Origin of the sequence: Bradyrhizobium sp. R2.2-H (genome assembly GCF_004346455.1) — a bacterium.
Taxonomy (GTDB): Bacteria; Pseudomonadota; Alphaproteobacteria; order Rhizobiales; family Xanthobacteraceae; genus Bradyrhizobium; species Bradyrhizobium diversitatis.
Genome location: NZ_SMBR01000005.1, coordinates 507,245 through 553,744, shown reverse-complemented (window position 1 = coordinate 553,744; position 46,500 = coordinate 507,245). Strand labels below are relative to the sequence as shown.

Here is a 46,500-nt window from a genome sequence, read left to right as displayed (position 1 = left end):
AGCCGGGAAAGCCATCTGGCGCGACCGATTAATCGACATCGGATCGTCATCGGCAATGGCGCCATCAGGGTAACATTCGCAGATGCGGCAATACGAGGGGTCAAATTTGGACGCCGGTTGACAGTTTCGCAAGACAACGCAGAAGGAGGAGCGCTGTGGCGTCGTTGCCCGAGCTTGCAATGAAGCAGTCGCTGGTCGCAGCCCCAAAGAGCCGCGACCTCGGCATCATGTCATAGACTGCCGAAACGACTCTCAATCCACTCGAGTCCGGCTATTCCGTCCGGCGGGTTTACGGCATTCGGCGGAAAGCGCATTATGTCGATCAGTTCTATTTCCCCACTCCCCGCCCGCCGCCGTACCGTCCCGTAGACAGCTTCCGCAACGGCCTGACGGCCGTTCGCCCGAGTCATAGAAATCCTCGATCCGACACCTTCAAATGTCGAGCCGGCTAGGACTGATGCGACATCAATGGTTGCTGATGCTGCTCCCGCCTGATCCCACGCCGTCTTCAGGCCGAGAAGCGCGTTGGCGATTCCATACGATGGATAAATCGGCGCTATTTCGTACCGGTCGCGGTAGCTGGCATTGAACCAGCGATTCAACTCCGTGTCATGTGCCAGCAGCCCGTGCGAACCGCGGCCTCCGACGATAGTCCCGTCAGGAATTGTCCCGGCCAAACGGTGAAGTCCGCTTTCTCCGGAAACCAATAGGAGGCGTGCGTCCGGTATTTCTTTTCGTGTGACCTCTACCAAACGGAACAGGTCGTAGCCCCAATTCCCCGAATGGACGAGTTGGACCCCGTTCTCTTTCAAGACTTTTGCCGGAGTCTCGACGGCACCAGAATATAGCGGAGCGAAATGCCCTCCGACCTCTTGTGCATCGGGCTGAAGCACCTGCAACGCAGCGCGAAATTCTCTCCAGCTATCCGTGCCCCAAAGATATTGTTGGTTGATGCCGCCGAAACTCAACCCGCAGATTCCGAGTTGGGCGGCTACATAGCGAGCGGCGCCGACAGCGTCGGTTGTCGTGGTCGTCTGGGTTCGAAACACCCAATCCCATCGCCGAGCGAATAATTGGCTGGCACCGCCACCGGAGATGACCGTCAGTAAGCGTAGTTCTTCGGCGATAGGAGCAATAGCCATCGCGATTGCGCTGCCCGCGTACCCGACCACGATATCGGCACCGTCGGCGTGTATGCGCCGCAACTGTTCGACTTGGTCGTTTTCGGAGCCACTTTCGTCGTAAACCCTCAGTGACAACTTGCGGCCAGCGAACCCGCGAGAAGCGTATGGCTCGGGTAGCTCGTCTCCGGTATTGATGGCTTCGACCATGAGCTCTGCGGCATTTCGAGCGGGAAGGCCGAAAGGCGCAGCGGCGCGCCCCGAGAGGTAGGTCACCACGGCCACATTTACCGGCTTGTTCGTAACCGTCTGCATCTGGATGCTCCGAAAATGGACTGCCAGACAATTGTGGACTAATTAGTCTTGAATTACAACATCTCTCCGTGAGGCGTCGGGAAGTCGTTCAACGGCCCTTACCGCTCAGTGCGCGAGCGGCCGGCCGTCCCTTGCCGTACGCGTGTAGAGAGTAGCCTCACGCCAGCGTCAGAATGGAGAGAACGAGCTTGCTATTCGCGACCGGTTAGTCTAGATATGCCGCATGATACGACAGACTTCGCAACGAATGCGTGGCCGCCCGAGAGAATTCGACCCGGATGAAGCCATAGAATGCGCTATGGGCGTTTTCTGGTCGACCGGTTATCACGCGACATCTCTTCCCGATTTACTTGAGGCTACAAATCTATCGCGCGGAAGCCTCTATGCCGCCTTTGGCGATAAGCACGGGCTTTTCTTGCGTGCGCTCGACCGATATATCGCCGATTCCCTGACGCGCCTCGATGCCGAGCTTGACCCGCGCAAAGATGCTCTGGAGGGCGTCCGAGCGTGCCTTGCGAGATATGTTGAGCGGACCAGCGGCGCTGGCGCCAAGCGCGGATGCCTCGTCGTGGCGACCGCGATGGAATTGGGAAGCCACGACGCCGAGGTGGAGCAGCGTATTCGCCGGTTTTTTAAGACAATGGAGACGCGGCTGACGGCGGCATTGGGACGTGCAAAGTCCGAGGGACGACTGGCGGATGGGATTGAGCCCGCGACCGCCGCTCGTTTGCTCATGTGTGTGCTCGAAGGCATGCGTGTCGTGAGCAAGACGAACTCGGACCGCAGTGCATCGGAAGCTGCAGTCCGGATTCTCCTCGACCGCTTTGGGAAGTAGATCGTTCCATGACGACCGCGTCGTTACGCAGGCCAATTTATGGACCATATGGTCGTAAAATAACTTCCCCCACTTTCGCACGTCGCTCGCTGTCGCACTTCCGGGAGGGATTTCCGTGGACGCCGAGGTGAGATCTTATGAATCGCTGCGGGCCGGTGACATTCGATTTGCCTATCAGCGGACGGGCATGGGTGGACTTCCGATCATCTTGCTCCACGGTTGGCCTCAGACATCGCATGCTTGGCGGCGAGTAGCGCCATTCCTGAGTTCCGAATGCGACGTTGTGATTCCCGACCTGCCGGGCTTTGGCTTCACGTCGAAGCCCGATAGCGGGTTCGACAAGACGATCGCTCGACGCCTGAGGGATTTTGTACGGGCGCTCGGCTTGTCGCGCATAGCTTTGGCGGGTCACGATCTGGGCGGGCACGTCGCCTATGCCTACGCGGCACAATGGCCGGAAGAGGTCAGCCACCTTGTCTTCATCGAGAGCAGCCTTCCGAGTTTTGGCCAGGAAGAGGCGATGGACGTCTCGGAAGGCGGAAGCTGGCACTTCGGCTTCAATATGGCCGGCGACATATCGGAGGAATTGGTTCGCGGACGGGAGAAGCTGTTCGTCGAACATTTCATGCGACGCGAGAAAGTCGGGCTCTTCGATTCGAATTCAGTGAGCGACGCGGACATTGAACACTACGCTCGCGCGCTTCAGCGGCCCGGGGCGCTGAGGTCCTCCTTCAGCTATTACCGCACGCTGCCAATCGATCGAGGCGATAATTCGGTCTGGGGACGGACTCCGCTACCGATGCCGGTTCTGGCGATCGGGACCGAGTGGGGATACGGACCGGCTTCCGAACATACGATGCGGCGGGTCGCGAAAGAAGTTCGAGGAACGATCATCGGACGCTGCGGACATTATCCCGCGGAGGAGCGTCCGAGTGAGTTGGCTCGCGTCATCATCGACTTTTTGGCGAAGACGACATCGATCTCACGTTAAGCGCCCCGACGTTAAATTCAACGAAAGGATCCACGATGAGTTATGAGCTGAACGACTTCCGCCATCAGGTCCTGCGCGCAGGAAATGTAAATATCCATGCTGTCGTAGGTGGCCATGGATCGCCACTCGTTCTCCTCCATGGCTGGCCACAGACCTGGTGGGAATGGCGCAAGATCATGCCGGTGCTTGCCGAACGGCATACCGTGGTTGCCCTCGATCTGCGCGGAGCTGGGCATTCCGATTGTCCTCAGGGCGGCTATGACAAGGCAAGCCTGGCCGAAGACGTGCACGGCGCAATGGGAGCACTCGGTTTCGAGCGCTACGCCGTCTGCGGGCATGACATCGGAGCGATGGTAGCCCTGGCCCTAGCCTTCAAGCACCGCCAAGCCGTGACGCGCGTTGCGATCCTCGATGCGCCGATGCCGGGGTGGAGCCAATGGGAGGCGAATTTCGCCGATCCGATGGTCTGGCATTTCGCGTTCCATATGAAGCGTGATCTGCCGGAGCGCCTCATCTACGGTCGCGAGTTCGACTACGTCTCGGTATTCTTCGCCGATCGCACGTTCAACCATGGTGCGCTACCGATCGAGGAAGTGGAAGTTTATGCGCGCGCCATGGCTAAGCCCGGGAACACCCGCGGCGGCCTCGAGTGGTATCGCGCTTTTCCGGAGGACCACGCAAACGCTCTCGGCTGGAAGCGAGATCCCTTGACGATGCCGGTCCTCGGATTGGGAGGAGATCGCCGGTGGGGACCGAAGATCGTCGCCATGCTGGAGGAATTCGCCACCAATGTCTCAGGCGGAAGCATCCGGGACTGCGGCCATTGGTTGGCGGAGGAGCGGCCGGCCGAGACGGCCAAAGCACTCCTCGAGTTCTTCGCGAAATGAAGCCGTAGGGATCGGCACTCCCGCATCGCGGCCGTCGCGATCGGCGAGAGTGCGAAGCGTCTTTCCTGGCAATGCCGGTTCGCTGGTTCCGAGTTGCTTGTTGGAGCGCGAGGCCACAGAAAGCCGAATCACCTGCCCGCATCGGCGAGCACGAAATTGTAGCGCAGTGCCGCCATATCCTTGGAGACCCAGTTGCCGCGCGCGGTGGGCCCTGCTGCCTGCGTCTCGAGTTCGCAAATCAGGACATCCTTGACACCGAACACAACATCCGAATCGAGGTATTCGCTGTCAGCCAGAAACAAATGGGTTACGAGGGTTTCGCAGTTCGGCGCCGACATCATGAAATGGACGTGCGCCGGGCGATATCGCACGAACGCCGCATTCCGCCGCAACGCGCAGCGCCAACTCCTTTTGATCCGGGGTGCAGACTACGAAAGCCCTGCGGCAGCCCAGCCGCTCCAACTCCGCTGCTAGTTCTCGCGTTCCACCAGAGCCGAACAGCACGCGGCCAGGACTTGAGACGTAAGTGAAGGGAAGCATGCGCGGCAAGGTTAGAGTTTCGCCCCGCTCAGCCATGCGGCGCCGCGACTATAGAGCTGGTCTACCGCCGGTCCCTTGAGACCAGGCATATCGGGTTTGACGGTGTAACCGATCCGCGTCTGCATATAGGCTAGGTGGCGGTAGCCTTCGGGGAAGCGAGCCAACAAGGCAGCGTCGAGTTCCAACTTCGCTGCCGGAGAGACCGGGTCCATTCTATCCTTCTCATAGATCGGCTGCCGCAGCACTATTCCCCAACGACCATTCCGCTTTTCCAAAAAATCATAGAAGCGGCCGGTGCAAACGACATCGCAAGCTACACCTTCGACATCGCCGCGCTGGGAGATCGTCATTTTGGTTTGCGAAATTGCGCGGTCTCCGGCGACCTCGATCGAGATTCCGCCGAGAAAATGAAGGATGCTCACGCCCCGCGCCCAGCCATCCTGACTGACTCGAATGAACTCCTCGGCGCTTCCCTGAAACCAGGTCGCCATCATACGCCCGTCAGGATGCCACACCTGACGAAATTGCTCCCAATGACCGGCGTCGCGCCAGACGACCCAGTTTTCGAGCAGATCCCGAATCCGTCGGCGATCCGCCTCGTGTCCGTCCGTTGTCGCCGCTACATCCATACCAATTTTATCCATGTTCTTGTACCAGAACAAGTTTTTATATATGTACATACGCGGCCTGTGTCAACTCAGCAGGTGGCTTTTCCTCCCGCCGGGGCGACCTAACAGTAGTTGCCGTAACAAATCATCGCGGGTTTGAATCAACGCATGCTCCGCTTTGCGTTGCACTTCGGAGTCAAAGCGCGATGCCGGAATTGCGACGTTGATGGCCCCCAACGGTTCTCCGGCCGGGTCGAGCACCGGAACTCCTATGCCGACAATGCCCGGGGTCCACTCCTCAAGGGAATAGGCGAAGCCTTTGGCACGGATTTTTTCGATCTCCTGACGCAGGACCTTGACCGAATGGATGGTCTTCGGCGTCGCCCGCTCGAACTGAACACGAGCGAAATATTCCTTCTGAAAATCGCTTGGCAAATGCGCCAGGATAGCTTTGCCGCCAGAGGTCGCGTAAAGCGGAGCCAGATCACCTAACCGCATATGAGTGACCAATCGATGCGGTCCGAGAACGGTCGCCACGACCTCCGCTTCGTCGCCTCTAAGAAGATTGAGCGCGCTACTTTCGCCGGTCTTACTTGTCAGTTCCGCCAGGAATGCTTCGGACAGAGTTGCTAGGTCCCGCATTCGCCCGACGCCCTGCGCCAAGCGGAGCAATGCTTCACCGAGACGGTATCCGCGACCGCCAACCGTGACCTCAACATAGCCGCGGGCAATCAGATTTTTCAGCAGCTGAGAAAGGCTACTCTTGGGAATCTGCAACGTGTCCGCGATTTCGCTATGCGACATCTCGCGCCCCGCATGCGCCAACAACTCGAAAAGGTCGAGCACGCGATCGGCAGATTTTACCGCCGCCAAGCTTGTGTCACTCATAAATGACATCTCCGTTCATGTATATGAACTAATCTGCCATTCTGGGGAACATGTCAACGCGACGCCGCCGCGCCGCGGGGCACCGTTGTCACGAATGCATCATTCAGAACGTGCGCCGGCAATACTGGGTGCGCTTGCGAACCAAAAGCGCGGGGATTTGCGCTCAGTCCCGCAATTATCAATGATGTTGCGCCACAGTCATGAGCTTATAACGCAAGGCGATCTCGTGCCAGCTCAATGAGCCGCGGATGCTTTCCTGAGCAAGCCTTCCCGAAAGAACGCAACTTGAGCGTCGAGCTGATAAAGCATGACTGCCTCACCAAGTTGGATCCGGCAGCCGCGCGCCTTGGCCTGTTGCAGAAATGGAGTGACCGGCGGCTTCATGACCACTTCGGCCACCATCATCTCCGGCGACAATAGCGTTGGGTCCAGTGGAAGAGGATCATCCTGACGCATCCCGAGGGGAGTCGCGTTCACGACCAGGGCTGCTCCGCTGGGGTCGGCCGTTTCAGCCGACTCGATCGCATAGTTGGCCTGCTGCAAGCGCTGCGCGAGTGCGTGGGCGCGAGTGGCAGAGACATCGAAGACGCGCACCGAAGCGCCGGCCAAAACCAGTTCCACGGCGACAGCAGAACCAGCGCCACCCGCACCAACAACGAAAGCGCTCTGCCCCTTCGGATCGAACCCGCGATCCATCAAGCCACGCACAAAGCCGACACCGTCGAGAATATCACCGCTCCAGGATCCATCCGCTTCGCGACGAGCCACGTTAATCGCACCGACCAGACGCGCGCGCTCGGAGGAGCGATCAACCAGTTCGGCCATCGGAATCTTGTGCGGCACGGTGATGACCAAACCATCGAGATTTCTGATCAGCTTCAGGCCGCCAAATGCTACCGGCAAGACGACGGCCGGCACATGCAGCGGCACGAGGGCCGCGTTGAGGCCGGCCTGACGCAGGCGCTGAGTCATTGGAGACGGTGCGCGCACCTGCGACACCGGGTCACCAATGAGTCCGTAGATGCGCAACTGTCCGTTGGGAAAGCCGTCATCCAGGCCAATCGCTCCCGATGCCGCGGCATCGACCAAAGGCTCAGCGCCAGCCATGGCGGTGTAACTCTTGCCGAGCGTCGGCCATATCGGCGTCCGGTGTTTCGGAGATTAGTTCTACGATGCTTGTCCCTGAAAAGCCGATCTCCCGCAGTGCCTGCGCGACCGCGGCGAAATCGACGGCCGACCGTCCAATTGGAGCATGGTCCCATTTGTTGCGGCTTGCATCGGAAAGATGCACTTGGCGTAGCCAGCGGCCGGCTGTGCGGATGGCTCGAGTCTGGTCTTCGCCAACGAATTCTCCGTTCGCTACGTCGTACGCAATCCCGAGCTGATCGCTGCCGAATTCATCGAGAAAGGTCACCATTTGCTGCACGGTTGGCATCGGACTCATATGGTGATTTTCCAAAATCAAACGCACACCCGCCCGCTCCGCGTGGGGAACAAGAGTTTCGAGGCCGGCCTTCAACCAACCATGCGCCGCTTCCAGCGGCGGCGGGACAAAGTTGGCTCGTCTTCCGGGAACAACGACGATCATCGGAACGCAGACCTCTTCGCAGAGGTCAATTATGTCAAGAAATTGCTGCACCGAGTATTCGCGCATCTGCAGCGTAACGCTGCATAGATTTTGATCGGTACTCGGCAAATTCAGCGAATCGAAGCTCAAGCCTTCGCCGGCGAGCAGGTTACGAAGCGCGCGACGTTGAGTTTTGTCGATGTCATAAGGCCACAAATGCGGTGGAATCGTCAGCACGTCGAAGCGACTGTAGCCCGCGCTTTTCAGACGCTGAAGAGCCGTTTCCAAGCCGCATGTCTGGAGATAGGTCCATGTGCTTGCGCCAAGGGAGAGAGTTTCCACAAGATGATCCTTGAATTTGACGAGAAGCAAGATTACCGCGGAGCAACGACTTTAGGCTCTCGGGTCCCTGCTCAGCTCAATCCTTTGTTTAGCTTAGCAACGAGGCATCAAGGAACGGGACGACCTTCTCGATTACCGCTTCGGCAGCCTGTTCCGGCAAAAGATGACCGCAAGCTATGTCGAACCCTCGGACGTCGTCCGCCCAACGGCGCCAGACATCGGATGCCGTCAACGCGCCAGTTTCCATCCCGCTGGCAACAAGCCGTTCATCGGCCCAGAGCACCATTACGGGGCAAGTAATCCTATGTCCCGATGCCCGGTCAGCCGCATCATGATCGGCATCGACCTCATAAGCGGCCCGATAATCTTCGATCATAGCTTTGCGCACCGAGGTCTCACGAAACGCTTCGCGATAAGCGGCCACGGCGGCGGGGTGTAGCTTCTCGATCCCACCAGCCATCTGGTTCAGCGTGGCATCAAGAAAGGCATCGGGATCCGCCGCCAGCATGCGCTCCGGCAAATCGCCTGGCTGGACGAAAAGAAACCAGTGAAATGCTCCCTTGGCAAATTGCCGGTCGACGGCGGGCCAAACATCAAGTGTCGGCACCACGGCGAGCGAACAATAAGCGCTCACACTGTCCGGATGGTCGAGCGCGAGCCTATAACCGACGCGCGCTCCCCGATCATGTCCTACGACGGCAAAGCGATCGTGCCCGAGCGCGCGCATCATTGCGACGAGTTCCGTGCCGACTGCTCGCTTATGCCAAGGCCCGGCGTCTAGAACGCGGCTCTTCCCGTAGCCCGGCAGATCGGGTGCAATAACGGTGTAGCGCTCCGCTAACGCTGGCGCGACGTCGTGCCACGTGGCGTGACATTGCGGATAGCCATGCAACAAGAGAACCGGCGGCCCCTCTCCGCCTATTACGCCTGCGAAGCGCACGCGAGAGGTCGGATGTTCCAGCGCTGAAAATCCTTCGAACAGGTGCAAGGCTTGGCTCATGTAGATATCTTTCGCAAATCTCGGAATGCCGTGTCGATTCAGCTTCTTCCGCGCGAGAAGTCATCGGAGGGCGCGGATGAAGGTCAGCAAATCCTCCGCTAGCAATTCGGGCTCCTCGGTAGCCATGAAGTGTCCCCCGCGCGGTAAGACGCTCCAGCGCGCGATCTCGAACTGCCGGCGGGCAAAGGATTCAGGCGGTATGCCGCCGATCTCCGCGGCCGACAGGTAGAACCCGACCGGCACCTTGACTTGTGTGCCATCCACTCGTGCGCCGGGCGGCCAATCGTAGACAAAATATGGTAGGAACGATGTAGCGATCGTATTTGAGATCCAATATAGCGTGGCATGGCTGAGGATGATGTCCATGACCTCGGTGCTCGCGCAATTTAGCCCATCACTCCAGGAAGACCATTTCTCCGCCAGCCAAGCGGCTAGTCCTGCGGGAGAATCGCTCAGGCCATAAGCGAGACTGAGCGGTTTGGTCTGTTGAACGTGCATATAGCCGCCCTCCGCGGCAGCCCATTGATTGCGCTGGGCAAGATAGGCCTGCTCATCCTCTGTCGGTATCGCCTCGCCCGGCAACACCAACCGCAGCGCATTCGAACTGACATGAATGCCCCTCACTCGCTGCGGATGTCGCACACCCAGCCACGACGTCACCCGCGCGCCGATATCACCGCCGCTGGCAAAAAATCGCTCGTATCCAAGCGACGTCATCGCGCGCGCCCACAGGTCGGCGATAGCAGCGCCAGTATAGGCTTCAAGCGTTCGTGCTGGAGAGGAAAACCCGAATCCTGGCAGCGACGGGATAACCAGATGGCAGGCATCTTCGGCACGCCCGCCGAACCGTTCCGGCTGGGTCATCCGCTCGATCAGCGGAACGATCTCCAGGAAGCTGCTGGGCCAGCCGTGCGTTATGATCACGGGCACCGCGTGTGCATGCGGACTTCGGACATGGAGAAGATGAAGCGTCACATCATCAATAGTGACATACTCATGTGGCAGCGCAGAAACGCGTTGCCGCAGAGATTCGAAGTCAAACTGAGTGGCCCAATAGTCCACCAGGCGCTTGGCATCATCACTGCTGGTGCCCAATGATCGATCATCACGCGAATCGTAAGAGGGCCAGCGCGTTGCCAAGAGTCGAGCCCGCAGAACGGCGATTTGCTCGCTGATATCTGAAAGGGTGAAGATAGCGGTCATTTCGCGCTCAACTTGTTCAGCAACCGCTTTGTCCTTTCCGCGGCCAAGGTTGCACGTGCCGCTGGTGGCAATCCACCCCGGTGTTCGCTTGGGGCTTCGATAGCGATCGGTGTGTCACGGGGAAATGCTCTAATGAAATCAGCGAGCCAAAGCCCACCTTCGCCCGGATAAAGCCGTCCTCCTCGTGATTCCGACCGCACACCTTCGGGCGCCGGTGGGATAGCCGGCGCATCACACAAATGCATATAGGAGAACAGCGCCGGATCATATTGCGCTAGGTCCGCCGGGCTCCCGTCCGAACGGCTCAGATGCAGGGCATCGACCAGCACACCGGCATTCGCGGGACCGACGTCGCCCAGCATTGCCACAGCTTCTGCCAGAGAGCGAATCTGGGAATACGGAAGGAATTCCAACATCACCCGTACTCCTCTGAGATTGGCCGCGGCACAGAGACGGGAAAGGTTTTCTGCGAGGCGACCGCGATCGGGATCGTTGCCGGCGACGATCACGTGTCTGGCCCCTAGCTCGACGGCGACGTCGAGAGCGGGCTCAAGCGCCGCGACATCGCTTTCGGCCGAAAGCCAGATCGCCTCGACATCGAAAACTTCGAGACCCGTGTCGGCGAGCCGGCTCTTGATGTTGCGTATCATACTCCGATCGCCGATGACTGGAACGACGTGATCCGTTGGAAACGGCGCTACGATACGCAACCCGATTGCATCATATCCTCCGGCCTCCGCGGCTTCGATCAGCGTAATCGGATCTGCGTCGATGACGGTGAAGTGGGCTAAAGAAAGCAACGGCAAGAGCTTGTCCTCATCGATCGCGGCCTGGGCGGCCCAGTTGGTTATTCGTTCAGTGTGATCGTCTGACCGGTGGCTGCCGCTTCCTTGACAGCAAGAGTTGCTTGGAGCGTACGTATTCCGTCCAGGCCTGACACGAGTGGCGCCTCTTCGCGGCGAATGACGCGAGCGAAATGCTCGATCTGGCGCAAGTAAGTGTCCGCGCTCTCGACCGTTAAGACTTCCGCGTTGAGATCGCTGCGCCAACCTGGCTCGGCAACATCGCGATAATTGTAGTAACCCAACGTCGGTAGCGTCACAGCGCCCTCCGTTCCTGCGAAGACATGTGTGCTGACCTTCTGTCGCTTCATCCGATCCGAGGTTCCTAGCATCAGATCGAATTCGCCCGAGGCAAGATCCCATGAGAAGGGCGAGACAGCGGTGTCCGAAACGCTGATCGTCCCGATAGCGCCGCTTTGGAAACGCAACAGCACCGCGGCAGTATCCTCGACTGCGAATCCTCGCACTGCGTTGGAGCTGAGGGCCTGGAGCGAGTGGATCTCACCGAACATGAAGCGGATCAGATCGATCTCGTGAATAAGATTGATCAGGACGGGCCCGCCGCCGACCTGCCGCCGCCAATCGAGATCAAAATAGCTAGCCGGCTTCAGTTGGTTGTACATAACCGTGGCTGTTACCGGCCGGCCGATGAGCCCGTCACGTATGGCTTTATGCAGCCGCTGAACCGCCGTGTTGTGGCGACGATGATGGCCGACCAACACCGGCACATCCCGCGCTTCGGCTTCCTTGCACATGACGCGCGCGGTCTCGACCCGATCGGCCACAGGTTTTTCGACCAATACTGCGATGCCTCGCTCGATGCAGGCGAGCGCGACCGGTACGTGCTCCGCATTCGGCACCGCGACGACTACTCCGTCGAGTGTCTCGTTTTCCAACATTTCGTGGTAGTCGGCGTAGGCCGGGATGCTCTCGGCGCGAGCGAAATCCAAGGCCGAAGGCGTCGGATCGGCGACCGCGACCAGCGTTGTCTGAGCCGACGCCCGGATGACCTTCCAGTGAGCTTTGCCAATCGTGCCGAGGCCGATGATGCCGATACGTACTTGAGCCACTCTAGCTTTTCCTTCTTGCTTACGCCATTGCTTCTTGCACGAACGAAACTGGCTCTTCGTCTTGAACCACGCCAAGGAGCTTGGCCTGAAGTGCATGGTTCTTCGCCAACTCGGCGGCCTTACCCTCGAACGCGACTGCGCCGTTGACGAGCACACAGGCCTTGTCCACGATGGTCAGTACAGTCTCGGCGTGGTGTTCCACCACGATCATCGCGACCTTTCCGCGCAACTTGACGAGCGCCTCCATCACCTCGTTGACGACCGCCGGGGCAAGGCCTTCGAACGGTTCGTCGAGCAGGATCAGCTTGCTGGGCACGACAAGGGCGCGAGCGATAGCAACCATCTGGCGTTCGCCGCCGGATAGGTTTTCCGCCCTCGCCCTTTTACGGGTTTGAAGACGAGGAAAAAGTTCGAACACTTCCGCAATGCTGATGCCGCCCGGCCGCGCTGCGAGTTGAAGGTTTTCCATAACCGTGAGATTCGAGAACAGGCGGCGGCCTTCTGGAACCAATGAAATACCGAGTCTGTTGATTTGATACGACTTGAGTCCGTTAAGTGTGGCACCATTGAATGTGATTGCACCTGCGCTCAGCGGTAAGCTTCCAGTAAGCGCTCTGAGCAACGTCGTCTTGCCGACGCCGTTGCGGCCGAGAAGCGCGACCGCCTCACCTTCATGAACCGTAAGGTTCACTCCAGAGAGCACCGTACTGCCGGAATAGCCCGCCGCTATGGCCCGCGCGTCGAGCAGCAGCCGGCTCGAGGCATGGGCAAGCCGCTCGACCGCTGGAGTTATCTGCTGCTCGCTTCCCTTGCTGGCGCCCAGATAGGCCGCGATTACCTCAGGATTTGCAGCCACCTGCGCGGGCTTGCCATCGGCGATAATCCGCCCCTGATGCAGAACTGAGATACGATCGGAGATGGCCAGAACCCGGTCGATGTCGTGTTCGATCAGCAGCACGGCATGCTTTTCGGCTAGCCGTTTGATCAAATCCGCGACCACGACACGATCTGCCTCTGCTAGACCAGCAAGTGGCTCGTCAAGCAGTAGCAGTTTGGAGTCGATCGCGAGGGTGACAGCGATTTCCAGCAGGCGCTTGGCTCCATGGGGGAGATTGACGCAAGGGTCCGCCGCCCGGTCGGCCAGACCGACCGCATCGAGAATCGACCAAGCTCTATCGTTTATGCTCGTCAGGTCATGGGCGTCGAAGAAGAGTCCGCCCGGGCCGTGGCGCTGAGCCTGCACTGCAACTCGCACGTTTTCGAATACGGTCAGGTTGGGAAAGACTGACAGGATCTGAAACGAACGGCTGATGCCAAGACGCGCACGTGCATGGATCGGCAAGTGCGTGATGTCCGCGTCTTCGAACAATATCTGCCCCCCACTCACCGGCAAGACGCCGGTGAGCATGTTGTACAGCGTTGTCTTGCCGGCCCCATTCGGGCCGATGATGCTGTGGAGCACAAAGGGGCGGATCTCGAGATCAATCTCCTTCGCGGTGACGAGGCTACCGAAATTTTTGGAAAGCTTTCGCGTTTCGAGGATCGGCCTGGTCGGATCGACTGCCAAGGCCGCGCTTTCATAGGGTTTGATTGCGTGAGGCCGGGGCGGAATCGTGTTGTTGGTCAACGTCCAGCGCTGGCGACGCATCGCTCGCTGTGCCAACCCCTGCATTCCTTCGGGCGACATCAATGCGAAGAGAATCAGTACGGGCGCGAAGATCAGCCACCAGCTTTCCGTGAGCGCCGACAGGCGGTTCTCCAGAACAATGAAGGCGATGGCTCCCCAAAGCGGACCGAGGAAATGGTGGACGCCGCCGAGGACCGTCATCAACAGGCTGTCACCGGCATGCTGCCAGCTCAGATTGTCGGCATAGACGCCCTGGAGCATCAGGGTCAGTAGAGCGCCGGAATAGCCTACGACTGCCGCCATGAGCGTGAAACCACCGAGACGGATGAGGTAGACATTGTAGCCGAGACTGCTTGCACGCTGTTCGTTGTCGCGCACGGCCTGAAGCGTGCGTCCGAAGGGCGAGTGCGCCAGGCGCCACATGAGCCACATGGCAATAATCACCGTGACGACCACGAAGATGTGGAACGACGTGTCCCTGGTAAAGCTGGGGCGCGCCAGTCCCTGAATGCCGTTCTCGCCGCCCGTGACCGAAGTCCATTTGAACGCGACCTCAAAGGCGATCTGCGAGACGGCGAGCGTCAACAGCGAGAAATACAAGCCCTTGCGGCGCAGAATGACCGCACCGATGGCTAGTCCGAGCAGGATCGAGAACAGAATCGATAGAGCCAGCGCGGCAAACTCGTTGCCAACCCCACCAAGCAGGAAGAATGCCGCCGCGTAGCTCGCGCAGCCGAAAAAGACGGATGCACCGAACGGAACCAGGCCCGTGTAGCCGACAAGCAGATTCACCCCGGCACCATAAAGCGTATAGATCGCAATCTGCGTGACAAGTGAAACCGGTGCGCCGAGCGCGAGCCAGAGAGCGGTCAATGCGGAGAGGACGGCGGCGACCCAAAGAACGGGATGTCGCAGGATCGATCGGACTTTCATTCGAACCTCTCCCACTTCTCGCCGAAGAGGCCGCGCGGACGCACCAGGAGAATGATTGCCATGAGGATGTACATTGCGGCACTGGACCAATCGGGATGAAACTGAATGGTCATCGACGTCACGACGCCGACAAGGACGCCGGCAATGATCGCACCGGCATAGGAACCAAGACCGCCGATGGTGACGATCACGAAAGCGGGCATGATCGCGCCCGCAGCCATCGAAGGATTGACCGTCCAGAGCGGACCCGCGAGCATGCCGGCGAGACCGGCGAGCAGGCAGCCAATACCGAAAACACTGCTCAGGGCGATCGGAAGGTTGATGCCGAGAAGGCCCACCATCTCTGCGTCGCGCGATCCGGCGCGAATGATCCGCCCGAACGGCGTGTACCTGAGAAAACTCCAGAAGGCGATGAGCGCGAAGACCGTAACGACCAGCACGGCGATGCGGTACTTCGTGATCAGGATCGGGCCATATTCCACGAACCCTGACAGGACTCTCGGCGGGCTGAAGGGAAGCGGTGCGGCGCCGAACACGAGACGGAGGATTGCCTCGGCGAACAGGGCCAGCGCAAACGTGAGAATCAGGCCGAGTAGCGGTTCCTGTCCGTAAAGCCGTCGTATCAGTGCCACCTCTACAAATACACCGATGAGGCCGGTGATAATTGGCGCACCCAGCGCTGCCGCCCAGCCGAACTCTCGACTCAACGTCAATGCGAGATATGCACCGATGGCGAAGAACGCACCATGCGCAAAATTGACGATGCCGAGCATTCCGAAAATGACCGACAAGCCTACGGCAATCAGAACGTAGAGAAACCCCAGAACCAGACCGTTCACGGCCTGGGATACGATCATGTCGAACATGAAGCACTCCCATCGGGCGGGCCGCGTCTTCCCTCGGGAACTGCGGCACCGCTTATCCGTGACCGGCTCTCAGAGCTTGTCCATCTTGCAGGCGCTTTGGGCTTGGCTACCGAAGACCGTTTCGATCTCGCGGTCAGTCGAAGGCGTTTCAGCTAGGATGTCGAAATAATCCCATTTGTCGGTGATTTTGGGCTTGATACCAACTACGAGCAGACGGTTGACCATCTGGTGATCGAACGCGCGATAACCTGCCTTGACGCCACCGCGCTGAACGCTCCAATTTTCGAGCGCGTTGACGATCGCTCCGGGCTCCGTCGTTTTCGCCGCTTCGATCGAATCGAGCATTGCGTTCATCGCCATCCACCCCATCCAGGCTTTGTCGGCTGCCGGGCGCTTGTATTTCTGCTCATAGCTCGCCGCCATTGCTTGTTCTTCCGGCGGGTTGTTAGGATTCTTGTGGTACCAGTTGAGCGTGAACAGACCGTCGGCGGCTTCCGGGCCTACGCCCCAGAGATCAGTGGCGCCGACGGCGATTTCTGCGAACGGAATCTTGCCCTTCATGCCCAATTCGTTCCACTGTTTCAAAAACGTGGAAATATCGCTGCCCGGTACCCCGCCCACAACTACGTCCGGCTTGGCGGCGCGGATCTTGAGAATGAAGGAACTGTAGTCAGCGGTGTTGACCGGCACTTCATCGGCACCGACGATTGTGATTCCGTTGGCCGCAGCGAATTCGGTGAATGAGCGTTTGATATCCTGCCCGAAGGCAAAAGCCGCAGTGATGAGATACCATTTCTTGCCGAGACCTGCGCAATACGGCGCAAGAACACGAGTGTGAACATCCGCGGGCGGCTGAAGACGGAAGGTATACTTGTTGCAAAGCCGACCAGTGAGATCGATCGCTCCAGCATTGGGAGCGACGAATGGGAGCTTGGCCTTCTTCACCACCGCGGAGATTGCCAGCGCGCTTGGGCTCAGCGAGCCACCAACAATGCCGACGACTTTGTGTTCGCCGATCAAGCGCTCCGCATTTTGCTGTGCGGCCTGTGAAGTCGGCTCATCGAGCCAAATGACTTCCGCTTGGCGACCCAGAAGAGAATTTTTGCGGGCTTCGAGCGCCAGTAAACTGCCTTGCGCCATATACTCCGCTTGATCCGCCACGGCTCCTGTCTTGGCGTAGATCATTCCAATCTTGATCGGATCAGAGGCGGCAGCACTCCGGATATACGGCATGCCGAACTCTGAAGCAGTTGCGCTCGCCAAAACGACGCCGCCCGCACCACCGATCAATGCACGGCGAGTAATCTTGATCGCATGGCGCGATGAATTGGATGACATACCTTCCTCCCTCAATGTTTCGGCTTCCGGCTCTCAGGAGCTCTTCAGATAATTGCCGCCCACGGGCTGCCCGGCGGCAGTTCCTGTTTATGAACTAGTTCGTCTATATGTTCTATCAGATTGGATGTCAACTCAATCGAAGCGGCTTGCGAGAAGGACGCTGCTTCGGATTGCATTTAACGACCTATTGGTCTATATTTCAATTGGAAACTTTATTTTCTTCGCTTGCGGACCGATTGATCTGCAGGAAGCTCTCCGTTTGCGACTTTCAAAGCTGGAATGTTGCTGTTAGCACGGCGCGAGATCGGACTTCCCTACCTCGTGTGGCGGAGACTGGAGCGTGCAATGGGCAAGGTTCGCTCCGTGAGCAGGCATCTGTCGCCACAGATCTGCTTTCTCAAAACTCGGAAGGGATACCAAACCAAGCCTGCTTGACAAGCGTACATATGTGCGAAGATGTTTCCATTTGTGAAGCAACGCGTTTAATGCGGAGAATGAAGTTCATGCATCGCAGACAGTTTATCGGAAACGCCGTGACAGGAATCGCCGCTGCGGGTTCTGTGCTCGTGAGTTCGGAGGGTGCTACAAGTGCCGAAGCCAGGCTGCCATTGACTTTCGTGCTCGTGCACGGGGCCTGGCATGGAGGTTGGTGCTATCGGGACGTCGCCGCCGAACTCCGCGCCAAGGGACACACGGTATTTACTCCGACACTTACGGGTTTGGGGGAGCGCTCTCATCTAAACGGTCAAAACATCACGCTTGAGACCCACATCAGGGATGTCTGCGGGGTCATCGAGGCGGAAGAACTCTCCAATGTTGTCCTTTGCGGCCACTCTTATGGCGGCATGGTGATAACGGGCGTGGCCGACCGGATGAGCTCGCGCATTCGAACGATGGTATATTTGGACGCTTTTGTTCCCGAGCATGAGCAATCGCTAAACAAATGCCTCGAACTCGCCTTATCACCCGGGAACTCCAAGGCCTTTATCGAGGGATTTCGCGGAAGCGCCATCAAGAGCAATAGTGGTCTAATGGCTCCTCAGCCGGCCGAAGGTTTCAAAGTCGTCGCAGATAAGCGTGCGTGGGTTGATCGGCGCTGCGTTTCTCAGGCGCTGGCGACTTTCGAGACACCGGTCCTGCTCACCGGAGCCGCTTCATCAATCAAGGAGCGCGTGTTCATCTTGGCCGAAGGCTGGGACCCAAGCCCATTCCGCTACTATGCCGCGAAGGTAGCCGGGCTGCCAGATTGGCGCGTTACCAAAATGCCGTGCGGTCATGACCTCATGGTGGACATGCCACTCGAGCTTGCCCGCGAACTTGTGAATCTTTCGTAGGGTGTGTCTAGGTCTGCGATCCCTCCCAAACTTGACCGGGATATCCAACGATCCCGGTCCCTTTGGTAGAGTGACAATACTTGGGATGTGGCCACCCAGATGCACCGCGTCTTTCAGAGATTTGTTGATCTTCTGTCGAGTGCCAAGGACACGGCGGATTTTTCAGAAGTACTCGCAGTCACGGCGACAGCTTTGGATCTGTCTTGCTTTGCGTATCTCGCGCTACCGCATAGACACAGGGAGAACCTCGCCTTATCTCCACATATCCCTCCAGTTGGACATCCCACTATCTACGCAGCAACTATCAGTCCATCGATCCTGTCATCATCGCGGCGCTTCAGACTGTCGAGCCTTTCCGCTGGGGAGTTGATTTGCGATCGAGATCCTCCTCAATCGCAGAGCAGCGGCTGTTTGATGAGGCTGCGCAATTCGGGATAAAATTCGGATTCACTATTCCTATTCACGACGGTCGCGGCCCTGTGGCTGCCCTCACTTTTGCCTCCGATCATCGCAGCTCTCCTTTCGAGAACAGCGTCACGGCACAAGCACGTGTGCTCCAACTCATGGCGCTGTACTTTCATGCTCATGTCCGACGACAACTGAATAGCGCAACGAATGTTGCAGCGACGCCTCTGTCGCCACGCGAACTTGAGTGTCTCGAATGGGCGTCACAGGGAAAGAGTGCTTGGGAGACCGGACGAATTCTCGGCATCTCGCGGCACACAGTGGCATCTTACCTCGAGAGCGCGAAGGAAAAGCTTGGGGTTAGAACCGTAATTCAGGCAGCGATCCGACTGGCCCCTCCGACGTATTGGCAATCCTTCAACAATTGGCAACACCTTAGCCGTGGCGGGTTACCTTGCAATCTCGAATGAGATTCTCACCCACCTTCGTAAGGCTGGCGGTCTTTCGACACCGGTTCTTTGGACGCCGGTAGTCTTCGCGGCCGCCTAGAACGCCCATGCAATCAAATGCTCGTCCCCGCTCGGAGCGGGGACGCCATGTGCGGTTTACCGGGCTACGAACATGACCGAAATTAACAACAGGAACGATCAGCGAAACGCAGCGAGAGCTGTTGACCTGCAACAGCTTCGACTTGCGGTTGCCGCTTGTGACCACGGAAGCTTTCGACGAGCCGCGGAAGCGCCTTCGATCAAGCACACCGCCTTCAGCCGTGCTATTGGCCAGCTCGAGTACCTAGACGAGCGATTCCGTGAACTTGGCAGTGATGGAACGGGACGTTTGTTTGTGGATTCCTCGTTTGCGATTGACTGAACGAGGAGTTTCATCCTGGCAGGATGGCGGCAAGCGGTCGAACCGAATGTCCGGCCTCGATTCTAGATTGCAACCGCAGCGATCAACCTATGATGAATGGAAGGCCTCGCAAAATGCGGGTGCGGCTCAAAGGCATCAACAGCCTCACAAAGAAACTCGCTGATGGGACAGTGAAGACGTACTGGTACGCCTGGAAGGGCGGGCCACATAGATGCTGAACCGGGCACACCGGATTTCATAAGGCTCTGTGGAAAAGCTATCGCGACCAAGAAGCACAAGAATGCTGAAACATTCAGTACGTTGATTGACTACTTCAGGGACCAGAGTGAGTACACCAGCCTCGGTGATAAGAGCAAGCGTGCCTACGAACAGTACCTCGCACTGATCGAAGCCGAATTCGGTGAGATGCCGATTGGTGCCCTCGAGGATCGGCGGGCTCGCGGAGATTTTAAGGCCTTCCGCAATACCTTCGCAGCTACCCCGCGCAAAGCCGATTACGTTTGGACGACGATCGCGCGTGTGCTCTCGGTGGCGAAAGACCATGGCAAGCTGTCGGTGAACGTCTGCGAGCGCGGCGGCCGGCTCTATGAATCCGACCGATCGGAGATCGTATGGACCGCCGAAGACATTGGCTCTTTTTGCAGTGTAGCGTCCATCGAACTGCAGGCGGCTCTACTGCTCGCTCTGTGGACCGGCCAGCGCCAGGGAGATCTTTTGCGGCTGACCTGGAGCAACTACGATGGCACATACATTCGACTGCGTCAGTCGAAGGGCCGTGGCAACGACGGCCGGCGGCGCGTAACGATCCCGGTGGGTCCGCCGCTAAAAGCCGCTCTCGATGCTGCGCTCAACCAGAAGCGCTCGGCGGTCACGATTTTGGTCAACCCGTTTGGCCGACCTTGGACAGAAGATGGTTTCCGGACAAGCTGGGACAAGGCGTTCAAAAAGACTCCGCTGAAGGACTTGCACTTCCATGATTTGCGCGGAACTGCCGTCACTCGCCTCGCGCCGTCGAATTGCTCCGTACCCGAGATTGCCGCGATAACAGGGCACTCAATGGCCACGGTGCAGCAGATACTCGATGCACACTATCTTGGCGGTCGCGTAGAGCTTGCGGAGTCGGCGATCAAGAAGCTCAGCGCAGTTTATGGGCAGGGTCAGCAATGAACGTTTGGGATATGGAAGCAATTCCAGATGAAAGCGTTCCTCGGCCGCCAAGGCTTCTTCGTGATAGAGCGCTCCACGCCGCCGTGAACGAGATAACCGCTGCGATAGCGCGTAATCGTCCCGCCAATCGTCATGAGAGGCGTCGGATGGCACGAGAACCGAACAAAAACTCCCAACTGACCTCCCAACTGAAAGGTCGGTTCTGGTGCACAGCGTCGGTAAGTCTTTGATTTATATGGTGGGCGCACCAGGGCTCGAACCTGGGACCCGCTGATTAAGAGTCAGCTGCTCTACCAACTGAGCTATGCGCCCGAAAGGCGGCTAAAGCCTTGCGAGGCCGGTCGTTTAGCAAAGCGATCCGGGTCTGGCAAGCGATCCGATGAAGGTTTTCCAAGGGTTTGCCGAGGCCTCTTCCGCGGGACGCAAAAAGCGAAAAGCCGCTGGATTCCAGCGGCTTCACCAGGGTTAACTGCCGGAAACCCGAGCCGCTCAGAGCCGGCCCTCGCGGTCCCGGTCCGGACCGCCATCACGGTCGAAACGGTCATGGTGGAAGTGGTCCATGCCCCGATCCATCATGCGGTCCATGCGCTCCATGAAATGGCGGTGCCGCGGGCCGTCCTCGCCGCCGCCGAACGGGCCGCGGTGGCGGGTCAGCACCGCGAGGCGCCGCTTCTGGCCCTCGTCCAGGGTCTTGTAGAGCGGATCGGCGGCATCGGCGATCTTCTTCAGGGCGGCGGAACTGGCGCCCATATCCTCGGCGCGCTGGCGCAGGCGGGCGATCGGATCCTCGGGCCTGTCGGCATCGCCCGGCCCGGCATTCATCCGCGCGTTGGCCCGATCGATGCGCAGCTTGGCGAACTCCCGCACGGCAGCCTCGACCGGCGGCCACAGCTTCTCCTGATCGGCGTTGAGCTTCAGCCCGGCATGGACGGCAGCGATCCGCGCGTCGACGAGGGCGGCGCGGTCCTCGGGGTTCATGCGCATGTGGCGGACGTGCTCCATCCACGGGCGATGATATTGGGCATAGACCGCGCCCGAGCCGGCGATGCTGAGCACGGCGATGGCTGCGATGGTGAATTTCCTCATACGAACCTCCTCTGGAAGGATGCCCGAGGATGAGCGCGGCGCGGCTGACACGCAACTTACAACTTGGACAGGGAGCGCGTTGTTACGAAGATGTAACGGCCGATTTTACCTCCAGCCGCGATCGGAAATCATTCGCAACAAAAAGGCTTCCGTGCGGACCGCACGGAAGCCTTTTCATCATTCATCGTCCGTCAGGATCAGTTCGTCGTGCTCTTCGCTTCCTTCTGGAACTCGTCGATCAGCGACTGGCCGACGCGGCTCGCGGCGTCCTTGTAGACCGGCTCCATCGCCTTGCGCATCGCCTCGTCCTGCTCCGGCGTGAGCTTGATGATCTCGCTCTTGCCGCTCTTCTTGATCTCGGCGAGCGCGTCGTCGTTCTCCTTCTGCGACTGCGTGTTGCTGAAGGCGGTCGCCTCCTTCATCGCCTTGGAAAGCTGGTCGCGGATGTCGGCCGGCAGATCGTCCCAGAACTTCTTGTTCACGATCACGACGTAGCCGATGTAGCCGTGGTTGGTCTCGGTGATGTACTTCTGCACCTCGTGCATCTTCTGGGTATAGATGTTCGACCAGGTGTTCTCCTGGCCGTCGACGACGCCGGTCTGGAGCGCCTGGTAGACTTCCGAGAACGCCATCACCTGCGGCAGCGAGCCGAGCGCCTTGAACTGGGCCTGGATCACGCGCGAGGACTGGATGCGGAATTTGACGCCCTGATAGTCGGCGGGCGTGATCAGCTTCTTGTTGGCGCTCATCTGCTTGAAGCCGTTGTCCCAATAGGCAAGGCCGGTGATGCCCTTGGCATCCAGCAGCTTGAGCAGCTTCGTACCGAGCGGGCCTTCCGTCACCTTCCGCAGCGTCTTCAGGTCGGGCAGGATATAGGGCAGATCGAACACCTCGAACTCGCGAATGCCGAGCGGCCCGAACTTGGAGTTGGACGGAGCCAGCATCTGCACGCTGCCGAGCTGGAGCGCCTCGAGCTCCTCCTTGTCCTTGTACAGCGTCGAGTTCGGGTAGACCTCGACCTTGACCTTGCCGCCGGTGTATTTCTCGGCGAGCTCCTTGAACTTCTCCGCCCCCTTGCCCTTCGGCGTGTCGGTGGCGACGACGTGACTGAATTTGATGATGATCGGCGACTGGGCCAGTGCCGGCCCGGTGATGGCCAGAGCTGAAACCAATGCCGCAGCCCAAACGAATGTTCTCATGCTTCCTCCCGCACGTTTCGCCGGGCGCCGATGAACCGGCCCCAGCCCGATTGCTTGGAGTGAGCATTATAGGGAAGTCGGCCAGGGCGCTACTGCCCCTTCGCAGGGGGGGCCTTGCATATTGTGCCCTGCAGCGAGAAAGGCTTGTGCCCTGCAGCGAGAAAAGCGCTTTCCGGAGTTCCGGGCGATGGCGGAACGACCGCCACCACCGGGATCGTCAGCCGTGCAGCGCCGCTGCGAACTGGGCTTGCTGAACCACGCCGGGGTCGCTGATCAGCGTGCCTCCATGGCCGTCCGACGACAGTGCAAAATCGGCCGCGCTGTACTGGCCGAGCAGGCTCAGCGTCGCGGTCTGCGTGCCATCCGATACCGTCAGTGTGCCGCCGCTGTTGTCGCCGTTCGCCGCATAGCTGAGCGAGGTCACGCCGTCGCTGAACAGGATGTCACCAAGAGCGATGCTGTCATAGTCCTGCCAGCCCGAGAGGGTGCCGGTGAAGCTGGAGGCCTGGTCGAGCACCAGAGTCGCGGCGGGACCGGCGAAGACGACGTCGTCGATCGTGCCGCCCGCATGCACATAGGCGAGTGCGCCGGCGCCGATCGTGGTGTCGTCCGCACTGCCGCCGGACTGCACGTGCTGCGCGCCGGCCAGAACGGTCGTGCCGATGGCGTTTCCGAACACATCTTGCACACCGCCGTTGACGACGGTGCCGCTGGCGGCGCCCCAATCGAGTTGGTAGCCGCCGGCATTGATTGTAGTCCCGGTCGCAAAGCCATCGGCATAGACGTTCTGCTGGCTGCCCGCGTTAACCGTGGTGAACGAAGCGGTGCCGTGGAGATACTGGATGGCGCCGTTGTCGATAATGGTTTGGATTGCACTGCCGTAGACCGCTTGGCTGCCGCCGTCCATCGTGGTGTTGATCGCGTTCCCGCCGGAATAGACGTTCTGTTCGCCGCCATGGATCGTCGTGTCGCTCGCCGTTCCGCCGCTCTGAATGGTCTGCACGCCCGAATTGATCGTCGTCAGGGTCGCCGATCCGAACACGAACTGATGGCCGCCGCTGATCGTCGTGGTGATGGTAAAACCCCAGTCGATCTGGAGACCGCCGGCGTTGATGGTGGTCCCGGTGGCGCTGCCGTCGATGTAGACATTCTGCTCGCCGCCGTCATTCACGAAGGTCGAGAAGACGTTGTTGTGGACGTGCTGGATGCCACCGCTCGCGATCGTGGTATCGGTCGCGACGCCGAACACGGTCTGCGTGCCGCCGTCGATCGTCGTGTCGGTGGCAAGACCGCCGCCGTAGACGTCCTGTTCGCCACCGGCCGCCACCGTCGTGCCGTGGGCCGATCCGCCGATCTGGACGTACTGGTTGCCGGAAACCACCGAATTCACGGCCGAACCATACACCGACTGTGCCCCGCCGTCCGCAATCACCATTCCGCTGGCCGTTCCTTCCAGGACGACGCCCGCGCCGCTCTCGACCGTGATCTCGGTATAGCCGGCGGCGTCCTCGATGCGCCAGACGCCGCTCTGGATCTCGAGTTTCTCGACATCGACCACCGTGCCGAGCAACGAGCCGAAGCCGCTGCCGGACAATTCCAGCGTGTCGATGCCGTCGCCGCCGTCGATGGTGCCGGTGACCACCGAACCCGTGAGGATGTCGATGCTATCGTCCCCCTCCCCCATCATGGCATCGCCGGTGATGATTCCACCGGTGACGAGGGTGTCGTCGCCACCGTCCAGCGCGATGTTGCCGAAGATGCTGCCCGTGTTGGTGATGCTGTCGTCCCCCTCCCCCGTCATGGCGTCGCCGATGATGGTTCCACCGTTGACGAGCGTGTCGTCGCCACCGTCCAGCGCGATGTTGCCGAAGATGCTGCCCGTGTTGGTGATGCTGTCGTCCCCCTCCCCCATCATGGCGTCGCCGATGATGGTTCCACCGTTGACGAGCGTGTCGTCGCCGCCGGCCAGCGCGATGCTGCCGAAGATGCTGCCCGTGTTGGTGATGCTGTCGTCGAACGCTCCGACGATCGAGATCGCCTCGCCGTTGTTACCGCGGATCGTGCCGTCGTTGATGATCGTCATGGCGCCGAAGGCGCTGCCGTCATCGCTGTCGTTCACCGTGATCGCGCGCTGGTCGCCGGCGATCAGGCCGCCGACCTGGTTGTGGACGAAGCCGCCGCCGATCGCGAGTGCCTCGTTGAGACCGTTGGCGAAGTTGGCCAGGCCGACCGCCTTGATCGTGCCGAAATTGTCGATCGAGACGAGTCCGTCGACGTCGATGCCGTCGGCATCCGCGCCGCCAACCGAGGTGCCGGTAATGGTGCCGTGGTTCGCGACAATGGTGGTCGTATCCGGCGCGCTGTCCAGGTTGATGCCGGACCCGGCCGCGCCCGTGATCGTCCCGTCATTGTTGACGGTGATCGGCTGGTCGCCGGTGATGCCGTGGCGCGCACCGTCGATGATTCCGCCGGCGAAATTGTTGACCACGCCGCCGCTATTGACAGACTGAAAGTCGATCGCGTCGTTGCCCGAGGAGGAGGCCGAGGCGTTGTGGCTGACGATCTGCCCGTAATTATTGATGGTCGCATGGGCGCCGGCGCGGATCGCGTCGGCATCGGCGGCGGTGATCACCCCGGTCGCCGCATTGTTGATGACGGTGTTGACGCCGCTCGAATTCACGTCGTCGAGATCGAGTGCCTGGCCCGCATTGCCGTCGGTTCCGGTGGAGGAGATCGTGCCTTCGTTGTTGACCGTGAACGTGCCGGAGGTGCCGGACACCAGGTTGGAGATTTTCACCGCGTCCTTGGTCGCGGTGATGGTCGCACCCGTATCGTTGTTGATCGTGAAACTGCCGCTCGCCGAGCCGCTGGTGTAGACGGCGCGGTTGGTGCCGCTGATGGTGCCGGAATTATCGAGCAGCGCGCCGGGCGCGGTCGAGCCGCCAACCCAGGTGACCGGGGTCGAGCCGGACAGCGTCACGCCGCTCAGGACCGTGAGTTGGTCGTTGTTAGCCAGCGTCACCGGGGTCGACGAGTTGCTCGACAACACGGTGCCGTCGTCGTTGGTGATGGTGCCGGTCGCAGTTGCGGCGCCGATGGTCACCGTCGTGCTTGGATTGCTGGCGCTTGTCAGCGTAAGGGTAAAACTCTCGTCGGGCTCTGCGGTGGTATCGCCGGAGAATATGATGGTAACTGTCGCGGAGGTCGCGCCGTCGGCAATGGTACCGCTGAAGGTCGAGCCCGGCAGCGTGCCGCCGTAGTCAGCCGCGTCTGTGGTGCCGGCAGAGAAGGTGCCGGAGAAGTTCACCGCGCCGGTGGTGTCGCCGCTGCGCACGACGTTGAACAAATAGAAATGGGGCCCACTATTGCCTTCAGCAGCCGACTCGCTCGACGGCAAGAACGAGATCTGCTGCGCCGCAGGCGCGTTCACCGTGAATGCGGTGGTCGGGAACGGCGCGTTAGGCGCGCTGCCGTCCGTGCTCTGGTCGCCGCTGCCGTTCTGGGTCTGCCAGTTGGCGGTGTTGCCGATCGCGGCAAGATAGTCGGCGAAGCTGGCAAGGCCCGAGCGCGGTCCGTTGTAGCCGACGATATCGAGGCCGCCTGTGAAGCTGACGGCGGTCTGGCCGGCGACGAGGCCGGTGCCGGTCAGGGTGCCGTCGCCGGTGGCGTAGCCGACATTCGAAATCGCGGCGAGGAAGGTCGGCGCGCTCGCGGAGCCGACATAAGCGTAGACCACCTCGCTGTCGTTGGACAGACCCGTATTGTTGGCGTTTGTAAAGGTGACCGTGCCGGCGCTGGCGCCGAACGTACCCTTGCCGATGTTGTTGATGTCGATGACCGTGCCGGAGGCGACCGCACTGGTCGCCGTCCAGGCGATTGTGCTTTCCGAGCTGCTGCCGGAGGCAAAGCTGGTTCCGTTCCAGTTGCTGTCGGTGAAGTTGATCACCGTGCCCTGGGGAATATCGGTGAGCGCAACGAAAGATAGATTGTCGTTGCCGTCGCCGTTAAATCCCGTGAAGGCGATGGAACCAGCAGTCAAAGCCATTTCAAATTCTCCAGCAGCGGGCGAGGTGCGCTACGCTGCCGGTTAATGGAACGTTAACATGACATGTTAACAACACAATTGTTACGGTATGCATTAACATAACACGCTCATGGCCAACGAAAAACGCGGCGCCAAGAGCGCCGCGTTTTTGCAGATCGGATGTCAAGGCGCTTATCAGCTCGCCGCCGCCGTCGTCACCGTGTCGCGCTGGCGCTTCATGACGATCTTGTTGAGCGCGCCGAGATAGGCCTTGGCCGAGGCCACCAGCGTATCCGGATCGGCCGCGCGCGCCGTCATCGAACGTCCCTCTTGGGACAGCCGTACCGAGACTTCCGCCTGCGCGTCGGTACCTTCTGTCACGGCGTGGACTTGGTACAGCTCGAGCTTGGCCTCGTGCGGCACTAGGCGCTTGATGCAGTTGAACACCGCGTCGACCGGACCATTGCCCTCGGCTTCCTCGATCCTGATCTGGCCGTCGACGTCGAGCTTCATGGTGGCGCGCTGCGGGCCATGCGTGCCCGCGATCACCGTCAGCGAAGTCAGCTTGATGCGATCGTGGGACGCCGCCATCTCCTCGTCGACCAGCGCCTCGATGTCCTCGTCGTAGATGTCCTTCTTGCGGTCGGCCAGCGCCTTCATCCGCGTGAACGCATCTTCCAGCTGGTTCGGACCGAGCTTGTAGCCCATCTCCTCCAGCTTGTGCACGAAGGCATGGCGACCGGAATGCTTGCCGAGCACCAGCGAGGACTGCTTCAGGCCGACCATCTCGGGTCGCATGATCTCGTAGGTCGAGGCGTCCTTCAGCACGCCGTCCTGGTGGATGCCGCTCTCATGCGCGAAGGCGTTCCGGCCGACGATGGCCTTGTTGTACTGCACGGGAAACGAGGTCGCCGCCGACACTACTTTCGAGGCGCGGGTGAGTTGCGTGGTGTCGATCTTGTTCCAGTACGGGAATTTGTCGTTGCGCACGTTGATCGCCATCACGATCTCTTCGAGCGCCGCGTTGCCGGCGCGCTCACCAATGCCGTTGATGGTGCACTCGACCTGGCGCGCGCCGCCGACGATGCCGGCCAGCGAGTTCGCGACCGCCATGCCGAGATCGTTGTGGCAGTGCACCGAGAACACGGCCTTGTCAGAGTTCGGCACGCGCTCGATCAGCGTCCTCATGAAGTGGGTGTATTCCTCCGGCACCGTGTAGCCGACGGTGTCGGGGATGTTCACCGTGGTGGCGCCGGCCTTGATGACGGCCTCGACGATGCGGCACAAAAAGTCCATCTCGCTGCGGGTGCCGTCTTCCGCCGACCATTCGACGTCGTCGATCTGGTTGCGGGCGCGCGCGACCATGGCGACCGAGGTCTCGATCACCTGCTCCGGGGTCTTGTTCAGCTTCACCCGCATATGCAGCGGCGAGGTCGCGATCACGGTGTGGACCCGGCCGCGCTTGGCGAATTTCACCGCCTCGGCGCAGCGGTCGATATCGGCCGGATGCGCGCGGGACAGGCCGGCGATGACCGCGTTCTTGGAGCGGCGGGCGATCTCGCTGACGGCCTGGAAGTCGCCTTCGGAGGTGATCGGGAAGCCGGCTTCGATGACGTCGACGCCCATGTCGTCCAGCAGCTCGGCGACCTCGAGCTTCTCCTCGAAGGTCATCGTGGCGCCGGGGCACTGCTCGCCGTCGCGCAGCGTGGTGTCGAAAATGATGACGCGGTCCTTGTCGGACTTGTTCTGGGTGGCCATTACGAAATTTCCTTTTGAGCGTTTGCGCCGTTCAGACCGATTTGTCCCTTGGCGCTTGAGGTGTCCGGTGATCTCGACCAACCCCTGAGCGCCCAGGCGCGTGGCGCCCAGCCGGCCCTCAGGGGCAAGTAAGAAGAAGGCCGCCAATAAGGAGGGTGGGCAGCAACGCGGCCGAGGTCGTGGCGGCGGCCAGAGCCACCTCCCCCGAAATCCCCTCGATTTGGCCGCGAATCAACATTGCCAGACCCTTTGAGCCCCGAAATCCTCGGCGAAAACCGTTGACGGTTAGTTGCCAGGAGGACCGATGCGGCCGTTTCTAGACGACAAACGGGCGCAACTGCAACGCCAAAAGATGGTCAGGAAGACTGACCTGGTTGGAAGCATGGCCCGTCGGCCGCTGGCCTGTCCCGGCGCGCTTAAAACGCCAGCCGCGAGCGTACGGGCACGCGTCACGCCACATCGGTGGAAAGTGAAACGCCTTTCCATGCATCGAGCTCGGCCTGCAACGATTTCATCTTTTCGTCGACCAGCCGCACTGCGTCACTGCCGAGAAGCAGGTGCGCCGGCGGATCTGCCGACAGCGCGACTTTCAGCATCGCCAGCGCGGCCTTCCTGGGATCGCCGACCTGTTTGCCACTCAGCTCCATGCGCCGTTTGCGGATCGGCTCGATGATCGCGTCGTAGTCTCCGATCGATCGTGCCGCCCTCACCATCGATCGACCGGCCCAGTCGGTGCGGAAGCTGCCGGGCTCGACCGCGGTGACCTTGATCCCGAGCCCCTTGACCTCCTTGCCAAGGGATTCGGAGATCCCTTCCAGAGCAAACTTGCTGCCGTGGTAATAGCTCAAGCCCGGCAGCGTCATGATCCCGCCCATCGACGTAATGTTCAGAATATGTCCGGCACGGCGCTTTCGCATGGAAGGCAGCACGGCCTGGATCATCGCCACAGCGCCGAACACATTGACCTCGAACTGGCGTCGCAGATCGTCCATGGACGATTCTTCCAGGATGCCCTCATGGCCATAGCCCGCATTGTTCACGAGCACGTCGATCGTACCGAGCCTGCTTTCGATGTCAGCAACCGCAGGCGCGATCGCCCCGGTATCGGTGACGTCCAGGAGCACCGCATGCGCGCCGCGACCGAGCGCCTGGAAGCCCTGTTTGTCGGCGTCGTTGCGCACGGTGCCGGCAACGGTATGGCCGTCGCTCAACGCAGCCTCCGCCAATGCCCTGCCGAAGCCCGACGAAACGCCGGTGATGAGGAAGGTCTTTGCCATGTGAGATGTCCTTCGGGTCGTGAATGCGGGCTCAATATAGTCGGGTTGATTAATGCGATAATCGGCATAAAATGGCATGACATGATGCAAGATATGGTACAATGCTTCACACCGGTCTTTTCGAACTGCACGCCGTTGCCGCGATTTCGGCGCACCGCAGTTTCCGCGCGGCCGCGACTGAGCTCGGCATTTCGCCCTCGGCCCTGAGCCATGCGGTCGCCGCGCTCGAAAAACGGCTCGGCGTCCGCCTCATCCATCGCACGACGCGGAGCGTGTCGTTGTCGGAAGCAGGTGAGCGTTTCCTTGCACGGGTTGGGCCCGCGTTGCGCGAGATTGCCGGCGCGATTGAAGATGTGAACGAGTTTCGCGACACTCCGACGGGAACGCTTCGCATCAATCTGAAGGAGCGCGCTGCGCACCAGATCCTCCGCCCCGTCGTCGGGAAATTCCTGCGGCGCTTTCCCGACATGAACGTCGAACTTGTCCTGGAGGGGCGTCACATCGATATTGTCGCGGAAGGTTTCGACGCCGGAATTCGACTGGCCGAAGCCGTGCCGCAGGACATGGTCTCCATTCCCTGCGGTCCGGCCTCCCGCTTCATCGTCGTTGGCGCGCCGGATTATTTCGCACGCAATCCATTGCTGAGGTCGCCTTCGGATCTCCTCAGTCACGCCTGCATCCGCAGGCGGATGCCGGGCGGCAAGCTCTATCGCTGGGAGTTCGAGAAGCGCGGGGAGGAGATCACCGTGGACGTGCCGGGTAGGCTCACGCTCGACCATGACGCCCTGATGGTTGAAGCCGCGCTTGAAGGACTAGGCCTCGCGTTTGTCAGCGATTTCTGGGTGGCTAAATATCTCGCCACCGGAGCCTTGCAAGCCGCGCTGGACGATTGGACACCGCCATTCCCTGGCCTGCGCCTGTATTATCCCCGTCACCGCCATATGACGGCCGGGCTTCGCGCCTTCATCGATCTGCTGCAGGAGGAAAGCAAGGCGGAACGCAAGGACGCATTGATATCGACGGCGGGCAAAAAGCGGAAGCAGCTCGCGGCCGGGACATAGACATCGGCCTGGAGGTATCCGCTGCAAGCCGGCTCGTCGCCCGCAGCGTCATCGCGGTAAGCACGATGGACCAAGCCGCACCGTCACGATCGATCCAACTCGCATGCCGTTTGCCAGACAAGCACCGCGCGCCCTTGGTGCCCGGATGGCGCGAAGCAATTCGGCCAGCTATCCCGCGCGGCGGGCGCGGGCCCTCGTCTCCCAGCGATTCAGCATCTGACCGAGCTCGCCGGTGACCACGGCAGCCGTGGTGGCGCTTGCGATCTCGTTGGTGTTGGCCGGCGCGTTGGCGGGGAGCCAATCCGGCTCACTATGCGCGCGCCAGCGACGTGCCTCCGCACGTCGTTTCCTGGAAATGAATTCACGCGTGAAATAGCCGGCCGCGAACGCGGCTCCCAGCAACAAGAACAGTACGATGACGCCAGCCACGATCAACTCCGTCCGTCGCCCCGGGGCAGGTTGTGCGCGGCAATAGGCGCGAAATCAAGGCTTGAAATGCGTCGAACGCGTTGCGTGCCGCGCATTGCCGCAGAAAATTTCTGCTCGGTCTCGCGGAACGTTTCCGAGCCATGCTGATGTCGCAATGCGAGCACGAAGCGCCGCCATTCCAAGCGCAAACGAATATGACCGGATTGCGACCCGACTCTGCGGAGAGCCCTATTCCGCGCTCGCAACCGGCTGCGGACCGCATTAACCTCCGCCCAGCTCGGCCGGATCAACCGGCCAGCGAACATGATCGGGAGGACGCGATGACACGCCAGGAGGCTCGTGACCACGAGCAGCGTGACCAGGACGCTGCGCTTTCACGACGAACACTTGTCCGGGGACTTACGTTCGGCGCCGCTGCGACCGTGATCGGAGCCGGCCCCGCGCTGGCCCAGACCGGGCCCGCCGCACCGCCGACCACCATCACGCCCCCGCCGCGTGATTTCAGCCCCCGCGGCGCACCCACCACCTATTTCTGGGACCCCGACATCATCGCGGTCGATCCGTCCTTCAACGATCTCGCGCAGCCCAACACCGCGATCAAGCGTCTGTACACCGGACTGCTCTGGGCCGAAGGCCCGGCGTGGAGCGCGCAGGGCCGCTATCTCCTGTGGAGCGACATTCCCAACAACCGGCAGATGCGCTGGAGCGAGGACGACGGCCGCGTCAGCGTGTTCCGCTCGCCGTCCAACAATTCCAACGGCAACTCCTTCGACTTCCAGGGCCGCCCAGCTCTCCTGCGAGCACCTGACGCGCCGGGTGACGCGCTACGAGCATGACGGCACCGCCACGGTGCTCGCCGACTCCTATCAGGGCAAGAAGCTGAACTCGCCGAACGACGTCGCCGCGCATCCCGATGGCAGCTACTGGTTCACCGATCCGCCCTATGGCGGCCAGCTCTATGAGGGCGAGCCCGACGTCGCGGGCGGCCCGAGCAATGCGGGCGGCAAGCTCAATCCGCGGATCGGGCAGCCGGCCGGCTTCGTGCCGGGCAAGCGCGAGCTGCCGACCAACTGCTATCGCATCGACCCTTCCGGCCGCATCGATCTCGTCGTCACCGAGGACCAGGTGCCCGACCCGAACGGGCTCTGCTTCTCGCCCGACTACAAGAAGCTCTACATCGCCTCGACCGGCAAGGGGCCGGGCGACACCGGCCCCGGCGGCAAGGGCGAAATCTTCGTGTTCGACGTCGGCAGCGACAACAAGCTCTCCAACCTCAAGAAGTTCAGCGATTGCGTGATCGACGGTGTGAAGTGCGGACCGGATGGCCTGCGCTGCGACGTCAACGGCAACCTCTGGGCCTCCAGCAATGCCGGCCGCTCCGTCGGCTACAGCGGCGTGACCGTGTGGTCGCCGGAGGGCAAGCTGCTCGGCCGCATCCGCCTGCCGGAAGTGTGCGGCAACGTCTGCTTCGGCGGTCCGAAACGCAATCGCCTGTTCATGGCGGCGAGCCAGTCGCTCTACGCCGTGTACACGGCGACGCAAGGCGCGGGCTCGGGTTGAGCGAGGCGACCAATGTCGACCACACGGCGCCGGCGTGCCACGCCGGCGCCGAATTCTTCGACAGTTCTTTCGATGCAAGAAGGATCGTCAGGGCAGAGACCATGCGCGTTGTGATCTGCGCCGGCGTGATCGGGGCCTGTATCGCGTGGTTCCTTCTCCGCCGCGGCATCGACGTCATCGTGGTGTAACGGACCGAGGTGGCGGCCGCCGCCTCGGGCAAGGCCGGCGGCTTCGCGGCGCATGGATAAGCCTGCCCGCTGTCTATGGCCAACGCCCAAGCATCGTGTACGACACGACCTCTCACCATTCGATCCCGCTCGATCCGTCTCTGCTGCGCGCGCTGACGTACATGCATGGGTGCCGCCGAAATCTGCATGACTGCACTGCTCTCTCTATTTGCGCCGCGCCAGACTCAAACCGCCTCTCGCAATCCTGAACGCAGTTTCACTTGCCGAGACTGCGCTCGCCGGTATAGTCGCGCTCCAATAGCTCACGAGAAGCTTGTTCAAGGAGAGAAACAACATGAAGAAAAGACTCTCTGTTGCGTTGCGAATTCGCTCGACGCCGCCCTGATCGGCGCGAAGGACGTCGTCAGAACTGACGTCGGTCTCCCGAACATCATCCAACTTACCCGCGAACTGATCGGACGGCATCCGGGCCTTGCCCGGACGGCTTTCTGCATGCGGTTCACGCAGCACCTTTCCTTCAAGCGGCAGCCACACTGCCCGGCAAATCAGCAATGCGAGCATTCCAGATTCTGATCGATGGCTTTGCCATCAGCGCTCTCTACGCTCTCGGCGCCACCGGTTTCACCCTGATCTTCGGCGTCTCCGGCGTACTCAACCTCTCCCACGGTGCCATCATGGTAGCGGCAGCGGTCGCGGCCTGGGCCGCAGCCAGCGTGCTGAATGTCGGCACCTATGCCGGCGCGCTGATCGGCGTCGGTGTCGCGCTTCTCACCGCGTTTGCCACCTATTTCGTGGTGGTGAAGCCGATCCAGGATTCCCGGCGCATCCCCAATGAGGAGAAGGAGATCTTCGTCCTCACGGGCACGCTGCTCTGGGGCATCATGATCCAGGAACTGATCGCCTATTTCTTCACCAACAACGCCAAGACCGTGCTGCCGATCGTCGAGGGCGTGGTCGAGATCCTCGGCGTCCGCACGCCACGCAACGAGATTTTCACGGCAATCGTGTGCTGTCTGGTGATTGCGCTGCTGTGGCTTCTGGTGAACCGAACCCGCACCGGCAAGGCGGTGCTGGCGGCTTCCATGAACCCGCGCGGCGTCACCCTGCTCGGGCTCGAGCTTACCAACATCTACATCGTGGTCTGGGCGATCTACGGCATCTTGGCCGGCATCGCCGGTGTGCTGCTCGGAATGTTCCTGGGTGTCAGCTCCTACAGCGTCGGACCGCTGACCGCGAGCGCATTCTCGATCGTCGTGCTCGGGGGCCTCGGCAGCGTCTCGGGTTCGCTGATTGCGGCCTTCGTGGTCGGCTATCTCGAGACTCTGACGGCCTATCTGGTCTCGCCGGCCTACCGCACCATCCCGGCGCTGCTGCTGCTCGTGTTCGTGATGTACATCCGGCCCCAGGGCCTGCTGGGGAGACGCTGAGATGTCCACCTTCTTCACCTCGCGCCTGTTCATCATCTCGCTCGCGCTCGTCGTCATCGCGGCAACCTTGCCGCTCTACGTCTCCGGCTATGTGCTCGGCCTGCTCACCGTTGCCTTCTATTTCGGCGTGTTCGCGATGGCCTGGGACCTTCTGTTCGGTTTTGCCGGCGAGGTGAACTTTGGGCCCACCTTCCTGATCGGCGTCGGCGCCTACACCGCCGGGATCCTGAATGCGCAGTTCGGCTGGTCGGTTTATGCCTGCATCGTGCTCGGCGCGCTCGCCTCGGTCATCGCCGGTCTCCTGCTGGCACTGCCTGCGCTACGCGTGCGCGGGCCCTATTTCGGGCTGACCACCCTGGTCGCGGTGCTGATGCTGCAGAATTTCATCGTGGTGTTCGCCGATCTCACCGGCGGCGAGATCGGTCTCACCATCCCCGACGTCATCAGCATTGATGCCGGCACCAACTACTGGATCGCGCTCGGCTTCATGACCATTTCGGCGGCCATCCTCTACGGCCTGTCGCAATCGCCGATCGGCCTCGTGCTGCAGGCCAGCGGCCAGGATCCGGTGCAGGCCGGCGCGCTCGGCTTCAACATCGTCAAGCACAAGCTCGCCGCCTTCGTCGTCAGCGCGTTCTTCTCGGGCCTGTCGGGTGCACTGCTGGTGTTCTATTTCGGCACCGCCTCGGTCGGCACCGTCGTCGACGTCGCGGTCGGCGTGAACGTGATCGTCGCCGCCGTGCTCGGTGGCCGCCGCACGGTGCTGGGCGCCGCACTCGGCGCGATCTTCCTGATCGTCGCCGGCGAATTCCTGAGGCCGACCGGTGAGCTCGCGACCTTCATCGTCTCGGCGGTCGCGCTTCTCGTCGTGCTGTTCTTTCCCGGCGGCTTCCTCGGAGCGGCCCTCTCGCGCGAGGCCCGCACGTGATGGATATGAGGCTTTCAAACCGGGCCGTGCTCGAAGTCCGCGGCCTGACCAAACGATTTGGTGGCCTGACGGCGGTCAAGAACCTCGGCTTCGAGGTCAATGGCGGCGAGATCTTCGGCCTGATCGGGCCGAACGGCTCGGGCAAGTCGACGGCGATGAAGAGTGTGATGGGGATCGAGCGCCCGACGTCGGGCGAGGTGATCTTCGAGGGCGAGAACGTCGCCGGCCTGCCCGCGCATAAGATCGCGCGCAAGGGCTTTGGCATGGTGTTCCAGCACTCGCGGCCGCTGAACCGGCAAACGGTGCTGGAGAACATCGTGGTCGCGCTGCTGCCGGACAGCCTGTTCATGCTGTTCCCGGACAAGGCGCTGGTCGAGCGCGCCGAATGGATCGCCGAGCGCGTTGGGCTCGGCAATGTGATGAACCGCCGCCCGCCGACGTTGCCCTTCGCCGACCTCCGCCGGCTCGAGCTCGCCAAGGCGATCGCGCGTGATCCAAAGGTCGTGCTGGTGGACGAGCCCTTCGCCGGGCTGACGCGCGCCGAGGTCGAGATGTTCTCGAACCTGATCCGCAGCTTTCGCGACGAGGGCCGCGCGGTGATGCTGGTCGACCACAACGTCAAGAGCGTAGCCGCTCTCGTCGATCGGGTGCTCGCGATGTATCTCGGCGAGGAGATCGTCACCGGCAGGGCTGACGAGGTCATGAGGAATGCGACCGTGCGCCGGGTCTATCTCGGCGGCGCCATCGAGACCCATGCGCGGCCCGAGACCAGCTTCAAGGACAAGGTCCCGCTGCTCCAGGTCGAGAATGTCAGCGTGTTCTACGGCAAAGCCCAGGCGCTGGAGAACGTCTCGATCCACGTCCACGAGGGCGAGTTCGTTTCCGTGGTCGGCCTCAACGGCGCCGGCAAGACGACGCTGTTCAACACCATCTCAGGCTTCCTGCCTTATAGCGGCGAGATCGTGCGCGGTGGCGAGAAGCTGCGCGGGACCAGCCCGGCGAAGATCGCGCGCAGCGGCCTCGTTCAGTGTCCGGAATCGCGCGAGCTGTTCGGCGAGATGAGCGTTCGCGAAAACCTCGACCTCGGCGGCCAGCATCTCTCCGACGAGAAGCGCGCCGCACAGCTTGCCTGGCTGTTCGAGCTGTTCCCGATCCTGAAGGAGCGCCAGGGCCAGCTCGCGCAAACTCTGTCCGGCGGCGAGCAGCAAATGCTCGCCATTGGCCGCGCGCTGATGATGCAGCCGCAGATCCTGATCCTGGATGAGCCGACGCTGGGCCTTGCCCCCGTCATTCTCGAGTTACTCTCCAAGGCGCTGACGAAGCTGCGGCAGACCACGGCTATCACGGTGCTGCTGGGCGAGCAGAACGTGACCTTCGCGCTGCCACATGCCGACCGCGTCTATGTGCTGGAGCACGCAAGGATCGTCTGGGAGGGAGATCCCGGTCGCTTCGCGGCGGAGGCCGGCGCCGATTTTCTTTGAGTGCGTCAACATCAACAAGAACATGGAAAGGGAAACGACCATGCGACCATCAATTCTCGGCAGCAGCTTGCTCGCCTCCGCGCTGGTGCTGTGCTTCGCCGCACCCGCCTACGCGCAGTCGAACGGTCCGATCAAGATCGGCGTCATCGCCGAGGTGCAGTCGATCGCCGGCGCGGCGACGCCAGGCGGCGCGCAGATCGCGGCCGACGAGATCAATGCCAAGGGCGGCATCCTCGGCCGCAAGGTCGAGATCGTCACCTATGACAACAAGAGCTCGTCGGCAGACTCCGTGCGCGCCTTCCAGCGCGCGGTGAGCGAGGACAAGGTGTCCGCGGTGATCGCAAGCTACATCAGCGAGGTCGTGCTGGCGCTGGAGCCGTGGGCCGCGAGGCTGAAGATGCCCCTGATCACGCCCGGCGCCGCCTCGAACGAGATCACCAAGGCGATCCACAACGACTACGAGAAGAACAAGTACACATTCCATGGCTATCTGACCTCGGCCGCGCAGGCCCAACTCGTCTGCGACGCGGCCAAGGACCTGCTCGTCGATAAGCTCAAGTTCAAGACCGTCGCGATCATGAGCGAGGACGCGGCCTGGACCAAGCCGCTCGACGTCGGCTACGAGGCCTGCCTGCCCAAGGCGGGACTCAAGGTCGTCGAGCACGTCCGCTTCTCGCCTGATACCACCGACTTCACGCCGATCTTCAACAACATCGAGAGCAAGAAGCCCGACGTGATCGTAACAGGCATCTCGCATGTCGGCGTGCAGCCGACGGTGCAGTGGAAGAACCAGCAGGTGCCGATCCCGATGTTCGGCATCAGCGCGCAGGCGTTGAGCCCGACCTTCTGGAAGGACACCAATGGCGCCGCCGACGGCATCCCGTCGCTGGCGGTGGCGACACCCAATGTCGCCGTGACCCCGAAGACAAAGCCGTTCGCCGCCGCTTTCAAGGCCAAGTTCGGTAGCCCCCCGGCCTATACCGGCTACACCGCCTACGACGAGGTCTACATCATCACCGACGCGATCAAGCGCGCTGGCTCGACCGATCCCGACAAAATGGTCGCCGAACTGGAGAAGACCGACTACGAGGGCACGATCGGCCGGATCCAGTTCTACGGCAAGAACGACGAGTTCACCCACGGCATCAAATCCGGCCCCGGCACCGTCACCGGCCTCGTGTTCCAGTGGCAGGACTCCAAGCAGGTCGTGGTCTGGCCCGAGAGGATCGCCGAAGGCAAGATGAAGTTTCCAAACTTCGTGAAGCTGTCACAGTAGTCGGCTCGCCGATGTCGGGTCCATCGCTTCCCGGGGAGCGGTGGGCCGTTTAGTTGTCTTTCGCAGCTGCGTTGTGGCGGTGCCCATCGACCTTGGGCCATGTTGACTTTCCGCCGCCCCGCTCCCCATACTTCGCAAAAAATAACAACCAATCATAAGACGGTTTTGAGGGAGGATAGGATGCCGACTTCACGCAGGCAGCTGCTGAAGACATCGGCGGCTGCCGCCGCCGCACTCAGCCTTGATTGGACCAGGGCCCAGGCGCAAGCCGAGACTCTACGCATCGGCCTGATCTACGACCTCACCGGCCCCTTCGCCGCGGGCGGCTCGGTCGCCTCGTCGATCGGCGCGCAGATCGCGATCGATCTCGTCAACGAGAAGGGCGGTATCGGCGGCAAGACCAAGATTGCTCCGGTCGCCGCGGATTCCCAGAGCAAGCCCGACGTTGCGATCAACGAGGCCGAACGGCTGATCAGCCAGGAGAAGATCGACATCCTCAACGGCGTCTATGCGAGCTCGCATGCGGTGCCGCTCGCGGCCAAGGTCGAGCAGCAGAAGAAGATCCTCTGGATCACGACCGCGGTCTCGACCGCCGTGTTCAAGGACAAGAACCTGCAATACGTGTTTCGCGCGCAGATCCATTCGGATCAATACGGGCAGGCCTTTGCAAGCTTCATCAACGAGCACGCGAAAGCCAAGCTCGGCATGGACCCGAAGGAGGTCAAGGTCGCGTTGATCCACGAGGACGGGCCCTATGGTGTCGGCGTCGCCACGGCCGACGAAGCCTATGCCAAGCAGGCCGGCATCCCGGTGGTGCTGCGCGAGGGCTATTCGGCATCGGCGCCGGACCTGTCGGTGCTCGTCACGAAGATCAAGCGCGCCAAGGCCGACGTCATCTCGCATGCCGGCTACAACCCCGACATCACCCTGTTCCTGCGCCAGGCGCGCGAGAGCGGCCTGCGCTTCAAGATGCTGTTCGGGGCCGGCGCCGGCTACAGCCAGCTCGACAAGCTGCGCGCCACCTTCGGGGCCGACATCGACAATTTCTGCAACATCGACCCGGTGCCGGCGCAACTGCTCGACCCCGCCAAGCTCGCGCCGGGCATTGGCGATCTGATCAACGCCATGGTCACGCGCTACAAGGCCAAGACCGGTGCGACCGACGTGCCGCCACACTGCTCGATGGGCTTCAACCAGACCTGGGTGCTGCTCAACAACGTGCTGCCGGTCGCCAAGGAGAAGTACGGCAGCTTCGAGCCCGAGGCCATCCGCAAGGCGGCGCTCGACGTCGACATCCCCGCAGGCGGCACCATCCAGGGCTATGGCGTGAAATTCTTCCCGCCGGGCACGCCGCTATCCGGCCAGAACGAACGCTCGACACCGGTGGTGATGCAGAACGCGGGCGAGCACATCTCGGTGGTGTGGCCGACCAATATCAAGACACGGGACCCGGTGTTCCCGCTGCCGAAGGGCTCGACCTACGGGGCGTGAGGCGCAGTCCGCGACGGCGAAGGTGCTGCGCTCCCTCGCCCCGCTTGCGGGGAGAGGGTTGGGGTGAGGGGGAGTCTCCGCAGGGGCGGTGACAGTCGGACTCGCGGACAGCCCCCTCACCCGGAATCCAAGCTTCGCTTGAATTCCGACCTCTCCCCGCGAGCGGGGCGAGGTGACATTGCCGCTCCGCCGGTGTTTACAACACCACCCTTCTCCCCTCCTCCGCCGCCCAATAGCCGGCGTAGTTCACCTTGATCGTCTCATACGCGAGCGCGAGGTCCGACAGCGGCTGTCGTCCGGTCGCAACGCATTCCATGAAGTCCTGGATCTCCTGCAAATAGCCGCGCGTCCATTCCTCTTCGAGGCAGACATATTGCCAGCCGGTCTTGCGGTCCACTTTTTCGGTGATGTAGACGCCCGCGAGCTTCTCCTCGCTGGTCTGGTAGCTCATCAGATGGGTGTTCGGGGTGATGTTGGCGAACAGCGAGCCGCCGCTCGTATAGGTCTCGATCAGATTGCGCACGCCGCCCATGATCATGTCGCCGGAGAACACGGTGGCCTTGGTGCCGTCGGAGAAGGTCGCCGTGAGAGTGCCCCAGTCCTCGACGTCGACGGGATTGGCCTTGATGTAGACGCGCTCTTCGGGTTTGAGGCCGGCGGTGACGTTGCCGATGTCGCCGGTGACGCTGGCGACGCGGATGCTCTCGCCGCGCGCCTTCGCTTCGACCTGCTTGAGATAGAGCACGGCCGAAAGCGGGTGGCAGCCCATGCGGATCAGCGAGCCGCCGCCGGTCATGGCCCATTGCGCGGCATGGGCGGCGTGCGAGCCGGAATGGCTTTCCTCGCCCTTTATGAACAGGATCTTGTCCTTCGTCGCCCTGATGATTTCCGCGATCTTGGTCACCGCCGGCGCGTAGATCCAATCCTCGGCGTACATGAAGAGCTTCCCGGTCCGCTCGATCGCGGCGCGCGTCGCGTCCATCTCTTCCAGCACGCGCTCGTACATCAGCGCCTTCGGCACGTGCTTGCCGATGGGTTGCTCGTCGCCCTCGCGGCCGAAATAGCCGGCGAAGGGCTTTTCGCAGATCACATGCCTGCCGGCCTGCATCGCGCCGACGATCATCCCGGCATGGAGATTGGGCGGGGTGCAGATGTCAATGACGTCGAGATCGGCGTCCGCGACCAGATCGGCAAAGCTGCGATGGACGCGCGGGATGTTGTGTCGATCGGCAAATTCGACGACGTGGTCGCCACGCGCCGCAACCGCCGCGACCTCGACGTCGACGCCATAAACGCGCCGGAACGCATACATGTGCAGCTCCGACACGAAGCCGCAGCCGACGACTCCCACCCTGATCCTGGCCATGGCGCCCCCTTGCTTTGGGCGGCACTATAGCGCGCACAGAGGACTATTCCACCGAGACCCTCACCACGCCCGCGCTCATCATCCGTAATAGGAGGCGAGCCCGCTTTCGGCCTTTGCAACGGACATGAGGGCAAGGGATGAAGTCACGAGACCAAGCAATAAAGTCGGCTGTCGGACTCTATTCTCGCCGAACGAAACTCGCCGCGCTGACAAGCGCAAGATCAGATCGGGCGCGACGAAAGGCGACGAGATGCGCGGGGCTTCGTCTCGAGCCCGGCCCGCCTGCATCTCGCCGCAATCATGCTCACGCTTCCAATATGCATGAGCTTTATCGTGTGGCTTTCATTCTCGCCGCGCGGTGCTCACCATCTGCGGTAATAGTGTCGGTGATAGGCACGGTACGGCCGGTAATAGCCATAGCTGTAATATGGACGATAGGGACGATAGTATCGCGGATAGGCATAGTATCGCGGATAGGCATAGGCCGGCGCGTAGCCATAACCGCCGTAATATGCCGGAGCGTAGCCATAGCCGTAGCCCGGATATCCGTAGCCGCCATAGTACGGGCGACCATAATAGCCGTAGCCATAAGGCGCGCCGCTGGCGATGGCGCCGCCGATGATCGCGCCGGCGGCGAGACCACCAAGGGCAAATCCCCATCCGCCGCCACGCCAATGCACCTGCGTGACATCGTCGCCGGCCGCAGCCTTCATCGTCGCAACGTTGGTCGGCATCGGGCCCGCCGTGGCCTGCCCGATTTGGCCTGCCATGACCACGCCGGCCAGCGAGCAGGCAATTGCCGTCTTCCAGATCCTCATCGTCTTACTCCCTGTCTGACCTTTCGCTTGAAGAAGGATCGCAGCGTCATGATCGGGCATCCTTGCGCCAAGTCAAAGCCTGGAATTTCAAAGCCTGGAATTTGCGTGCACCGCACAAGACGCATGCCTCCGTTGTGATCAACCGGTGCCCGCCGAAGCTCGACGAACTCGCCTCGTGTGACACCGGCGCGACGGCGCCTGGGGCCCGAACACCCGGAAAGCATTAAGCTTCCCGTGCATTCGCAACCAACAACCGCCTTCCCGATTTACTATTCGTACCATTACTATCGGTTCCAATGTGCGCGGCCGGGAGGCTTCTCGCGAGCGCCAGAGTTGTGGGAGGATGACATGAGTGCCGCGAGACCCGAGCCGCTTGCCCGTCAGGCGCTGGCGTTCGTCCTGGCCGGCGGGCGCGGCAGCCGGCTCCTGGAGCTGACCGACCGGCGCGCCAAGCCCGCGGTTTATTTCGGCGGCAAGTCCCGCATCATCGATTTCGCGCTGTCGAACGCGGTGAACTCGGGCATCCGCCGCATCGCGGTCGCGACCCAATACAAGGCCCACAGCCTGATCCGGCATCTCCAGATGGGCTGGAACTTCTTCCGCCCCGAACGCAACGAGAGTTTTGATATCCTTCCCGCCAGCCAGCGCGTCTCCGAGACCATGTGGTATGTCGGCACGGCGGACGCGGTGTACCAGAACATCGACATCATCGAATCCCACGCCTGCCGCTTCATCGTGGTGCTGGCCGGAGACCACATCTACAAGATGGACTACGAGGTGATGCTGCGCCAGCACGTCGAGAGCGGCGCCGACGTCACCGTCGGCTGCCTCGAAATGCCGCGGACCGAATCCTCCGGTTTCGGCATCATGCATGTCGACGAGAACGGCTGGATTCAGGAGTTCCTGGAGAAGCCGAAAGATCCGCCGCCGATGCCGGGCAAGCCGGACGTCTCGCTCGCCAGCATGGGCATCTACGTGTTCGACGCGAAATTCCTGTTCGATCAGCTCAAGCGCGATGCCGAGGACCCGAACTCGAACCACGATTTCGGCAAGGACATCATTCCCTACCTCGTCAAGAACGGCCGCGCGATGGCGCACCAATACTCGACCTCCTGCGTCCGCTCCGGCAGCGACACCCGCGCCTATTGGCGCGACGTCGGCACGGTCGACGCCTATTGGGCCGCCAATATCGACCTCACCGACGTGGTGCCCGAGCTCGACCTGTTCGACCAAGCCTGGCCGATCTGGTCCTATGCCGAGATCACGCCGCCGGCGAAATTCGTCCATGACGAGGAGAGCCGGCGCGGCCAGGCGGTGAGCTCGCTGGTCTCCGGCGGCTGCATCATCTCCGGCGCCTCGCTGCGCCGCTCGCTGCTGTTCACCGGCGTGCGCATCAACTCCTATGCCAATGTCGAGAACGCCGTGATCATGCCCTATGTGAATGTCGGTCGCGGTGCCCACTTGAGGAACGTCGTGATCGACCGCGGCGTCGAGATTCCGGAAGGCCTCGTCGTCGGCGAGGATCCGGAAGTCGACGGAAGGCGCTTCCGCACCACCGAGCAGGGAATCTCGCTGATCACCCAGCCGATGATCGACAGGCTCAATACATGACGCCTGTTCGCGTCCTCGCGGTCGCCTCTGAAGTCTATCCTCTCGTCAAGACCGGTGGCCTTGCGGATGTCGCCGGCGCGCTGCCGGTTGCGCTCAAGGCGCATGGCGTCGAGATGCGCACCTTGATGCCCGGCTATCCCGACGTGATGCGCCTGGTCTCGGGCGCGGAGGAACTCCGGAGCTGGCCGGATTATTTCGGCGGCCCCGGCCGGCTGCTGGCGGCCTCGCATCACGGGCTCGATCTGTTCGTGCTGGACGTGCCGCATCTCTATGCCCGGCCGGGCAACCCCTATGTCAGCGCCGAGGGCGTCGACTGGGCGGACAACGGCGTGCGCTTCGCGGCGCTGTCGCGCGTCGCCGCCGATATCGGCCACGGCCTCGTTCCGGCATTCGTGCCCGATATCGTGCACGCCCATGACTGGCAGGCCGGGCTGGCGCCGGCCTATCTGCACTACGACGATCGTCCGCGGCCCGGCACCGTGATGACCATCCACAACATGGCCTATCAGGGCAAGTTCGCTCCCGAGCTGATCGGATCAATCGGCCTGCCCTGGCACTCCTTCAACGCCGACGAACTGGAATATTTCGGCGGCATCAGCTTCTTGAAGGCCGGCCTGCGCTTCGCCGATCGCATCACCACGGTATCGCCGACCTACGCAAAGGAAATCCAGAGCGACGAAGGCGGCATGGGGCTCGGCGGTCTGCTTCGTGAACGGTCCAGCGTGCTGAGCGGCATTCTCAATGGCATCGACATATCGGTGTGGAATCCGCAGGACGATCCGCACATCGCCTACCGCTTCGGCGCGGAGGACCTGACGTTCCGGGCCGCGAACAAGGCGGTGCTGCAGCAGCAGTTCAACCTCGATTCCTCCGACGAGGCGCCGCTGCTCGGCGTCATCAGCCGGCTGTCGTGGCAGAAGGGGCTCGATCTCCTGCTCGAGGCCATTCCGACCATCTTGCGCGAAGGCATGCAGCTCGCACTGCTCGGCAGCGGCGACCGCGATCTGCAGGATCGCTATCAGGCTGCGGCCCGCGCCAATCCCGGCCGGATCGGCGTCGTGATCGGTTACGACGAGATTCTGGCGCATCTGATCCAGGCCGGTTCGGACGCCCTCGTCGTTCCCTCGCGGTTCGAGCCGTGCGGCCTGACCCAGCTCTGCGCGCTGCGCTATGGCGCCGTGCCGATCGTCTCCCGCGTCGGCGGCCTCGAGGACACCATCGTCGATGTCGGCGAAGCCGATGCGTCCGGCCACGATGCCACGGGATTCAAGTTCGGCCCCGTGACGGCGGATGCGCTCGCCGGCACGCTGCGCAAGGCCAACACCGTCTTCCACGACAAGCTGACCTGGCGCCGGCTGCAACGAAGCGGGCTCGCGACCGACGTCTCCTGGCGCAATCGCGCCGGCGACTATGCCGCGCTGTATCGCGGGCTGATGGCGGCCCGCGCGTGAGGCATGGCCGAATCCATGCTATAGAGCCGGGCATGGACCCCTTCGCGATCAAGCTGCTCGGCTTTGCCGCCGCAACCTGCACCACCGTCGCCTACGCGCCGCAGTTCATCAAGGTCTGGAAGACCCGCTCGGCGCGCGACATCTCGCTCGGCATGTTCCTGGTCATGGTGCTGGGCCTGGCGCTCTGGCTCCTCTACGGCCTGCTCTCCGGCGACGCCCCCCTGGTCGCCGCCAACGCCGTCACCATGCTGCTCGCCGGCGGCATCCTGTTCATGAAGCTGAGATACGGTTGAGGCCATCTTCGCCTCTCTCCGCAGGCGGGGCGAGGGACAAGATCCGTCAGCCGAACACATAGGACGCCATTGCCACGTTCGCGACCTCGTCGACGAAGACGCGGCGCCCGACGTCGCTGCCGGCAGCACCGGCCGCCACCATCAGCGGCAGCAGATGATCCTCGCGCGGATGCGCAAGGCGCGCGCTCGGCGCATTCTCCCAGTCGACCAGCATCGCGTTGCGGCGCGCCGCATCCGGGTTGCTGATCGCCTCGTTCAGATAGGCCTCGAAGTCGTACGAGACCGGCTTGGACTCCGGCCGGTTGAAGCCGCGCATGTTGTGATAGGTGAGCCCGCTGCCGACGATCAGGATGTCGGTATCGCGCAGCGGAGCGATCGCCTGTCCCACCTTGATGTGCTCGGCCGCATCGTAAGCAGACTTCAGCGACAGCAGCACGATCGGCATGTCGGCGTTCGGATACATCAGCCCGAGCGGCACGAAGGTGCCGTGATCGAAACCCTGGTTGGGGTCCTCCCGGCAATCGAGACCGGCGCGTGCGAGCAGCGCCTTCACCTCCGCGGCGAGCTCGGGCTTGCCGGGCGCCGGATATTTCAGGTGATAGGTATGCTCGGGGAAACCGTAATAGTCGTAGACCATCGGAGGATGCGGCGAGGTCGACACGGTGAAGGCATCGGCCTCCCAATGTCCGGTGATGACGAGCACGGCCTTCGGCCTCTCGGGGAGAAGCTGCGGCAGACGACCGAACGCCTCGGCGGTCCTGGCATATTGCACCCGCCTGTCCTCCATGAAGGGCCAGGGGCCGCCGCCATGCGACAGGAAGAGGGTCGGAAATCGCGTCATGGGGCTCGTCTCGTTGACAGCGGGCGCGGGCGTACTGTCCGCACGATCGGCGGTGAGCATAGGCAAAGCAGCATGGTTAGCAAGCCGTTAACGATTTGCCGCTCAGAATCCCGGGCGTGGCCGAAGGAGTCGGCCTCAAGACAAGTGAGACGTGAGATGAGGAAGTTTGCGCTGGGTGACGTCGTC

The 46,500-nt window shown here is 61.6% G+C and carries 41 protein-coding genes, 1 tRNA gene and 3 pseudogenes (1 of these 45 running past the window's edge); 21 read left to right on the top strand and 24 right to left on the bottom strand.

Annotation, left to right across the window (positions count from 1 at the left end; genetic code table 11):
• A partial coding sequence (locus tag EDE08_RS38875; protein WP_207912996.1) for a hypothetical protein occupies positions 1 to 183 on the top strand: 183 nt, incomplete at its 5' end.
• Positions 184 to 230: 47 nt separating this feature from the next.
• Here EDE08_RS38875 and EDE08_RS16755 read toward each other — a convergent pair.
• Positions 231 to 1,436: an ABC transporter substrate-binding protein gene (locus tag EDE08_RS16755; RefSeq protein ID WP_131869873.1), complete on the bottom strand. Its 1,206-nt coding sequence runs from the start codon at positions 1,434 to 1,436 to the stop codon at positions 231 to 233.
• A gap of 298 nt (positions 1,437 to 1,734) precedes the next feature.
• Between EDE08_RS16755 and EDE08_RS16750 the strand changes: the two genes are divergently transcribed.
• From EDE08_RS16750 to EDE08_RS16740, 3 genes are all read left to right on the top strand, one after another.
• Complete coding sequence (locus tag EDE08_RS16750; RefSeq protein WP_131869872.1) at positions 1,735 to 2,271, top strand: TetR/AcrR family transcriptional regulator; 537 nt, start codon at positions 1,735 to 1,737, stop codon at positions 2,269 to 2,271.
• A gap of 115 nt (positions 2,272 to 2,386) precedes the next feature.
• Complete coding sequence (locus EDE08_RS16745) at positions 2,387 to 3,262, top strand: alpha/beta fold hydrolase (protein ID WP_207912998.1); 876 nt, start codon at positions 2,387 to 2,389, stop codon at positions 3,260 to 3,262.
• A 35-nt stretch (positions 3,263 to 3,297) separates the two neighbouring features.
• A complete protein-coding gene (locus tag EDE08_RS16740) occupies positions 3,298 to 4,149 on the top strand; it encodes an alpha/beta fold hydrolase (protein WP_131869871.1) in 852 nt (283 codons plus the stop codon).
• Between the two features lie 128 nt (positions 4,150 to 4,277).
• Here EDE08_RS16740 and EDE08_RS16735 read toward each other — a convergent pair whose 3' ends face one another.
• The 12 genes from EDE08_RS16735 to EDE08_RS16680 all read right to left on the bottom strand — a co-directional run bounded on the left by EDE08_RS16735 (position 4,278) and on the right by EDE08_RS16680 (position 16,973).
• Complete coding sequence (locus EDE08_RS16735) at positions 4,278 to 4,520, bottom strand: dioxygenase family protein (protein WP_502700612.1); 243 nt, start codon at positions 4,518 to 4,520, stop codon at positions 4,278 to 4,280.
• Positions 4,521 to 4,700: 180 nt separating this feature from the next.
• Positions 4,701 to 5,333, bottom strand: coding sequence for a nuclear transport factor 2 family protein (locus EDE08_RS16730; protein WP_245524801.1), 633 nt, complete (start codon positions 5,331 to 5,333; stop codon positions 4,701 to 4,703).
• 48 nt (positions 5,334 to 5,381) lie between these two features.
• Positions 5,382 to 6,185: an IclR family transcriptional regulator gene (locus EDE08_RS16725; protein ID WP_131869869.1), complete on the bottom strand. Its 804-nt coding sequence runs from the start codon at positions 6,183 to 6,185 to the stop codon at positions 5,382 to 5,384.
• A gap of 234 nt (positions 6,186 to 6,419) precedes the next feature.
• Positions 6,420 to 7,292 carry a shikimate dehydrogenase family protein gene (locus tag EDE08_RS16720; RefSeq protein WP_131869868.1) on the bottom strand — a complete coding sequence of 291 codons (873 nt, stop codon included), beginning with the start codon at positions 7,290 to 7,292 and terminating at the stop codon, positions 6,420 to 6,422.
• A complete protein-coding gene (locus EDE08_RS16715) occupies positions 7,279 to 8,124 on the bottom strand; it encodes a sugar phosphate isomerase/epimerase family protein (RefSeq protein ID WP_165935927.1) in 846 nt (281 codons plus the stop codon). Before EDE08_RS16715 ends, EDE08_RS16720 begins: the two co-directional genes overlap by 14 nt.
• Positions 8,125 to 8,182: 58 nt before the next feature.
• Positions 8,183 to 9,094 (bottom strand): alpha/beta fold hydrolase, encoded by a 912-nt coding sequence (locus EDE08_RS16710; protein WP_131869866.1) that lies wholly within the window; start codon positions 9,092 to 9,094, stop codon positions 8,183 to 8,185.
• 60 nt (positions 9,095 to 9,154) lie between these two features.
• On the bottom strand, positions 9,155 to 10,297 hold the full coding sequence (locus EDE08_RS16705) for an epoxide hydrolase family protein (protein ID WP_131869865.1): 1,143 nt from the start codon (positions 10,295 to 10,297) through the stop codon (positions 9,155 to 9,157).
• Positions 10,294 to 11,103 carry a sugar phosphate isomerase/epimerase family protein gene (locus EDE08_RS16700; RefSeq protein WP_165935928.1) on the bottom strand — a complete coding sequence of 270 codons (810 nt, stop codon included), beginning with the start codon at positions 11,101 to 11,103 and terminating at the stop codon, positions 10,294 to 10,296. The genes EDE08_RS16705 and EDE08_RS16700 overlap by 4 nt, the downstream gene beginning before the upstream one ends.
• Before the next feature lie 41 nt (positions 11,104 to 11,144).
• Positions 11,145 to 12,209: a Gfo/Idh/MocA family protein gene (locus tag EDE08_RS16695; protein WP_131869863.1), complete on the bottom strand. Its 1,065-nt coding sequence runs from the start codon at positions 12,207 to 12,209 to the stop codon at positions 11,145 to 11,147.
• Between the two features lie 19 nt (positions 12,210 to 12,228).
• A complete protein-coding gene (locus tag EDE08_RS16690; protein WP_131869862.1) occupies positions 12,229 to 14,769 on the bottom strand; it encodes a branched-chain amino acid ABC transporter ATP-binding protein/permease in 2,541 nt (846 codons plus the stop codon).
• Positions 14,766 to 15,635 (bottom strand): branched-chain amino acid ABC transporter permease, encoded by an 870-nt coding sequence (locus EDE08_RS16685; protein WP_131869861.1) that lies wholly within the window; start codon positions 15,633 to 15,635, stop codon positions 14,766 to 14,768. The genes EDE08_RS16690 and EDE08_RS16685 overlap by 4 nt, the downstream gene beginning before the upstream one ends.
• Before the next feature lie 69 nt (positions 15,636 to 15,704).
• On the bottom strand, positions 15,705 to 16,973 hold the full coding sequence (locus EDE08_RS16680; RefSeq protein WP_131869860.1) for an ABC transporter substrate-binding protein: 1,269 nt from the start codon (positions 16,971 to 16,973) through the stop codon (positions 15,705 to 15,707).
• 494 nt (positions 16,974 to 17,467) lie between these two features.
• On the opposite strand from EDE08_RS16680, the gene EDE08_RS16675 reads away from it, so the two are divergent.
• From EDE08_RS16675 to EDE08_RS16660, 4 genes and pseudogenes are all read left to right on the top strand, one after another.
• Positions 17,468 to 18,307, top strand: a complete 840-nt coding sequence (locus EDE08_RS16675; RefSeq protein ID WP_207917525.1) for an alpha/beta fold hydrolase — start codon at positions 17,468 to 17,470, stop codon at positions 18,305 to 18,307.
• A 99-nt stretch (positions 18,308 to 18,406) separates the two neighbouring features.
• Positions 18,407 to 19,182, top strand: a pseudogene (locus EDE08_RS16670) (LuxR family transcriptional regulator).
• 151 nt (positions 19,183 to 19,333) lie between these two features.
• On the top strand, positions 19,334 to 19,582 hold the full coding sequence (locus EDE08_RS16665) for a helix-turn-helix domain-containing protein (protein WP_245524800.1): 249 nt from the start codon (positions 19,334 to 19,336) through the stop codon (positions 19,580 to 19,582).
• Positions 19,583 to 19,882: 300 nt separating this feature from the next.
• Positions 19,883 to 20,749: a site-specific integrase gene (locus EDE08_RS16660; RefSeq protein ID WP_245524799.1), complete on the top strand. Its 867-nt coding sequence runs from the start codon at positions 19,883 to 19,885 to the stop codon at positions 20,747 to 20,749.
• A gap of 236 nt (positions 20,750 to 20,985) precedes the next feature.
• Here the strand turns inward: EDE08_RS16660 and EDE08_RS16655 are convergent.
• From EDE08_RS16655 to EDE08_RS16630, 6 genes are all read right to left on the bottom strand, one after another.
• Positions 20,986 to 21,061 (bottom strand) — tRNA-Lys (locus EDE08_RS16655).
• 177 nt (positions 21,062 to 21,238) lie between these two features.
• The gene (locus EDE08_RS16650; RefSeq protein ID WP_131869859.1) at positions 21,239 to 21,835 is read right to left on the bottom strand and encodes a Spy/CpxP family protein refolding chaperone; all 597 of its coding nucleotides are present in this window, start codon (positions 21,833 to 21,835) and stop codon (positions 21,239 to 21,241) included.
• A 197-nt stretch (positions 21,836 to 22,032) separates the two neighbouring features.
• Positions 22,033 to 23,034: a TRAP transporter substrate-binding protein gene (locus EDE08_RS16645; RefSeq protein ID WP_131869858.1), complete on the bottom strand. Its 1,002-nt coding sequence runs from the start codon at positions 23,032 to 23,034 to the stop codon at positions 22,033 to 22,035.
• 217 nt (positions 23,035 to 23,251) lie between these two features.
• Entirely contained in the window at positions 23,252 to 27,079 is a 3,828-nt protein-coding gene (locus tag EDE08_RS16640; protein ID WP_131869857.1) for a beta strand repeat-containing protein, read from the bottom strand.
• A gap of 174 nt (positions 27,080 to 27,253) precedes the next feature.
• Positions 27,254 to 28,816: a 2-isopropylmalate synthase gene (locus EDE08_RS16635; protein WP_131869856.1), complete on the bottom strand. Its 1,563-nt coding sequence runs from the start codon at positions 28,814 to 28,816 to the stop codon at positions 27,254 to 27,256.
• Positions 28,817 to 29,265: 449 nt separating this feature from the next.
• Positions 29,266 to 30,093 (bottom strand): oxidoreductase, encoded by an 828-nt coding sequence (locus tag EDE08_RS16630; RefSeq protein WP_131869892.1) that lies wholly within the window; start codon positions 30,091 to 30,093, stop codon positions 29,266 to 29,268.
• Positions 30,094 to 30,194: 101 nt separating this feature from the next.
• On the opposite strand from EDE08_RS16630, the pseudogene EDE08_RS39500 reads away from it, so the two are divergent.
• Together EDE08_RS39500 and EDE08_RS16625 are read left to right on the top strand one after the other, a co-directional pair.
• Positions 30,195 to 30,377, top strand: a pseudogene (locus tag EDE08_RS39500) (helix-turn-helix domain-containing protein); the annotation flags it as partial.
• A 39-nt stretch (positions 30,378 to 30,416) separates the two neighbouring features.
• Positions 30,417 to 31,154, top strand: a complete 738-nt coding sequence (locus EDE08_RS16625) for a LysR substrate-binding domain-containing protein (protein WP_349627667.1) — start codon at positions 30,417 to 30,419, stop codon at positions 31,152 to 31,154.
• Between the two features lie 168 nt (positions 31,155 to 31,322).
• Here the strand turns inward: EDE08_RS16625 and EDE08_RS16620 are convergent, their stop codons facing one another.
• Positions 31,323 to 31,583 carry a hypothetical protein gene (locus EDE08_RS16620; protein WP_131869854.1) on the bottom strand — a complete coding sequence of 87 codons (261 nt, stop codon included), beginning with the start codon at positions 31,581 to 31,583 and terminating at the stop codon, positions 31,323 to 31,325.
• Between the two features lie 216 nt (positions 31,584 to 31,799).
• Here EDE08_RS16620 and EDE08_RS16615 point away from each other — a divergent pair.
• Both EDE08_RS16615 and EDE08_RS39115 read left to right on the top strand, forming a co-directional pair.
• Positions 31,800 to 33,143 (top strand): annotated as a pseudogene (locus tag EDE08_RS16615) (SMP-30/gluconolactonase/LRE family protein).
• Positions 33,140 to 33,331 carry an FAD-dependent oxidoreductase gene (locus EDE08_RS39115; protein WP_245524798.1) on the top strand — a complete coding sequence of 64 codons (192 nt, stop codon included), beginning with the start codon at positions 33,140 to 33,142 and terminating at the stop codon, positions 33,329 to 33,331. Before EDE08_RS16615 ends, EDE08_RS39115 begins: the two are co-directional and overlap by 4 nt.
• Before the next feature lie 204 nt (positions 33,332 to 33,535).
• On the opposite strand, the gene EDE08_RS16605 is transcribed toward EDE08_RS39115, so the two are convergent.
• Positions 33,536 to 33,892, bottom strand: a complete 357-nt coding sequence (locus EDE08_RS16605) for a hypothetical protein (protein WP_131869853.1) — start codon at positions 33,890 to 33,892, stop codon at positions 33,536 to 33,538.
• Between EDE08_RS16605 and EDE08_RS16600 the strand changes: the two genes are divergently transcribed.
• From EDE08_RS16600 to EDE08_RS16580, 5 genes are all read left to right on the top strand, one after another.
• Positions 33,883 to 34,758 (top strand): branched-chain amino acid ABC transporter permease, encoded by an 876-nt coding sequence (locus EDE08_RS16600; RefSeq protein WP_131869852.1) that lies wholly within the window; start codon positions 33,883 to 33,885, stop codon positions 34,756 to 34,758. The two genes, EDE08_RS16605 and EDE08_RS16600, sit on opposite strands and share 10 nt — an antisense overlap.
• Before the next feature lies 1 nt (position 34,759).
• A complete protein-coding gene (locus tag EDE08_RS16595; protein ID WP_131869851.1) occupies positions 34,760 to 35,686 on the top strand; it encodes a branched-chain amino acid ABC transporter permease in 927 nt (308 codons plus the stop codon).
• Positions 35,686 to 37,167: an ATP-binding cassette domain-containing protein gene (locus EDE08_RS16590; RefSeq protein WP_165935929.1), complete on the top strand. Its 1,482-nt coding sequence runs from the start codon at positions 35,686 to 35,688 to the stop codon at positions 37,165 to 37,167. The genes EDE08_RS16595 and EDE08_RS16590 overlap by 1 nt, the downstream gene beginning before the upstream one ends.
• Positions 37,168 to 37,207: 40 nt before the next feature.
• Complete coding sequence (locus EDE08_RS16585) at positions 37,208 to 38,443, top strand: ABC transporter substrate-binding protein (protein WP_131869849.1); 1,236 nt, start codon at positions 37,208 to 37,210, stop codon at positions 38,441 to 38,443.
• Positions 38,444 to 38,623: 180 nt separating this feature from the next.
• A complete protein-coding gene (locus tag EDE08_RS16580) occupies positions 38,624 to 39,934 on the top strand; it encodes an ABC transporter substrate-binding protein (RefSeq protein ID WP_131869848.1) in 1,311 nt (436 codons plus the stop codon).
• Positions 39,935 to 40,130: 196 nt separating this feature from the next.
• Here the strand turns inward: EDE08_RS16580 and EDE08_RS16575 are convergent, their stop codons facing one another.
• Entirely contained in the window at positions 40,131 to 41,300 is a 1,170-nt protein-coding gene (locus EDE08_RS16575) for a Gfo/Idh/MocA family protein (RefSeq protein WP_131869847.1), read from the bottom strand.
• 362 nt (positions 41,301 to 41,662) lie between these two features.
• The gene (locus EDE08_RS16565; RefSeq protein WP_131869845.1) at positions 41,663 to 42,118 is read right to left on the bottom strand and encodes a hypothetical protein; all 456 of its coding nucleotides are present in this window, start codon (positions 42,116 to 42,118) and stop codon (positions 41,663 to 41,665) included.
• Between the two features lie 348 nt (positions 42,119 to 42,466).
• Here EDE08_RS16565 and glgC point away from each other — a divergent pair, with 348 nt between their 5' ends.
• The 3 genes from glgC to EDE08_RS16550 are packed head-to-tail and all read left to right on the top strand — an operon-like array spanning position 42,467 to position 45,473.
• Positions 42,467 to 43,729: a glucose-1-phosphate adenylyltransferase gene (gene glgC, locus EDE08_RS16560; RefSeq protein ID WP_131869844.1), complete on the top strand. Its 1,263-nt coding sequence runs from the start codon at positions 42,467 to 42,469 to the stop codon at positions 43,727 to 43,729.
• Positions 43,726 to 45,180, top strand: a complete 1,455-nt coding sequence (gene glgA, locus EDE08_RS16555; protein WP_131869843.1) for a glycogen synthase GlgA — start codon at positions 43,726 to 43,728, stop codon at positions 45,178 to 45,180. The genes glgC and glgA overlap by 4 nt, the downstream gene beginning before the upstream one ends.
• A gap of 32 nt (positions 45,181 to 45,212) precedes the next feature.
• Complete coding sequence (locus EDE08_RS16550) at positions 45,213 to 45,473, top strand: SemiSWEET transporter (protein WP_131869842.1); 261 nt, start codon at positions 45,213 to 45,215, stop codon at positions 45,471 to 45,473.
• A gap of 46 nt (positions 45,474 to 45,519) precedes the next feature.
• Here EDE08_RS16550 and EDE08_RS16545 read toward each other — a convergent pair whose 3' ends face one another.
• Complete coding sequence (locus EDE08_RS16545; protein WP_131869841.1) at positions 45,520 to 46,314, bottom strand: DODA-type extradiol aromatic ring-opening family dioxygenase; 795 nt, start codon at positions 46,312 to 46,314, stop codon at positions 45,520 to 45,522.
• Between the two features lie 156 nt (positions 46,315 to 46,470).
• Here EDE08_RS16545 and EDE08_RS16540 point away from each other — a divergent pair, with 156 nt between their 5' ends.
• Positions 46,471 to 46,500, top strand: the 5' portion of a protein-coding gene (locus EDE08_RS16540) for a hypothetical protein (RefSeq protein ID WP_126255372.1). The gene runs 150 nt beyond the window's last position; the window shows 30 of its 180 coding nt (coding positions 1-30); the start codon lies at positions 46,471 to 46,473; its stop codon lies off the right edge, out of view.

What these genes read in the sequence shown, in the direction of transcription:
- EDE08_RS16585 (WP_131869849.1), top strand. Translation starts at nt 37,208, where the DNA reads ATGCGACCATCAATTCTCGGCAGCAGCTTGCTCGCCTCCGCGCTGGTG.
- EDE08_RS16685 (WP_131869861.1), bottom strand. Translation starts at nt 15,635, where the DNA reads ATGTTCGACATGATCGTATCCCAGGCCGTGAACGGTCTGGTTCTGGGG.
- EDE08_RS16640 (WP_131869857.1), bottom strand. Translation starts at nt 27,079, where the DNA reads ATGGCTTTGACTGCTGGTTCCATCGCCTTCACGGGATTTAACGGCGAC.
- EDE08_RS16725 (WP_131869869.1), bottom strand. Translation starts at nt 6,185, where the DNA reads ATGAGTGACACAAGCTTGGCGGCGGTAAAATCTGCCGATCGCGTGCTC.
- EDE08_RS16710 (WP_131869866.1), bottom strand. Translation starts at nt 9,094, where the DNA reads ATGAGCCAAGCCTTGCACCTGTTCGAAGGATTTTCAGCGCTGGAACAT.
- EDE08_RS16575 (WP_131869847.1), bottom strand. Translation starts at nt 41,300, where the DNA reads ATGGCCAGGATCAGGGTGGGAGTCGTCGGCTGCGGCTTCGTGTCGGAG.
- EDE08_RS16740 (WP_131869871.1), top strand. Translation starts at nt 3,298, where the DNA reads ATGAGTTATGAGCTGAACGACTTCCGCCATCAGGTCCTGCGCGCAGGA.
- glgC (WP_131869844.1), top strand. Translation starts at nt 42,467, where the DNA reads ATGAGTGCCGCGAGACCCGAGCCGCTTGCCCGTCAGGCGCTGGCGTTC.
- EDE08_RS16580 (WP_131869848.1), top strand. Translation starts at nt 38,624, where the DNA reads ATGCCGACTTCACGCAGGCAGCTGCTGAAGACATCGGCGGCTGCCGCC.
- EDE08_RS16705 (WP_131869865.1), bottom strand. Translation starts at nt 10,297, where the DNA reads ATGACCGCTATCTTCACCCTTTCAGATATCAGCGAGCAAATCGCCGTT.
- EDE08_RS16605 (WP_131869853.1), bottom strand. Translation starts at nt 33,892, where the DNA reads ATGCTCGCATTGCTGATTTGCCGGGCAGTGTGGCTGCCGCTTGAAGGA.
- EDE08_RS16550 (WP_131869842.1), top strand. Translation starts at nt 45,213, where the DNA reads ATGGACCCCTTCGCGATCAAGCTGCTCGGCTTTGCCGCCGCAACCTGC.
- EDE08_RS16680 (WP_131869860.1), bottom strand. Translation starts at nt 16,973, where the DNA reads ATGTCATCCAATTCATCGCGCCATGCGATCAAGATTACTCGCCGTGCA.
- EDE08_RS16635 (WP_131869856.1), bottom strand. Translation starts at nt 28,816, where the DNA reads ATGGCCACCCAGAACAAGTCCGACAAGGACCGCGTCATCATTTTCGAC.
- EDE08_RS16650 (WP_131869859.1), bottom strand. Translation starts at nt 21,835, where the DNA reads ATGAGGAAATTCACCATCGCAGCCATCGCCGTGCTCAGCATCGCCGGC.
- EDE08_RS16565 (WP_131869845.1), bottom strand. Translation starts at nt 42,118, where the DNA reads ATGAGGATCTGGAAGACGGCAATTGCCTGCTCGCTGGCCGGCGTGGTC.
- EDE08_RS16675 (WP_207917525.1), top strand. Translation starts at nt 17,468, where the DNA reads ATGAAGTTCATGCATCGCAGACAGTTTATCGGAAACGCCGTGACAGGA.
- EDE08_RS16665 (WP_245524800.1), top strand. Translation starts at nt 19,334, where the DNA reads ATGACCGAAATTAACAACAGGAACGATCAGCGAAACGCAGCGAGAGCT.
- EDE08_RS16750 (WP_131869872.1), top strand. Translation starts at nt 1,735, where the DNA reads ATGGGCGTTTTCTGGTCGACCGGTTATCACGCGACATCTCTTCCCGAT.
- EDE08_RS16630 (WP_131869892.1), bottom strand. Translation starts at nt 30,093, where the DNA reads ATGGCAAAGACCTTCCTCATCACCGGCGTTTCGTCGGGCTTCGGCAGG.
- EDE08_RS16720 (WP_131869868.1), bottom strand. Translation starts at nt 7,292, where the DNA reads ATGGCTGGCGCTGAGCCTTTGGTCGATGCCGCGGCATCGGGAGCGATT.
- EDE08_RS16600 (WP_131869852.1), top strand. Translation starts at nt 33,883, where the DNA reads ATGCGAGCATTCCAGATTCTGATCGATGGCTTTGCCATCAGCGCTCTC.
- EDE08_RS16690 (WP_131869862.1), bottom strand. Translation starts at nt 14,769, where the DNA reads ATGAAAGTCCGATCGATCCTGCGACATCCCGTTCTTTGGGTCGCCGCC.
- EDE08_RS16590 (WP_165935929.1), top strand. Translation starts at nt 35,686, where the DNA reads ATGGATATGAGGCTTTCAAACCGGGCCGTGCTCGAAGTCCGCGGCCTG.
- EDE08_RS16645 (WP_131869858.1), bottom strand. Translation starts at nt 23,034, where the DNA reads ATGAGAACATTCGTTTGGGCTGCGGCATTGGTTTCAGCTCTGGCCATC.
- EDE08_RS16730 (WP_245524801.1), bottom strand. Translation starts at nt 5,333, where the DNA reads ATGGATAAAATTGGTATGGATGTAGCGGCGACAACGGACGGACACGAG.
- EDE08_RS16545 (WP_131869841.1), bottom strand. Translation starts at nt 46,314, where the DNA reads ATGACGCGATTTCCGACCCTCTTCCTGTCGCATGGCGGCGGCCCCTGG.
- EDE08_RS16595 (WP_131869851.1), top strand. Translation starts at nt 34,760, where the DNA reads ATGTCCACCTTCTTCACCTCGCGCCTGTTCATCATCTCGCTCGCGCTC.
- glgA (WP_131869843.1), top strand. Translation starts at nt 43,726, where the DNA reads ATGACGCCTGTTCGCGTCCTCGCGGTCGCCTCTGAAGTCTATCCTCTC.
- EDE08_RS16755 (WP_131869873.1), bottom strand. Translation starts at nt 1,436, where the DNA reads ATGCAGACGGTTACGAACAAGCCGGTAAATGTGGCCGTGGTGACCTAC.